48 protein-coding genes and 1 pseudogene (2 of these 49 running past the window's edge) are annotated in these 57,671 nt (G+C 68.9%); 34 read left to right on the top strand and 15 right to left on the bottom strand.

The annotated features are described in order from the left end of the window. Positions 1–646: the 3' portion of a non-homologous end-joining DNA ligase gene (gene ligD / locus ABT115_RS10750; RefSeq protein WP_351786655.1), read on the top strand. It extends 362 nt beyond the left edge of the window; only the last 646 of its 1,008 coding nucleotides appear in the window; the start codon falls outside the window, past its left edge; the stop codon is at positions 644–646. 151 nt (positions 647–797) lie between these two features. Here the strand turns inward: ligD and ABT115_RS10745 are convergent, their stop codons facing one another. Together ABT115_RS10745 and ABT115_RS10740 are read right to left on the bottom strand one after the other, a co-directional pair. Further along, positions 798–2,951, bottom strand: coding sequence for an OmpL47-type beta-barrel domain-containing protein (locus tag ABT115_RS10745; protein ID WP_502969065.1), 2,154 nt, complete (start codon positions 2,949–2,951; stop codon positions 798–800). Positions 2,952–3,025: 74 nt separating this feature from the next. Further along, the gene (locus tag ABT115_RS10740; RefSeq protein ID WP_351786568.1) at positions 3,026–5,518 is read right to left on the bottom strand and encodes a ThuA domain-containing protein; all 2,493 of its coding nucleotides are present in this window, start codon (positions 5,516–5,518) and stop codon (positions 3,026–3,028) included. 297 nt (positions 5,519–5,815) lie between these two features. On the opposite strand from ABT115_RS10740, the gene ABT115_RS10735 reads away from it, so the two are divergent. Further along, complete coding sequence (locus ABT115_RS10735; RefSeq protein ID WP_351786565.1) at positions 5,816–6,928, top strand: multicopper oxidase domain-containing protein; 1,113 nt, start codon at positions 5,816–5,818, stop codon at positions 6,926–6,928. A gap of 5 nt (positions 6,929–6,933) precedes the next feature. Here ABT115_RS10735 and ABT115_RS10730 read toward each other — a convergent pair whose 3' ends face one another. Further along, complete coding sequence (locus tag ABT115_RS10730; RefSeq protein ID WP_351786562.1) at positions 6,934–9,156, bottom strand: DEAD/DEAH box helicase; 2,223 nt, start codon at positions 9,154–9,156, stop codon at positions 6,934–6,936. A 136-nt stretch (positions 9,157–9,292) separates the two neighbouring features. Here ABT115_RS10730 and ABT115_RS10725 point away from each other — a divergent pair, with 136 nt between their 5' ends. The 3 genes from ABT115_RS10725 (at position 9,293) to ABT115_RS10715 (ending at position 12,315) form a co-directional block, all read left to right on the top strand. Beyond that, complete coding sequence (locus ABT115_RS10725; protein WP_502969061.1) at positions 9,293–10,954, top strand: alpha/beta fold hydrolase; 1,662 nt, start codon at positions 9,293–9,295, stop codon at positions 10,952–10,954. Positions 10,955–11,186: 232 nt separating this feature from the next. Then, the gene (locus ABT115_RS10720; RefSeq protein ID WP_351786559.1) at positions 11,187–11,987 is read left to right on the top strand and encodes a VOC family protein; all 801 of its coding nucleotides are present in this window, start codon (positions 11,187–11,189) and stop codon (positions 11,985–11,987) included. A 73-nt stretch (positions 11,988–12,060) separates the two neighbouring features. Continuing rightward, positions 12,061–12,315 (top strand): WhiB family transcriptional regulator, encoded by a 255-nt coding sequence (locus ABT115_RS10715; protein WP_351786556.1) that lies wholly within the window; start codon positions 12,061–12,063, stop codon positions 12,313–12,315. 384 nt (positions 12,316–12,699) lie between these two features. Here the strand turns inward: ABT115_RS10715 and ABT115_RS10710 are convergent, their stop codons facing one another. Next, complete coding sequence (locus ABT115_RS10710; protein WP_351786553.1) at positions 12,700–13,665, bottom strand: NAD(P)/FAD-dependent oxidoreductase; 966 nt, start codon at positions 13,663–13,665, stop codon at positions 12,700–12,702. An 803-nt stretch (positions 13,666–14,468) separates the two neighbouring features. On the opposite strand from ABT115_RS10710, the gene ABT115_RS10705 reads away from it, so the two are divergent. Continuing rightward, entirely contained in the window at positions 14,469–14,726 is a 258-nt protein-coding gene (locus ABT115_RS10705; RefSeq protein ID WP_351786550.1) for a hypothetical protein, read from the top strand. A gap of 109 nt (positions 14,727–14,835) precedes the next feature. Here the strand turns inward: ABT115_RS10705 and ABT115_RS10700 are convergent, their stop codons facing one another. From ABT115_RS10700 to ABT115_RS10685, 4 genes and pseudogenes are all read right to left on the bottom strand, one after another. Beyond that, the gene (locus tag ABT115_RS10700; protein ID WP_351786547.1) at positions 14,836–15,810 is read right to left on the bottom strand and encodes an acyl-ACP desaturase; all 975 of its coding nucleotides are present in this window, start codon (positions 15,808–15,810) and stop codon (positions 14,836–14,838) included. A 240-nt stretch (positions 15,811–16,050) separates the two neighbouring features. Further along, a pseudogene (locus ABT115_RS10695) lies at positions 16,051–16,512 on the bottom strand (ATP-binding cassette domain-containing protein); the annotation flags it as partial. 72 nt (positions 16,513–16,584) lie between these two features. Further along, positions 16,585–17,001, bottom strand: a complete 417-nt coding sequence (ssgD, locus tag ABT115_RS10690; RefSeq protein WP_351786544.1) for a spore wall synthesis regulator SsgD — start codon at positions 16,999–17,001, stop codon at positions 16,585–16,587. A gap of 187 nt (positions 17,002–17,188) precedes the next feature. Further along, on the bottom strand, positions 17,189–17,488 hold the full coding sequence (locus tag ABT115_RS10685; RefSeq protein ID WP_351786541.1) for a YciI family protein: 300 nt from the start codon (positions 17,486–17,488) through the stop codon (positions 17,189–17,191). Positions 17,489–17,623: 135 nt separating this feature from the next. On the opposite strand from ABT115_RS10685, the gene ABT115_RS10680 reads away from it, so the two are divergent. The 5 genes from ABT115_RS10680 to ABT115_RS10660 all read left to right on the top strand — a co-directional run bounded on the left by ABT115_RS10680 (position 17,624) and on the right by ABT115_RS10660 (position 23,588). After that, positions 17,624–18,301, top strand: a complete 678-nt coding sequence (locus ABT115_RS10680; protein ID WP_351786538.1) for an endonuclease V — start codon at positions 17,624–17,626, stop codon at positions 18,299–18,301. A 62-nt stretch (positions 18,302–18,363) separates the two neighbouring features. Next, positions 18,364–18,507 carry a morphogenic membrane protein MmpA gene (mmpA, locus tag ABT115_RS10675; RefSeq protein ID WP_351786535.1) on the top strand — a complete coding sequence of 48 codons (144 nt, stop codon included), beginning with the start codon at positions 18,364–18,366 and terminating at the stop codon, positions 18,505–18,507. A 397-nt stretch (positions 18,508–18,904) separates the two neighbouring features. Next, entirely contained in the window at positions 18,905–20,047 is a 1,143-nt protein-coding gene (locus tag ABT115_RS10670) for a CaiB/BaiF CoA transferase family protein (RefSeq protein ID WP_351786532.1), read from the top strand. 80 nt (positions 20,048–20,127) lie between these two features. Further along, positions 20,128–21,342 carry an acetyl-CoA C-acetyltransferase gene (locus ABT115_RS10665; RefSeq protein WP_351786529.1) on the top strand — a complete coding sequence of 405 codons (1,215 nt, stop codon included), beginning with the start codon at positions 20,128–20,130 and terminating at the stop codon, positions 21,340–21,342. Between the two features lie 38 nt (positions 21,343–21,380). Beyond that, on the top strand, positions 21,381–23,588 hold the full coding sequence (locus ABT115_RS10660) for a 3-hydroxyacyl-CoA dehydrogenase NAD-binding domain-containing protein (RefSeq protein WP_351786526.1): 2,208 nt from the start codon (positions 21,381–21,383) through the stop codon (positions 23,586–23,588). A 20-nt stretch (positions 23,589–23,608) separates the two neighbouring features. Here ABT115_RS10660 and ABT115_RS10655 read toward each other — a convergent pair whose 3' ends face one another. Then, complete coding sequence (locus ABT115_RS10655; protein ID WP_351786523.1) at positions 23,609–24,340, bottom strand: MerR family transcriptional regulator; 732 nt, start codon at positions 24,338–24,340, stop codon at positions 23,609–23,611. Between the two features lie 129 nt (positions 24,341–24,469). Between ABT115_RS10655 and ABT115_RS10650 the strand changes: the two genes are divergently transcribed. Further along, complete coding sequence (locus ABT115_RS10650) at positions 24,470–24,958, top strand: macro domain-containing protein (protein WP_351786521.1); 489 nt, start codon at positions 24,470–24,472, stop codon at positions 24,956–24,958. Positions 24,959–25,346: 388 nt separating this feature from the next. Then, positions 25,347–26,264 (top strand): oxygenase MpaB family protein, encoded by a 918-nt coding sequence (locus ABT115_RS10645; RefSeq protein ID WP_351786518.1) that lies wholly within the window; start codon positions 25,347–25,349, stop codon positions 26,262–26,264. A gap of 131 nt (positions 26,265–26,395) precedes the next feature. Here ABT115_RS10645 and ABT115_RS10640 read toward each other — a convergent pair whose 3' ends face one another. Then, on the bottom strand, positions 26,396–27,883 hold the full coding sequence (locus tag ABT115_RS10640) for a M1 family metallopeptidase (RefSeq protein WP_351786515.1): 1,488 nt from the start codon (positions 27,881–27,883) through the stop codon (positions 26,396–26,398). A 387-nt stretch (positions 27,884–28,270) separates the two neighbouring features. On the opposite strand from ABT115_RS10640, the gene ABT115_RS10635 reads away from it, so the two are divergent. After that, a complete protein-coding gene (locus tag ABT115_RS10635) occupies positions 28,271–29,908 on the top strand; it encodes an ABC-F family ATP-binding cassette domain-containing protein (protein WP_351786512.1) in 1,638 nt (545 codons plus the stop codon). Between the two features lie 96 nt (positions 29,909–30,004). Here the strand turns inward: ABT115_RS10635 and ABT115_RS10630 are convergent, their stop codons facing one another. Both ABT115_RS10630 and ABT115_RS10625 read right to left on the bottom strand, forming a co-directional pair. After that, entirely contained in the window at positions 30,005–32,410 is a 2,406-nt protein-coding gene (locus ABT115_RS10630; protein WP_351786509.1) for a Tex family protein, read from the bottom strand. 398 nt (positions 32,411–32,808) lie between these two features. Beyond that, a complete protein-coding gene (locus tag ABT115_RS10625; RefSeq protein ID WP_351786506.1) occupies positions 32,809–33,567 on the bottom strand; it encodes an enoyl-CoA hydratase/isomerase family protein in 759 nt (252 codons plus the stop codon). Between the two features lie 80 nt (positions 33,568–33,647). Here ABT115_RS10625 and ABT115_RS10620 point away from each other — a divergent pair, with 80 nt between their 5' ends. Both ABT115_RS10620 and ABT115_RS10615 read left to right on the top strand, forming a co-directional pair. Next, positions 33,648–34,271 carry an HdeD family acid-resistance protein gene (locus tag ABT115_RS10620; RefSeq protein WP_351786502.1) on the top strand — a complete coding sequence of 208 codons (624 nt, stop codon included), beginning with the start codon at positions 33,648–33,650 and terminating at the stop codon, positions 34,269–34,271. A 134-nt stretch (positions 34,272–34,405) separates the two neighbouring features. Further along, positions 34,406–34,861, top strand: a complete 456-nt coding sequence (locus ABT115_RS10615) for an ATP-binding protein (protein WP_351786499.1) — start codon at positions 34,406–34,408, stop codon at positions 34,859–34,861. 39 nt (positions 34,862–34,900) lie between these two features. Here ABT115_RS10615 and idi read toward each other — a convergent pair whose 3' ends face one another. Together idi and ABT115_RS10605 are read right to left on the bottom strand one after the other, a co-directional pair. Beyond that, on the bottom strand, positions 34,901–35,491 hold the full coding sequence (gene idi, locus ABT115_RS10610) for an isopentenyl-diphosphate Delta-isomerase (RefSeq protein ID WP_351786496.1): 591 nt from the start codon (positions 35,489–35,491) through the stop codon (positions 34,901–34,903). A 193-nt stretch (positions 35,492–35,684) separates the two neighbouring features. Continuing rightward, the gene (locus ABT115_RS10605; protein WP_351786494.1) at positions 35,685–36,626 is read right to left on the bottom strand and encodes a cation diffusion facilitator family transporter; all 942 of its coding nucleotides are present in this window, start codon (positions 36,624–36,626) and stop codon (positions 35,685–35,687) included. Positions 36,627–37,279: 653 nt separating this feature from the next. On the opposite strand from ABT115_RS10605, the gene ABT115_RS10595 reads away from it, so the two are divergent. From ABT115_RS10595 to ABT115_RS10510, 18 genes are all read left to right on the top strand, one after another. Beyond that, complete coding sequence (locus tag ABT115_RS10595) at positions 37,280–39,064, top strand: DUF5941 domain-containing protein (RefSeq protein WP_351786492.1); 1,785 nt, start codon at positions 37,280–37,282, stop codon at positions 39,062–39,064. Beyond that, positions 39,061–39,813: a phosphocholine cytidylyltransferase family protein gene (locus ABT115_RS10590; RefSeq protein WP_351786490.1), complete on the top strand. Its 753-nt coding sequence runs from the start codon at positions 39,061–39,063 to the stop codon at positions 39,811–39,813. The genes ABT115_RS10595 and ABT115_RS10590 overlap by 4 nt, the downstream gene beginning before the upstream one ends. Then, positions 39,801–40,862 carry an iron-containing alcohol dehydrogenase family protein gene (locus ABT115_RS10585; RefSeq protein ID WP_351786487.1) on the top strand — a complete coding sequence of 354 codons (1,062 nt, stop codon included), beginning with the start codon at positions 39,801–39,803 and terminating at the stop codon, positions 40,860–40,862. Before ABT115_RS10590 ends, ABT115_RS10585 begins: the two co-directional genes overlap by 13 nt. Then, positions 40,840–41,619: a CDP-alcohol phosphatidyltransferase family protein gene (locus ABT115_RS10580; RefSeq protein ID WP_266355806.1), complete on the top strand. Its 780-nt coding sequence runs from the start codon at positions 40,840–40,842 to the stop codon at positions 41,617–41,619. Before ABT115_RS10585 ends, ABT115_RS10580 begins: the two co-directional genes overlap by 23 nt. Before the next feature lie 8 nt (positions 41,620–41,627). After that, positions 41,628–42,500 carry a glycosyltransferase family 2 protein gene (locus tag ABT115_RS10575; protein WP_351786649.1) on the top strand — a complete coding sequence of 291 codons (873 nt, stop codon included), beginning with the start codon at positions 41,628–41,630 and terminating at the stop codon, positions 42,498–42,500. A 106-nt stretch (positions 42,501–42,606) separates the two neighbouring features. Further along, positions 42,607–43,536: an ABC transporter permease gene (locus ABT115_RS10570; RefSeq protein ID WP_351786483.1), complete on the top strand. Its 930-nt coding sequence runs from the start codon at positions 42,607–42,609 to the stop codon at positions 43,534–43,536. Continuing rightward, entirely contained in the window at positions 43,529–44,314 is a 786-nt protein-coding gene (locus ABT115_RS10565; RefSeq protein ID WP_351786480.1) for an ABC transporter ATP-binding protein, read from the top strand. Before ABT115_RS10570 ends, ABT115_RS10565 begins: the two co-directional genes overlap by 8 nt. 445 nt (positions 44,315–44,759) lie before the next feature. Further along, a complete protein-coding gene (gene hpnC / locus ABT115_RS10560; RefSeq protein WP_351786478.1) occupies positions 44,760–45,680 on the top strand; it encodes a squalene synthase HpnC in 921 nt (306 codons plus the stop codon). A 29-nt stretch (positions 45,681–45,709) separates the two neighbouring features. Further along, complete coding sequence (hpnD, locus tag ABT115_RS10555; protein WP_351786475.1) at positions 45,710–46,630, top strand: presqualene diphosphate synthase HpnD; 921 nt, start codon at positions 45,710–45,712, stop codon at positions 46,628–46,630. A gap of 118 nt (positions 46,631–46,748) precedes the next feature. After that, positions 46,749–48,137, top strand: coding sequence for a hydroxysqualene dehydroxylase HpnE (hpnE, locus tag ABT115_RS10550; protein ID WP_351786472.1), 1,389 nt, complete (start codon positions 46,749–46,751; stop codon positions 48,135–48,137). After that, complete coding sequence (locus tag ABT115_RS10545) at positions 48,134–49,237, top strand: polyprenyl synthetase family protein (protein WP_351786469.1); 1,104 nt, start codon at positions 48,134–48,136, stop codon at positions 49,235–49,237. The genes hpnE and ABT115_RS10545 overlap by 4 nt, the downstream gene beginning before the upstream one ends. Positions 49,238–49,344: 107 nt before the next feature. Continuing rightward, positions 49,345–51,345: a squalene--hopene cyclase gene (gene shc / locus ABT115_RS10540; protein ID WP_351786466.1), complete on the top strand. Its 2,001-nt coding sequence runs from the start codon at positions 49,345–49,347 to the stop codon at positions 51,343–51,345. Continuing rightward, the gene (locus ABT115_RS10535) at positions 51,345–52,004 is read left to right on the top strand and encodes a phosphorylase family protein (protein WP_351786463.1); all 660 of its coding nucleotides are present in this window, start codon (positions 51,345–51,347) and stop codon (positions 52,002–52,004) included. The genes shc and ABT115_RS10535 overlap by 1 nt, the downstream gene beginning before the upstream one ends. Before the next feature lie 5 nt (positions 52,005–52,009). Continuing rightward, the gene (gene hpnH / locus ABT115_RS10530) at positions 52,010–53,029 is read left to right on the top strand and encodes an adenosyl-hopene transferase HpnH (RefSeq protein WP_351786460.1); all 1,020 of its coding nucleotides are present in this window, start codon (positions 52,010–52,012) and stop codon (positions 53,027–53,029) included. Positions 53,030–53,224: 195 nt separating this feature from the next. Continuing rightward, positions 53,225–55,126 carry a 1-deoxy-D-xylulose-5-phosphate synthase gene (dxs, locus tag ABT115_RS10525; RefSeq protein WP_351786457.1) on the top strand — a complete coding sequence of 634 codons (1,902 nt, stop codon included), beginning with the start codon at positions 53,225–53,227 and terminating at the stop codon, positions 55,124–55,126. Beyond that, positions 55,123–56,520, top strand: coding sequence for an aspartate aminotransferase family protein (locus ABT115_RS10520; RefSeq protein ID WP_351786454.1), 1,398 nt, complete (start codon positions 55,123–55,125; stop codon positions 56,518–56,520). Before dxs ends, ABT115_RS10520 begins: the two co-directional genes overlap by 4 nt. A 78-nt stretch (positions 56,521–56,598) precedes the next feature. After that, positions 56,599–57,213, top strand: coding sequence for a helix-turn-helix domain-containing protein (locus tag ABT115_RS10515; protein WP_351786452.1), 615 nt, complete (start codon positions 56,599–56,601; stop codon positions 57,211–57,213). 33 nt (positions 57,214–57,246) lie between these two features. Then, positions 57,247–57,414, top strand: coding sequence for a DUF6126 family protein (locus ABT115_RS10510; RefSeq protein ID WP_351786449.1), 168 nt, complete (start codon positions 57,247–57,249; stop codon positions 57,412–57,414). Positions 57,415–57,437: 23 nt separating this feature from the next. Here the strand turns inward: ABT115_RS10510 and ABT115_RS10505 are convergent, their stop codons facing one another. Next, a protein-coding gene (locus tag ABT115_RS10505) for a tyrosine-protein phosphatase (RefSeq protein WP_351786447.1) crosses the window boundary here: on the bottom strand, positions 57,438–57,671 show its 3' end. It continues 579 nt past the right edge of the window; the window shows 234 of its 813 coding nt (coding positions 580–813); its start codon lies off the right edge, out of view — the gene reads right to left on this strand; it ends in the stop codon at positions 57,438–57,440.

Genomic DNA, 57,671 nt, shown 5'->3' with positions numbered 1-57,671 from the left:
CACCGACCATCCGGACGAGCTGCGCATCGACCTCGACCCACAGCCCGGAACGGACTACGCCGACGCGGTGAGAGCCGCCCATGAGCTGCGGTCCGTCCTCGACGACCACGGTCTGCGCGGCTGGCCCAAGACCTCCGGCGGCCGGGGCCTCCATGTCTTCGTCCCCATCGAGCCGCACTGGACCTTCACCGAGGTCCGGCGAGCCGCCATCGCCACCGGGCGCGAACTGGAGCGCAGGATGCCGGACCGGGTGACCACCGCCTGGTGGAAGGAGGAGCGTGGCGAGCGGATCTTCGTCGACTACAACCAGACCGCCCGCGACCGCACCATCGCCTCCGCCTACTCCGTGCGCCCCTTTCCGCTCGCCCCGGTCTCCGCCCCGCTGCGCTGGGAGGAGATCGACGACGCCGAACCGGGCGACTTCGACATCAGGACCATGCCGAAGCGTTACGCGGAAGTCGGCGACGTGCACGCGGACATGGACGAGCACGCCTTCCGGCTCGACGGGCTGCTGGAGCTGGCGGACCGGGACGAGCGGGAACGCGGGCTCGGCGACCTGCCGTACCCGCCGGAGTACCCGAAGATGCCGGGCGAACCGAAACGGGTCCAGCCGAGCAGGGCCCGGAACGACAAGGACGGCGAATGAATGAGCGCACCCGACCTGGAGCCCGTCACCGCGCGCGAGGAACATGCCCGGCCCCCCGCCCCCGGTGTTCTGGACATGGCGCCACCGGCACCCGGGAGGCCGCGACCACATGCCTCAGCATGCGGCCGCGGCCACCTGATGCCGGCCCGGGCTACAGCTCCTTGATACGGATGTCGCGGTACGAGACCACGTCCGTGGTGCTGTGGACCTGGAGACCGATGTAACCGGTGGCGTACCGCCGGCCGTCGGTGCCCGGATCGTCGCCCCGCGGCGGCTCGAAGACCTGGCCGCCGTTGTTGTCGAACTCGTTCAGCAGGACACCGTTGCGGTAGACCGAGTAATGCTGGTCCACCACCCGGATCTCGTAGTCGTTCCAGGTGCCCTTGGGCGTGACCCCGGCGCCGCCCAGACCGATCCGGTCGAAGCCGTAGATCGAGCCGGTCTTGTACATGTCGCCGTCCGGACGGTCGAGGATCTGCACCTCATGGCCGTACTTGATGGCGACCCACTCCGGACGCGACTCCTCCGGGTTGTCGTGGACGTTCGGGAAGCGGACGAACACACCGCTGTTGGCATTGCCCGTGCCGGGGGCGTCGTCGCGCCACTGGAGCTTGAGCGAGAAGTCGCCGTACTGCCGTGCCGGGAACCAGAGCATGCCCATGCCGCCCACCGTGGTGGAGCTGGTGATCGTGCCGTCGGCATTGAGCCCGAACTTGCCGCCACCGACATGCTGCCACCTGGCGAACGACTCCGCCGTGCCGTCGAAGAGCTTCTTGTAGCCCTCGTCCTGGCCCGGCATGCCGATCCCCGACTGCTTTGCCGCTCGGTAGATCTTCTTGTGCTCGCGGGCGTCGATCACACCGGCGGCGAGCAGCTTGTCCAGGACGCTGTCGACGTGCTTGAGGAACAGCGCGTGCGACGACCAGTCCTTCTCGTCCTCGATCAGCTCATTGATGGTGCAGCGGTTGCCGGTGATGCGATTGGGTACGCCGCTGTCGACCGTGCCGACGATGACGGTGAGCCGCTCATCGAACTCCGGGCAGTTCGGCGCCGGTACGCCCCCGCTCTCCACGACGGTGAACGACACCTGCTTCGCCACGGAGGTGTTGCCGGCCTTGTCCGTCGCCCGGTGAGCGACCGTGTGGTAGCCGACGCGGTCGACGATGACGGTGCTGGTGTACGCGAGGTACGGGCCGCCGTCGAGCGAGTACTCGACCTTGTCCACGCCGGATTCGGTGTCGGTCGCGGTGATGGTCACCTTGGCGCTGGTGATGTAGGCGTTGTCGGAATTCTTGTCGCCTTCGACCTTGGCCGAGGTCTCCGGCGGCGTCTTGTCCTGAGTCGGCGGTGCGACGACGGTGAACTCGACCGACTTCTCCGCTGCGGTGTTGCCCGCCCTGTCGGTGGCCCGGTAGCGGACCTGGTGCGCGCCGGTCTCGTGCACCATCACGGGGGCCGTGTACGGCTGCCAGGCGCCGTCCGCACCGATCGCGTACTCGATGGTGTTGACCCCGGACCCGGTGTCGGAGGCAGTCACGGTGATCGTCGCCATGCCCAGGTACTGCCCCTGGCCGTCCTTCTCACCGGACACGGTCGCCGAGGTCTCCGGCGGTGTCTTGTCGTCCGTCGGTGGTGCGGCGACCGCGAAGTCGACCGACTTCTCGGCTGCCGTGTTTCCCGCCTTGTCGGTGGCGCGGTACCGGATCGTGTGCGCACCGACCTCGTTCACCACGATCGGTGTGGTGTACGGCTGCCAGGCGCCGTCCGCCCCGACCGCGTACTCGACGGTGTCGACACCGGAGTTGTCGTCGGTCGCCGAGACGGTGACCGTCGCCTGACCGATGTACGCGCCTTCGGCGTTCTTGTCGCCGTCGACCTTCGCCGACGTCTCGGGCGCCGTTGTGTCCGCACCTCCGCCGTCCGTCACGGTGAGAATGCCCTGCATCGCCTCGTGCCCCGGCATGGTGCAGTGGTAGAAGTACCGGCCGGGGGAGAGCGTGACCTCGGCGGTGTGCCTGCCGCCCTGGTCGTCGGACGGGTTGGCCAGGATATTCAGCGTGACGTCGTTGTTGAACTCCGGGTCCGAGACGCTGAAGGTGAGGGTGTGCGGCATCCCTGTGGTGTTGCCGGTCGCCGCGCTGTTCTCGAAGACGATGGTCGCCTTGCCGGCCACCGCCGTCTTCGGAGCGGACAGATAATGGTCGATGGGGTCGCCCGCCGTCCAGGTGAGGACCTGGTCGGCCGACGCAGCGGCGGGAGCCGCCGTGCGGCCGTACGCCGCCGTCGAGGTCAGCCCCAGCACCATCAGGAACGAACCCAGCACGGCGAGCCACAACCGGGCTGGCCGGTACCGCTGTCGCGAGAAGATCGAACGGTGTCTCACCGCACTGCCGCCTTCCTGGCCAGATCCTCGGCGGCCGGGGTCGGACCGCCGCCCTTGTAGGTCACACGCCACAGCGCGGACTTGGAGTCGGAGGTGAAGAAGCCGCGCCCGTAGTCCAGGACGTACAGCGAACCGTCCGGGGCGAACTTCCAGTCCATCAGGTTGCGGATGCCGTCGGCCCCGACCGGGATGATCTTCTTCAGGGATTCGGCGTGTGTGGGCAGACCGCCCTTGCCGACCGTTTTCGGGTCGGTGAGCACGGCGTGCCGCGGCTGGGTGCCGTCGTAGAAGTCACCGACGAACCACTTGCCGTCCCAGTAGGAGGGCCACTTGTCGGCGCTGGTGCTCGCCGCGTCGTACCGGTAGACCGGGCCGTTCATCGTGGCCTGACCGCCGCCCTTGAGCCAGGGCAGCAGCTGCTTCTGCTCCTCCGCCTTGTAGCTCGGGATGCCGTTCGCGTCGCGCGGGTAGTCCACGCCACCGCCCTGCGGGGAGTACCAGATGGTGTTGGATGTGATCGGCGGCAGATTCACCAAGCCGTCGTTGTTCGGCGACTCGTTCTTGGGATGGTCGCAGTCGTACCAGCCGAGCGGCTGGCTCGGGTCCGGCAGATTGCGGTCCCGGTACGGCTGTTTGTTGCCCATGCAGTAAGGCCAGCCGTGGTTGCCCGCCTTGGTGATCGCGGCGAACGTGTCGTACTTGGCCGGACCCCAAGTGGTGCTCGGCGAGCCCGCGTCGGGGCCGACCCAGCCCGCGTACAGCGTGTCGGTGGTCTTGTCCACAAAGATCCGCGCCGGGTTGCGTACCCCCATCACATAGATCTCGCCGCGGGTCTTGCCGCCGCCTTCATCGGGCTCCTTGCCGGTGAAGAGATTGCCCTCGGGGAGGGTGTAGGTGCCGTCTTCCTCGGGGTGGATCCGCAGGATCTTCCCGTTGAGGTTGTTCGTGTTGCCCGCGGTGCGCCGGGCATCGGCGAACGAGACGCCCTTGAAGTTCGGCTGCGGATTGTTTCCGGAGTAACCATTGGTGAAACCTGAGGAGTTGTTGTCACCCGTCGCGATGTACAGGTTGCCCTTCGAGTCCCAGGCCATCCCGCCACCCGCATGGCAGCAGCTGTGGATCTGGACCGGCCAGTGCAGCAGCACCTTCTCGGAGGACAGATCCAGCTTGTTGGTGGCCAGGTCGAGGGTGAAGCGGGACACCTGGCGTACCGCCATCTGTTTGTCACGGTCGATCTTCGAGTGGGGTGTGTAGTGCAGATACACCCAGCCGTTTCGCTCGAAGTCCGGGTCCAGCTCGATCCCGAGCAGCCCCTCTTCGACCTTGACCAGCTCGTCGCCGCCGCCCTTGTTGCCGAAGATCGTCAGCTCGCCGGCGAGGGTGACCTTCTTGGTTTTCGGGTCGTAGACATGGATCTGTCCCAGACCCTTGCCGATGTCCGGGTTGTTCCAGTCGGTGACGACCGGCTTGCTGTCGTCGGCGCCACCGCGCCCTATGTACAGCACCCGTCCGTCCGGGGCGGTGACCAGGCCGTGCGGCTCACCGATCTGGTCGTTTTGGCCCGGTTGATTGGGCTGAGTGACGCGCTCCGCCTGGTAGTTGGAATTGATCGTCGCCTTGCAGTCGGCCTGCGAGATCCGCGTCGTCCAGTCGAGCGCGCCGCGCAGATGATCGCGGAAGTCGGTCTCCGCGAAGCTGTCGACCGTACCACCCATCGCCGTGTAGAAGGACCTGCCGCCGTCGTAGTCCCGGCACCAGGAGACCGGGTGGTCCCAGCCGTTGGCGCTCGCGCCCGGCTTGTATGTGATCTCCCGGACGCGCGCCACGGTATGCACATCACCGGACGGATTCTTCGTCCAGTTCAGCCACTTGTCCGGGCGCTTCCACTCCAGTGGCAGGTTCCTGGTCGCCGGATGCTGCCGGTCCCCGATTTCAACTGTCGCACGCTGTACGTTGGTTGGGCTGTCGGATGCCGGACGGGCCCCGACCAGACCGGTGAACCAGTCGGAGTACGGCTCGGTTCGCGCCGCGTTGTGGATGCCGAGGAATCCGCCGCCCGCCTCCATGTACGCCTCGAGACCGGCCTCCTGCTCCGGGTCGAGCACATCGCCGCCGCCGGTCAGGAAGACGACGGCGTTGTACCTGCCGAGCTGCTTGCCGTTGGTGAAGACGGCCGGGTCGTCGGTGGCGACGGTCCTGAACCGACCGGCCTCCGGCCCGGTGAGACCGATCCTTTCGATGGCCGCGATCCCGGCGTCGACGGTGGGGGACTCCTCGGTTGCGGAGGCGTGGAACACCAGCACCCTGACGTTGGCGCCGCCCGGCGGCGACGGCAGGGACAACGTTGTCGCAATGCTGTGCGGCGGTTCTGGATAGGGCCTGGCGCTGGCGGCGTTGCCGCCGAGCAGGGAAGCGGTCAGTGCGCCGGCCGCCAGGGCTGCCGCAAGTCCACGTCGCGATCTGGACCTGTGATGTGGTGTGCGCTGCATGTGGTCACCCACCCCTCTTTGGTCGCTGCAACAGCGGATGAAGCTAGACCTCTTTTCGCGGCTCGCCAATAGGTATGGCAGCAATGGCACGAACTTTGTCCTGGGTGTGGATAAACGAAGATCCCCCGGCTACGGTGTGGGCCGTCCGGGCGGCACCTGTGCCCCGCCAACCTCTGCAACCTCTGAAGCCGCCGCAACCCCCGTAATCTCCGTAATCTCCGCGATCCACGCGGCCTGCGCATTCTGGGCAATTTCGCAAAAACTCGGTAAATTCCTTAGTGCAGTGGGGAGTTCGACATGGACAGAAGGAGCTTCAACCGGCGGATTCTGGTAGCCGGTGGGGTGGCCGCCGCGACCGGCGTGACATCGTTGTCGCTCGGTGCGGTCGAGGCCAGCTCCGCAGAGCCCCCTCCCAAGACCGCCCCGGCAGGAGGCGTCGTCCGCCATCTCAAGCTGTACGCGGAGAAGCTGGCGGACGGTCGGATGGGATACGGCCTGGAGAAGGGCAAGGCGTCGATCCCGGGACCGCTCATCGAGATCAACGAGGGCGACACGCTGCACATCGAGTTCGAGAACACAATGGATGTGCCGGCCAGCCTTCATGCGCACGGCGTCAACTACGACATCGCGAGCGACGGCACCCGGATGAACAAGAGCATCGTCGAACCGGGCGGCACCCGCACCTACACCTGGCGCACCCACGTGGCGGGCCGGCGCAACGACGGCACCTGGCAGCCGGGCAGCGCGGGCTACTGGCACTACCACGACCATGTCGTCGGCACGGACCACGGCACCGGCGGCATCCGCAAGGGCCTGTACGGTCCCGTGATCGTCCGACGCAAGGGCGACATCCTGCCGGACAAGACGATCACGATCGTCTTCAACGATATGACGATCAACAACAAGGCGGCCCACGAGAGCCCCAACTTCGAGGCCACGGTGGGGGACCGGCTCGAAGTGGTCATGATCACGCACGGCGAGTACTACCACACGTTCCACATCCATGGTCATCGCTGGGCGGACAACCGGACCGGGCTGCTCACCGGCCCCGACGACCCGAGCCGCGTCATCGACACAAAGATCGTCGGCCCGGCGGACTCCTTCGGCTTCCAGGTCATCGCGGGCGAACACGTGGGCGCCGGCGCCTGGATGTACCACTGCCATGTGCAGAGCCACGCCGACATGGGCATGGCCGGACTGCTGCTGGTCGCCAAGGCGGACGGCACTGTGCCGGGCTACGACCCGCACGACATGACGACCCACGTCACGGCCGAGCCGGGCAAGAAGAACCCTCCGGACAAGAACCCTCCGCGCAGTACGGCTCCTGGCAAGACCGATTCGGCCGAAGCCGCACCCGGTGGGCCGGCGAAGAAGTCGGCTGACCGCGACCCGGCGGCGCACGGGTCCTGACGCAGTCAGGTCCCCGACACCGCTCCGGCTGTTCCGGCTGCTCCGGCCGCTCCGGTGGCGAGTCGCAGCTGTTCCTCCTCGACGATGCGCCGGGCCAGAGCGCCGTCCGACACATCCACGGCGTCCGGCGTCGTCTCGGCGACATCGCTGCGCCGTGCGTACAGGTCGAACAGCCGCTCCTTGCGGGCCAGGATGTTCAGCAGCCGCTCGTCGACGCTGTCGGCCGCGAGGAGCCGGTGCACCTGGACGGTCCGTATCTGACCCATCCGATGGGCGCGGGCCACGGCCTGGTGTTCCATCGTCGGCTTGATCTGCGGTTCGCAGATGATGACGACCGAGGCGGCCTGCATGTTCAGTCCGACACCGCCCGCCTGGATCTGGCTCAGCAGGACGGCATGACCCTCGGCGGCACCGAACTCGTCGATCATCTCCTGGCGCCGGGCAGCCGGGAGACTCCCCGAGAGCGGCCCGAACACCCCCGTTCCCAGGGCCTGTCCGACCGTGAGGAGCACTTCGCGGAAGTACGAGAACACGACGACCTTGAGGCCGTTGTCCGCAGCCTCTGCGACCAGTTCGCGCAACCGGTTCAGTTTCGCGGACGTGGCGGGCCGGGCGTACGCGGCCCGGCGCATCCGCATGAACTGCCCGGCGCCCACCGCCTCGCGGTAGGCATCGAGATCGGCCGCGCTGAACTCCTCCCACTCGTCGACCTGCACCAGCGCCGGGAGTTCGGTCAGCACATCCTCCTGATTGCGCCGCAGATAGGCCGGGGCGACGGCCCTGCGGAACGCGTGCGAACCGGCGGCTCCATGGGTGGTGTGGATCGAGGGCGCCAGTTCGGGCTGGAGATGGCGGACAAGGCTGCGGAACTCCTCGACCCGGTTCTCCATCGGCGTACCAGTCAGGAACAGCACCCGTTCGGTACGTTGCGTCCAGCCGGACACCGCCCGGGAGCGGCGCGTTTCGGGGTTCTTGACGTAGTGCGCCTCGTCGACCACCAGCATGCCGGGCCTCATGCCGCAGTCCCGGGCGGCCGGCAGCGTGTGCAGGGCATCGAACGTGGTGAGGGCGACCCCGCCGCTCTCACGCCACTCGGTGAAGGCGCCCTGTCGCTCGGGGCCGTGCACCGGCAGCGCGCGCAGGGTGGAGCGGGAACGGACCTCGCGCGCCCAGCTGATGAGCACGCTTGCCGGACAGATCACCAGAAAGTGTGTCTCGCCCCGCGCCGAGAGGTGCGCGAGCGCGGCAATGGCCTGGACGGTCTTGCCGAGCCCCATCTCGTCGCCCAGGATCACCCGCTTCTGCGCGAGCGCGAACCGGGCGCCGAACGACTGGTAGCCGCGCAGGGAGACGCGCAGATGGGCGTCGTCCAGCCGCAGGCCGCGCACCCGGTCCGCGATCCCGGACGGGAGGAACCCCTCGGCCGCGTCCCGGTCGGGGCCGGTGCCCGACATCTCGGCGAGCAGGCTGTAGTACTCGGCGGAGCGCAGCTCGAAGTCGACCCACGCGGCGACGTCCGACTCCGCGTCCCGCAGCAGATCGACCGACACCTGCCCGAACAGCAGCAGAAGCCCGCGCGCGGCCGCCTCGGCGACGGCGGCCCGTACCGACGCGACGGCTTCCAGCGCCTGGGCGCGGGCCCGGCGCCGGGTGAACAGCATGCGCAGCCGCCCCCGCGCGGGCCCGGCCGCGGCCAGCAAGGGATCGAGGCGCCCGATGAGCCGGCCCGCCGCATCCACGGCCCGGCGGACGTCGGGACCGGCCTCGACCAGCCGGTGCAAGGCGGTGACCAGCGCGGTCGTGGCGTCGTCCGGGGCTTCCACCGCTATCCGGACCGCGACGGTGTCCCGTACCGCGTGGGCGATCTGCCCGGCCGCGGCCAGCGCCTGGTCGGCGGTCTGCGCGCCCACCCCAGGGATCTGGCGGAGCTCGTAACGGTTCGCCTCGTGGACCTGGCCGACGGTCGTGAAGCCGGCCTGCTCGATCGCGCCGAGCCGCAGTCTGCCCTCGGTGACGTCCTTGAGCCTGGAGACCGGGATGGCCGACAGTTCGCGACGGATGAGGGAATCGAGCAGCGGAGTCAGCGCCGTGTGCACCGCATCGACGGCACGGGCATGATCGGCCAGCACCGCGCGTGCCGTTTCCAGCAGTTGCTCGGCCTGCGCCAGCAGCTCCCGGGCGGCCCTTCCCGTGAGCGCCCCGGCCTCCGTCGGTCCGGCCTCTGTCATGTACGTTCCTCTGTCCGCGCAGCCCGGCTGCCGTCCTGCCCGGCACCTGCCCCGAGCGATTCATATCGTGCCACGCGGCGCCGGTCGTGCTCATAGGATGCGCAGACACCTGCATCGACCACCTGCGGGGGACGTGTTGAGAGAGTTGGCCTGCGTCACGCCAGAGGTTCGGGACCGGCTCGTCGTTTTCACGCACGACCACGACGGTGAACTGCTCAGCGGTGTTTACGGCGGTGATCCTTCCGGGGGCACCGCCGTGTTGCTGCATGGCGCGGGCGACAGCAGCACGGATCGACTGCTGCCGCTGGTACGGGAGTTCGTGGCACACGGCTGTCGAGGGATCGCCTTCGACTTCTCCGGGCACGGTGCAAGCACCGGAAAGCTCAGTGAGTTGAGCCTGCGGCGACGGTTCGAGCAGGCCGTCGCGGTGATCGACGCGTACGCGGGGGCGGACGGGCCGCTGGCCCTGGTGGGTTTCAGCATGAGCGGCCAGACGGTGGCCGATCTCGTTCAGCACTACGGGGATCGGGTGGCGGCGCTGGGGCTGTGCGCGCCCGCCGTGTACACCGCCGAGGCGTGGGACGTGCCCTTCGGGGAAGGGAACGGGCGGTTCAGCGAAATCATCCGGCGGCCGGACAGCTGGCGGGAGGCGCCCGCGCTTCAGGTGCTGCGCGCGTACGAGGGCCGGGCGGTGCTCGCCGTGCCGGGCACCGACGCGGTGATCCCGCCCGTGGTGACCGAAGCCGTACAGGACGCGCTGGCCGCGCGCGCCCAGTACACGCGGTTCGACCTTCCGGACGCACAGCACCAGCTGGGAATGTGGTTCCGCGATCACGGCGACGACCGGCGGGAATTCGTGGAGGCGGTGCTGACGGGACTCGACGACCGGGGCTGGTCGGCCACGCGCGCGTGGGTGGCCAAGCAGCTCGGCCACGGCCGCTCGGTCGCCGACTTGCGCCTCCTGTCCGGTGGTTGGAGCTCCCAGATGCGCCGACTCACGCTCGACAACGGCACGGCCCTGGTGCAACGGACTTTCGTGAAGCCGTTCTTCCGCCACCACGGGCCCGGGCTGCTGGCCCGCGAGGCGTCCGTCCTGGCGCTGCTCGCCGGGCAGGAACGTATCCCGGCGCCCAGGTTCGTCGCTGTGGATGCCACGGCCGAACACTGCGACCACCCGACCCTGTTGATGTCCGCGCTGCCGGGCCGCGTCCGCGTGGACGAGGACGACCTCGACCGGCGCCTGGACCTGCTCGCTGCCCAGCTCGTCCGCGTCCACGGCGTCGTACCGGCCGAAAGACCGCGCACATACCAGGCGTGGACTTCCCCGGAGCACGTCCGCACCCCGGACGGTCCCCTGTGGGAGCGGGCCGTGGACGTGATCCGTCGCGACCCGCCGCCGTACGAAGGCTGCTTTCTGCACCGGGATTTCCACCCCGGAAACGTGCTCTTCACGGGAGCCGGACCCACGCTGCGGATCACCGGTGTCGTGGACTGGGTCGAGACCTCGTGGGGACCTGCCGACCTGGACGTGGCGCACTGCTCGACCGCGCTCGCGCTGCTGTACGGGCCGGCGTACGGGCTGGAGTTCCGCGAGCGGTACGAGGCGCACGGCGGCCTCCACCTCGCCGACGACCCCGACCACTTGTACTGGCGGCTGCTCGACGCCCTGCACTACTGCCCTGACGCGACGAAGCTGGCCGGGCCGTGGCGCGAACTGGGACGGGACGATCTGACGTCTGACGTGCTGGGAGAACGGCTGGAGGCGTACGTGGCCGGACTGCTGCAGCGGTACGGCTGACGGGCCCTGCTACACCGGGCCCCAGACCGCGATGATGTACGGGCTGTGGCCGGTGCTTGTACGCAGTGCTGCGGGGCGGAGATCAGCCGTCCGCCTCCCGAAGCTGTAGGCACAGGACGACGCGGCCCGCCCCTCGGGTGTGGGCTGCGGTTGCCAGTGCCCGGTGCAAGACTCGGAACGTCAGGAAGGACATTTGTCACCGCAAGACCGGGCCTCATCGAAGGAGCTCGCCATGCTCACCACCCGTTTTGTCAACGGAGCGCCCAACTGGATCGATCTGGGCACGCTCGACCTCGACGGGGCCATCGCGTTCTACAGCGGGCTCTTCGGCTGGGAGTATCTGGCCGGAGGCCCGGAGTCCGGCGGCTACGGCATGTTCATGCTGGACGGAAAGGCGGTCGGGGGTGTGATGACGGTCGCCGAGGAGCAGGCGAAGCCGTCCTGGTCGGTGTACTTCCAGTCATCGGACGCCGACGCCACGGCGAAGGCGGTCGAGCAGGCCGGCGGCAGTGTGCCGTTCGCCCCGATGGATGTCCTGGACTTCGGCAGGATGGCCGGATTCAAGGACCGGGCGGGCGCGTTCTTCGGTATCTGGGAGCCGAAGGAGAATCCGGGCCTCGGTGCCGTGAGTGTCGTGGGCTCGCTGTGCTGGGCCGAGCTGTACACCCCGGACGTCCCGGCGGCCGCCGCGTTCTACAACACCGTGTTTGGATGGGAGACCGCGCAGACGCCGTTCCCGGGAGGCGGGGGGGCCTATACGGTGATCCGGACCAAGGGCGGCGGCGAGGACGCGAGTTTTGGTGGTCTGGTGCCCCTCAACGCCGTTGCGACGCAAGCGGTCGCCGGACCGCACTGGCTGCCCTACTTCGAGGTCGACGACTGCGACGCCGCCGTCGCGAACGTGGAGCGGCTGGGCGGCAAGCTGACGCTGGAGCCGATGGAGATGGAAGGTGTGGGCAAATTCGCCGATGTCGCCGATCCGGACGGGGCAGAATTCGCCCTGATCAAGAGCGCACAGACACCGCAAGGCTGACCGGAAGCCATCGGCGCGCCGCATTGATGCGGCGTTGATCAGTCGTTTATCGCGACCGGGCACTGTGGGTTCCATGCTGATCAACACCGCGGTCGCCCCCGCGCTCGCCTGGCAGGAGACAGCGCTGTGCGCGCAGGCGGGGCCCGAGTTCTTCTTTCCTGCCCCCGGCAGCTCCACACGTGAGGCCAAGCAGCTCTGCAACGCCTGCGAGGGGCGCGAGGCCTGCCTGGAGTACGCCCTCGCCAACGACGAGCGGTTCGGCGTATGGGGCGGCCTCTCCGAGAAGGAGCGGGACCGGCTGCGCAGAACCAATCGCAACCAGGCCTGAAATCGCCCTGCCCGCGCGCGCGTCTACTGGGCCTCGATCGCGAACATGGCACGCCGCCTCACCACACCGAGTCCGGCCTGGCGCGACACCCTCGGGCCGGCCGTGTGAACCTCATCGAGCTCCTGGCCGACCTCCAGGCCCAGCACGACGAGGCCACAGCCGGGCCGGTGAACTGCACGACCAGATCCAGTACTTGACCGCCGCCCTGGCCGAGACCGAAGCGCGACTCGCGGACCTGGCCACTACCCGGATGCCCGCATCCGGGCAGCGCGGTTTGTCCGACGCGTTCATGCCTCCGCGTACAGGAGCCGGAGGGTCGGGCAAGGCTGCTGGAATGCGAGGTGCCCATCTCCTTTTCGTGTTCCGGGCTGACCGGACAGGCGTTCACAGCCCTTGGCTCTCCGCCCGCCCCCGGCCTTCTTGCGCGCGCCGCAGCGCGGCAACGGCGATGCTTGTGTCCTCCGCCAGCAGATCAGCGTTGATCGCGGCAGCACTCACGTTGCCGGCCGCCGCCGCACCGACGACCTGAGCGGCCAGGTCGGTGGCATTGCCAGCCACCCACACGCCCGGCACTGCAGTGCGGCCGGTCGCATCGGCCTCGATGTGCTCGCCGACTCCCATCGGGTGCTCGACCGGGTCGAGGCCGAGGCTCAACAGCACCTTGCTAGCACGCATCCGTGGACTCAACGCCACCGCCATGACCTCGACCACCCGCCCGGAAGCCAGCCGAATCCCGGTCAGCCGGTCCTTGTCCACCTCGATAGCAGCCACCGCGCCCTCCACGACGTCGATGCCGCGCGCAGTCAGTTGTTCGCGCTGATCATCGGTCACCTCGACGCGGTCGGCGGGGAACAGGGTGATGCGCGAGGTCCACTGCCGGAAGAGCAGTGCTTGGTGCACCGACATTGGCCCCGTCCCCAGCACTCCCAGGGGCTGGTCGCGGATCTCCCACCCGTGGCAGTAGGGGCAGTGCAGAACATCGCGTCCCCACCTCTCGGTGAGACCGGGCACCTCAGGCAGCTCGTCGGTCAGCCCCGTGGCCACCAGCAGCCGCCGGGCACTGTAGCGTTTGCCGGCCTCCGTCGTGACCTCGAACAGGCCGTCGACGTGTTCGGCCGAGACCACACGACCGGGCATCACGCTGCCACCGTAGCGGGCCACCTCCTCCTGGCCACGCGCGACGAGATCGCGAGGCGGCATGCCGTCGCGTGAGAGGAATCCATGCACGCCGGAAGCAGGCGCGTTGCGCGGCTCCCCCGAGTCGATCACCATCACGGAGCGGCGCGCTCGGGCTAGGGTCAATGCCCCGGACAGACCGGCGGCACCGCCGCCGATGACGATCACTTCCACGGACTGGTTTGTATTCATATCAGGCATGTTCACTCGCCCTGGCCGATGAGGCAAAGGAACTTGCCGAATCCGCAAATTCGCCCCAGTGGGGCGGCGGCGAGCAGCAGACCCGCGCGCAGCGAGTCTGGAATGGCCGGAAGGTCGACATGAGGCGCTCGTCCGGCCGAGCACGTGGCAGCCGTCCCCCGGTGGGGCGAGATGTTCCGCCTGAGGTTCCCTGCTGCGCGGGAGTGGCTGACTAGCCGTTCAGGGCCGGTTCACCTGGTTTCGGCTCACTGGTTCGGTAGCTGCCTGGTCGACGTAGTGCTTCTCTTCGAACTCGATGGGGCCGAGGTAGCCGAGGCGCCCCGCTCTCCGCAAGTTCCCGGGCCAGTTATTTGCCGTGACAGCAAGAAGCTTTGCTTGTGTTCTCAGGGCGAGCGCACCATCCAAACCATCGACACGACCGGTCGGACCGCGACATCGGGCGTGCGCGGAGACGCGCCAGTACGGGACTACGCCGCGATGCGATCCCTGCTACTTCCGGTTCGACGGCGGCCTCATCGACCGCATCGAGGAATACTTCAACGTCGTACCGCTCAACGAATCCATGCCGTCGTCCGGCTCGCCCGAACAGCGCTGATCGAGGCCGCTCCCGCCAAGCGGTCGGCTGAGGCAGGGCCGGAAGCAGCTCCGGCCCGGGCCCTGCCTTGTGCGAACCCTCGGGCCGGCCGTGTGAACCTCATCGAGCTCCTGGCCGACCTCCAGGCCCAGCACGACGAGGCCACAGCCGGGCCGGTGAACTGCACGACCAGATCCAGCACTTGACCGCTGCCCTGGCCGAGACCGAAGCGCGACTCGCGGACCTGGCCACTACCCGGAAGGTCATGGCCGAACTCGCACCGGCTGGAAGCCAACCCGCACCGCTTGAGACGAACACCGCCTACCAGGCCATCGTGAACAGCTTCAACCAGCACCCCGACCAAGAGTTCCGAGCCCGTGAGCTGCACGAACTCCTCGGTATGCCCACCGACGAGGCATCCGTCAACATCACCCGCAGCCGCTACCAGAAACGGACTTAACGGTACCGAGCGGCGATCGAGCACTACGCGCAGGACCTGCACGAAACGATGTGAGCACGCGCGGGGCACAGCGCCCCGCGCCGGCGGACGACGGCAGTCGTACGGGCCGTCAGGCCAGGGCGCGCGCTGCCATCCGTGCCTTGCGGGCCGCCAGCTTCTCGTCGAACTTCGACGCCTCGCCGTCCAGACCGCCCATGTACAGGCCCAGCTCCTCCTGCGCCTTCAGGCCCTCGGGGCTCAGGCCGTCGATGGTGAGGACCTTCAGGTAGCGCAGCACGGGCTGGATGACGTCGTCGTGGTGGATGCGCATGTTGTAGATCTCGCCGATCGCCATCTGCGCGGCGGCCCGCTCGAATCCCGGCATGCCGTGACCGGGCATCCGGAAGTTGACGACGACATCGCGCACGGCCTGCATCGTCAGGTCCGGGGCGAGCTCGAAGGCCGCACCGAGGAGGTTGCGGTAGAAGACCATGTGCAGGTTCTCGTCGGTCGCGATCCGCGCCAGCATACGGTCGCAGACCGGGTCGCCCGACTGGTGCCCGGTGTTGCGGTGCGAGACACGGGTGGCCAGCTCCTGGAAGGCGACGTACGCCACGGAGTGCAGCATCGAGTGGCGGTTGTCGGACTCGAAGCCCTCCGCCATGTGTGCCATCCGGAACTGCTCCAGCTTGTCCGGGTCGACGGCGCGCGAGGTGAGCAGGTAGTCGCGCATCACGATGCCGTGTCGGCCCTCCTCCGCGGTCCAGCGGTGCACCCAGGTGCCCCATGCGCCGTCACGGCCGAAGAGCGAGGCGATCTCGTGGTGGTAGCTGGGGAGGTTGTCCTCGGTCAGCAGATTCACGACCAGCGCGACCTTGCCGATGTCGGTGACCTTGGACTGATCGGCCTGCCAGGCCTCACCGTCCTCGAAGACACCGGGGAAGTTCCGCCCATCGGAGAACGGCACGTACTCGTGGGGCATCCAGTCCTTGGCGACCTTGAGATGACGGTTGAGCTCCTTCTCCACCACCTCTTCCAGGGCGTACAGCAGCTGAGCGTCGGTCCACGCCTTCGGGCTGCCGAGGTGGGGAGCGGTGATCGTCACGAGGGACTCCTGGGGACGGGAGAATTACCTACGGATACGTAGGTTACGAGACCGTAGGTTAAGGCTGCGGTAGGGCCATCGCCAAGCCGACCCCCCGCGATGCCCGATTACGTAACGTTATGTGTGCAGGTTGTGGTGGGTGCGGCAGTCGACAGTCCGATCGGCCGTCGATTGTTCTGAAGTCCGTCATATCTGCCAATATGGTGCTGTGTCAGACTTCGTGGCATCAAAGTGGCGCTCTCAAGTCCCGGCGCCGGGGCACTCCGGCCTCAGATCGCGGCGCGGATACTCGGCTGTGACCGATGCGTGATGGCCGAGCAGTGCCGCAGGGGTCCCCTCAAGGCCAACTCGCCGCCGTTTCTGCCGCCCTTGGGGCCGAGGTCGACCACGCAGTCCGCGCGCTGGAGCACATCGAGGCTGTGCTCCACGCAGATCACGCTGTTGCCCGCGTCGACCAGCCGGTCCAGCAGATCGGCGAGCGTGCCGGTGTCCGCTATGTCTAGTCCGGTGGTCGGTTCGTCCAGGACGTACACGCTGCCGTCCGGTGCAGTTGGGTGGCGAGTTCGATGCGCTGGCGCTCACCGCCGGAGAGCGCGCTGAGCGGTTGCCTCAGTGTCAAACGGGTCAGGCCGACATCGTCGAGCGCGTGCGCAGCATTAGTGCCCGGTCGTCGAAAAGCTCGGCCGCCTGCGCTACCGACACTGTGTCCGAGCTCGCGTTGGTCGGCGCCACCGGTGCGTGCTCACCGGCCGCGCCGCTCCGCCGGACGCGCAGTCAGCAGGTCCCGCCGAGCAGATCGGTCAGGCTCCGGTCGAGATCCAGAAACCGGTGCTCGTCGCCGGCCGGTACAAGTTCCTGCGCCCGCTCGAGGAAGCGGCGCAGCTCCGCAGTGCGGACGTGCACCATCGCGATTCCCTCGGTGGCATGGAACTCCAGGACCGTGCGGTCGTATCCGAACGGCCTGATGCGCACGTCTCCGACACCGGCGGCTCCGTCCATTCCCGCCGCGAGCAGCTCGCGGGAGAATTCCCACGACACGTCAGTGCCCTCCAGGGTCGCTGTCGCGGGGAACGCCATCCGTACGGCGAACGGATCCCTTCGGTCGTACTGCAAGGTGGCGGGAAGGGTCTCCATCCGCGGTGCGGATGCGACCATGCGGGCCTGCACGGACTGCTCGATGACGGTGGACAAGACCTGCTCCCTTTCTCGGCCAAATGAACGGTTCCCGGCACTGATAGAGACGACGGAACCCCCTCATTCGTGCACCGGAAGGCGGCGTGAGCTGTGTCACCGCATGCCTACGTCCCGCCGGTGCGCCCTGGACGGAGCACAGAAATAGCCCGCCACCCGGGTGGCCGTACCTGAGTGGCGGATGCCGCTACCCAGGCAACTGCTGCCGGTACGGGGCGAGTTCGTCCGAGGTCTTCGTCGCGATGAACTCCGTGATCCGGTATGTGCACACGCCCTGTGCCACGAAGGGATCCTCCGCCGTGATCTTCTCGATCTGCGCCCGGTCGTCACCGACGGCCAGGATCACCCCGCCGTCACGCGGGTTCTTGCGGCCGGACGCGATGAACATCCCGGCCGCGTACTGCGTGTCCAGCCAGGCGACATGGTCCTGCAGAGTTGCGTCGATGCGCTCGACGGGTGCGGTGTAGGTCAACTCGAGTACGAACATGATCTCCAGGCTACGAGACGAGGGCGAGCCGACCCTTGGCCGTGTCCGCGAAGTCCCGCCTGACCGCCGCCGAACCGGCCGCGGTGCCCGCTGCTCAAGGCCGGACCCCATCTCGCCGGTAAACTTGACGGCACTATGACCACGCTCCCGACGCCCGCCGACGAGGCCGAAGCCCGAGCCGTTCAGGACCTCCTGCGATCCCGGGTGGTGCTCGACGAACCCGGCCCGCCGCCCGGCACCGGCCGCGTCACGGGGGTGGACGTCGCCTACGACGACGAGCGCGATGTGGTCGTGGCGGCAGCAGTCGTCCTCGACGAGGCGACGCTCGACGTGGTCGCCGAGGCCACGGCCGTCGGCCGGGTCACCTTCCCGTACATCCCCGGACTCCTCGCCTTCCGGGAGATCCCGACCGTGCTCGCCGCGCTGGAATCCCTGTCGGCCGACCCCGGACTCGTGATCTGTGACGGATACGGCTTGGCGCACCCGCGCCGCTTCGGACTCGCCAGTCACCTCGGGGTACTCACCGGACTTCCGGTGGTCGGCGTCGCCAAGAACCCGTTCACCTTCTCGTACGAGCAACCGGGCCCCTGCCGGGGCGACTGGTCGCCGCTGCTCGACGGCGATGGGGAGGTGGGCCGGGCGCTGCGCACCCAGGACGGCGTCAAGCCGGTCTTCGTCTCCGTCGGTCACCGGACCGACCTGGACAACGCCTGCGCCCACACCCTGCTGCTGGCCCGCGACTTCCGTCAGCCGGAGACCACCCGCAGGGCCGACGCGCTCTGCCGTCAGGCCCTGCGGGAAGCGACCGCCTGAGTATCTGAGCTGAGTATGTGTGCGGATAACGCCCGCCGATCACGACGGGCAGACTGGCACGCATGACCGAACATCGAACGTCCGCACGACCAGGCACCGTCTATCTCGCCCAGCGCCGGGTCGCGGTGGGGATGGCTCTCGGCATTCTCGCGGGAGCGGTCTGGGCGGTCTCGATGATCTGCACGCTGGTGGCCTGGGCGCTCTGAAAGGGCGCGGTGGACGGGGCCTACGACCCCGGGACTGTCGCGGACGCCGAGACCTTCCAGACAGCAGGGCATCGGCGTCACCGCCCTGGGGCCTTCACCGCAGTGACGCTCACTCAGATCAGCAGAAGTTAGGACAGATGTCCGGCCACCCGCCCGGGGCGGCCGGATCGGCATGCCGACCCCCGCGCGCCCGGGTGCCAGTCCGCGGTGCCGGTGCCGATGCAGCAGGCAGACGTTGGCGGAGGGGGTCGTGGCGGTGTGCGGACGGGCGGCACTCGTGGGGGAGGATCAAGGAGAATGGGCTAAGCGCTTGCTCGGCCGAAAGGGTTGTGCGGAGCGCGGAGCGTTCTTAGCATCATCGCTGTTACATCAGTTGTGTCACACCGCTGGGGGTTTGATGACAACGACAGAGCACGGCCCGCTGGCGGGCGTGCGCGTGGTCGAGCTGGCGGGCATCGGACCCGGCCCGTTCGCCGCGATGCTGCTGGCCGACCTCGGCGCCGACGTCGTCAGGGTCGACCGGCCCGGCGGCGCGGGGCTCGGCATCGATCCCGCGTACGACCTCACCAACCGCAACAAACGCTCGGTGCTCGTCGACCTCAAGGCCGAGGACGGACCCGCCAAGGTGCTCGATCTGGTCGAGCGCGCAGACATCCTGATCGAGGGCTACCGGCCGGGCGTCGCCGAACGGCTCGGCGTCGGGCCGGCCGCCGCGCTGGCCCGCAATCCGCAGCTCGTCTACGGACGGATGACCGGCTGGGGCCAGGACGGGCCGCTCGCCGAACGAGCCGGGCACGACATCGCCTACATCGCCCTCACCGGCACCCTCTCCATGATTGGCAAGCCCGGTGAGCCTCCCGCCGTCCCGGCCAATCTGGTCGGCGACTACGCGGGCGGCTCACTCTATCTCGTCGTCGGCGTCCTCGCCGCCCTGCAGCACGCCCGCACCCCCGGCGGTCGCGGCCAGGTCGTGGACGCGGCGATCGTCGACGGCGCCGCCCATCTCGCCACAATGATCCACGGCATGCTGGCGGCCGGCGGCTGGCAGGACCGGCGCGGCTCCAACCTCCTGGACGGCGGCTGCCCGTTCTACGGTTCGTACGAGACCGCCGACGGTCAGTACATGGCGGTCGGCCCGCTGGAGCAGCGGTTCTACGACGAGTTCAGCAAGCTCCTCGGCATCGAGGACGAGGCCCCGGAGCGGGGGGACATCGCCCGCTGGGAGGAGCTGCGCACAGTCGTCGCCGACCGGTTCAGGACCCGTACGCGCGCGGAGTGGACCGAGGTGTTCGAGGGCACGGACGCCTGCGTCGCCCCCGTCCTCTCGCTCCGTGAGGCGCCCCGCCACCCGCACATCGCCGCCCGCTCCACCTTCGTCGAGCACGGCGGACTCACCCAGCCGGCCCCCGCGCCCCGCTTCTCCGTCACCCCCCTGTCCATGCGCAACGGGCCCGCGCGGCCCGGCACGGACACCGAGGCCGTCGCCGCCGACTGGGACGTACCCAGCATCACGAGGACCTGGAAGGACACCACCGACTGATGGACCATCGTCGGCCCCGGACCGGCCCATCGCTGCTCGCCTGACCCCTGACGCACAACCACCCTCGAAAGGCTGCTGTCTTGAGTACCGAAGCGTTTGTCTACGACGCGATCCGCACCCCTCGCGGGCGCGGCAAGGCCAATGGCGCCCTGCACGGCACCAAGCCGATCGACCTCGTCGTCGGCCTCATCCACGAAATCCGCAGCCGCTTCCCCGGCCTGGACCCGGCCGCCGTCGACGACATCGTCCTCGGTGTGGTCAGCCCGCTCGGCGACCAGGGATCCGACATCGCCCGGATCGCCGCCATCGCGGCAGGCCTCCCGGACTCCGTCGCGGGCGTCCAGGAGAACCGCTTCTGTGCCTCGGGCCTGGAGGCCGTCAACCTGGCTGCGGCCAAGGTCCGCTCGGGCTGGGAGGACCTCATCCTCGCGGGTGGCGTCGAGTCCATGTCCCGCGTCCCGATGGGCTCCGACGGCGGCGCCTGGGCGATGGACCCGATGACCAGCTTCGACACCGGTTTCGCCCCGCAGGGCGTCGGCGCCGACCTCATCGCCACCATCGAAGGCTTCTCCCGCCGTGACGTCGACGAGTTCGCCGCTCTCTCCCAGGAACGCGCCGCCGAAGCGTGGAAGGACGGCCGTTTCGCGCGCTCCGTCGTCCCCGTCAAAGACCGTAACGGCCTTGTCGTCCTCGACCACGACGAGCACATGCGGCCCGGCACCACCGCCGACTCACTTGCCGCGCTCAAGCCGTCGTTCGCCACGATCGGTGAGATGGGCGGCTTCGACGCGGTGGCGCTGCAGAAGTACCACTGGGTCGAGAAGATCGACCACGTCCACCACGCGGGCAACTCCTCCGGCATCGTCGACGGAGCCGCGCTCGTCGCGATCGGCAACAAGGAGATCGGTGAGCGATACGGACTCACGCCGCGCGCCCGGATCGTTTCCGCCGCCGTCTCCGGCTCCGAGCCCACCATCATGCTGACCGGCCCCGCGCCCGCCACCCGCAAGGCCCTGGCCAAGGCCGGACTCACCATCGAGGACATCGACCTCGTCGAGATCAACGAGGCGTTCGCCGGCGTCGTGCTGCGCTTCGCCAGGGACATGGGGCTCTCCCTCGACAAGATCAACGTCAACGGCGGCGCGATCGCGCTCGGCCACCCGCTCGGCGCCACCGGCGCGATGATCCTGGGCACGCTCATCGACGAACTCGAACGACGTGACCGACGGTACGGCCTTGCCACCCTCTGTGTCGGCGGCGGCATGGGCATCGCCACCGTCATCGAGCGCCTCTGACCGTCCCCGGCCATCCCTGCTTACGGAGAAGAAAAGCAATGACCGAGAGCACGACCATCCGCTGGGAGCAGGACGAGACCGGCGTCGTCACCCTCGTACTCGACGACCCGAACCAGTCCGCCAACACGATGAACCAGGCCTTCAAGGACTCCATCGCGGCCATCGCCGACCGCGCCGAGGCCGAGAAGGACTCCATCCGCGGCATCATCTACACCTCCGCCAAGAAGACCTTCTTCGCGGGCGGCGACCTCAAGGACATGATCAAGGTCGGCCCCGAGGACGCCCAGCAGGTCTTCGACACCGGCACCGCCATCAAGAATTCGCTGCGCCGCATCGAGACCCTCGGCAAGCCCGTCGTCGCCGCCATCAACGGCGCGGCGCTCGGCGGCGGTTACGAGATCGCGCTCGCCTCCCACCACCGCATCGCCCTCGACGCACCCGGCTCCCGGATCGGCCTGCCCGAGGTCACCCTCGGCCTGCTGCCCGCGGGCGGCGGCGTCACCCGCACCGTACGCCTCATGGGCATTGCCGACGCGCTGCTGAAGGTCCTCCTCCAGGGCACCCAGTACACCCCGCGGCGAGCCCTGGAGAACGGCCTGGTCCACGAGGTCGCCGCCACCCGTGAGGAGATGCTCGACAAGGCCCGCGCCTTCATCGACGCACACCCCGAATCCCAGCAGCCCTGGGACGTCAAGGGATACCGGATCCCCGGCGGCACCCCGTCCAACCCGAAGTTCGCCGCGAATCTGCCCGCCTTCCCGGCCAACCTGAAGAAGCAGATCGCGGGCGCCCCGATGCCCGCACCCCGCAACATCCTGGCCGCCGCCGTCGAAGGCTCGCAGGTCGACTTCGAGACCGCGCTGACCATCGAGGCTCGCTACTTCACCGAGCTGGTCACCGGCCAGGTCTCCAAGAACATGATCCAGGCGTTCTTCTTCGACCTCCAAGCCGTCAACTCCGGCGCCAGCCGACCCAAGGGCATCGAGGAGCGCCAGGTCCGCAAGGTCGCCGTCCTCGGCGCCGGGATGATGGGCGCGGGCATCGCGTACTCCTGCGCCCGCGCGGGCATCGACGTCGTCCTCAAGGACGTCTCCGCGGAGGCCGCCGCCAAGGGCAAGGCGTACAGCGAGAGGCTCCTCGACAAGGCGCTCTCCCGCGGCCGTACCACCGAGGCCAAGCGAGACGAGCTGCTGGCCCGCATCACCCCGACCGGCGACCTGGCGGATCTGGCGGGCTGCGACGCGGTCATCGAGGCCGTCTTCGAGGACACCGCGCTCAAGCACAAGGTGTTCCAGGAGATCCAGGACATCATCGAGCCGGACGCGCTGCTCTGCTCCAACACCTCGACCCTGCCCATCACCGTCCTCGCCGAGGGCGTCTCGCGCCCCGCCGACTTCATCGGGCTGCACTTCTTCTCGCCCGTGGACAAGATGCCGCTGGTCGAGATCATCAAGGGCGAGCAGACCGGCGACGAGGCCCTGGCCCGCGCGTTCGACCTGGTCCGCCGGATCAAGAAGACGCCGATCGTCGTCAACGACTCCCGCGGTTTCTTCACCTCGCGCGTCATCGGCCAGTTCATCAACGAGGGCGTCGCCATGGTCGGTGAGGGCGTCGAGCCCGCGTCGGTCGAGCAGGCCGCGGCGCAGTCCGGCTACCCGGCCAAGGTGCTGTCCCTGATGGACGAGCTGACCCTCACGCTGCCCCGCAAGATCCGCAACGAGACCAGGCGGGCCCTCGAGGAGGCCGGTGGCACCTGGGCCGGACACCCGGCAGACGCGGTCATCGACCGGATGGTCGACGAGTTCGGCCGTCCAGGCCGCAGCGGCGGCGCGGGCTTCTACGAGTACGACGAGGCCGGCAAGCGCACCCGACTCTGGCCCGGTCTGCGGGAGCATTTCGGCGGCTTTGGGGGTCGTCCCCCGGGTGAGCGCAGCACGAAGCCCGACACCGACATCCCCTTCATCGACATGAAGGAGCGGATGCTGTTCTCCGAGGCGCTGGACAGCGTCCGCTGCCTGGAGGAGAACGTCCTCATCTCCGTCGCCGACGCCAACATCGGCTCCATCATGGGCATCGGCTTCCCGCCGTGGACCGGCGGCGTACTCCAGTACATCAACGGATACGGGGGCGGCCTGCCCGGCTTCGTGGCACGCGCCCGGGAGCTCGCAGAACGGTACGGCGACCGCTTCCTGCCGCCCGCGCTGCTCGTGGAGAAGGCCGAGAAGGGCGAGACCTTCCACGACTGACGAAGCCCCGCGGGCCGCGTTCACTCCGCCGTGAACGCGGCCCGCAGCTCTTCCTTCAACGACCGCTGGAACGCGGTCACCAGCGCCTGCAGCACCATCGGCTGCATATGGGCCGACAGCGACTTCATCGCCGTCACATGCTCCGGGTCCGACTCCCGCTCCCGGTACGGACCCCACACCTCGTCCCGGAACAGCCGGGTCAGCTCCCGCGCGGCGGACCGGGAGTGCTCCAGCAGAACCGTGCGCGCGGCCAGGATCGTCTCGTGCGCGATCGGTACGCCGAGCAGCTCGACCCCGAGCCGCAGCAGCCCCGGGTCCACCCGGTACCTGCCATCGGCCGGCTCCGCACACTCCAGCACCCCCATCGCCGCCAGCCGCGCCATGTCCTGTTCGCTCAGGGCCCGGCCCGCACGCCGCTCCAACTCCGCCCGCGTCGCGTCCTCCGCCGAATCCGGCGCCCAGGACGCCACCAGCGCCCGGTGGATCGCCAGATCGTGTGCGCTCAGATCCGGCGGCAGCTGCTCCAGATAGCGTTCGATCGCGGCCAGCGTCATGCCCTGGTGCTGGAGCTCCTCGATGAGGGCGAGCCGGGACAGATGCTCATGCCCATATCGCCCGACACGACGCGGTCCGATTGCCGGAGGCGGCAGCAGACCCCGAGTGCTGTAGAAACGCACGGTGCGTACGGTGACACCGGCGCGTGCCGCCAGCTCATCGACGGTGAGCGTCGGGTCGTCGGTCCCGGTCGCCATGCCTGCTCCTCGCGTTTTGACCCAGCGGCGAACTGCTGCGTCTGCACCAATCACGTTCAACAGTATTGCTGTCTCACCCGGGACTGACCGGGCCGGGCACTTGTCAGTGGCGGCTCCTACGCTGGTGTCATGTCGGAGATCACGTACGTACGGGGGGACGCCACCGCCCCACAGGGCAAGGGTGTCAGACTGATCGCGCATGTCTGCAACGACCTGGGAGGCTGGGGCAAGGGCTTCGTCCTGGCCGTCTCGCGCCGCTGGCCCGAACCGGAAACGGCCTACCGCCACTGGCACCGGGAGCGCGCGGGCAACGACTTCGCCCTGGGCGCGGCGCAGTTCGTCCAGGTGAGCCCATACCTCTGGGTGGCGAACATGGTGGGCCAGCGGGGGATACGCACGGGCAGCAAGGGAGTACCCGTGCGCTACGAGGCGATCGACACGGCATTGGGGGCTGTGGCCGACCGGGCCGTCGAGCTGGGGGCTTCGGTCCATATGCCCCGGATCGGCTGCGGGTTGGCGGGCGGCAAGTGGTCACGGATCGAGCCGCTGATAGAGAAGCGGCTGCTGACCCGGGGAATAGCGGTGACGGTGTACGACTACGACCAGGGCGGGGCTTGAAAGTCCCCTCTGGCCGGGGGTGTAATCAGCCGGACGATTTCGGCGTAATCGCGCGCAGGATCCATCCGGCGGATCTCGCGCAGGCGGCTGTTACGACCCGTGGCGCGCCCTCCTGCCCGTGCGGCGAGTTCGTGGAGCCCTACCTCTTCCGTCTTCTCCGATGCTCAACTCCGCTGGATTTCAAGGAGCCTGACGGTTCATCGCACCGAAGGAGTCAAAGGTGCAACGCTATCGAATTGTTTCATCGGCCACGTCAACGCCATCGACGCGCAGTGCGGAGGAAGGCATCCCAGGGGCCCGTGCGCACCGGCCCGGAAGCGATCGCATACTGGACCACACAAGGGTCGGGCACCGAGCCGCACGCCCCGCCGACCGCCGGGAGCACCGCATGAACACCGAAGCAGCCAGAGGCGGCACTCCCGCCCCACCGCCGCCCGGCGGTGTGCTCTGGAGCCTCTCCGGCGACATCCGAGCCCTCCTGATGCTGCCCGCCGCGCTCACCCTCCAGGTCGCCCACCCGGCGGTCGGTGCGGGCGTCGACGAACACTCCGTCTTCCGTACGGACCCGTGGGGGCGCGGCGAGAGGTCGCTCCGGTCGCTCCAGCTATGGGTGTACGGGGGAGAGGCGGCCGCCGAGGAAGGGCGCAGGCTCCGCAAGCTGCACCGCACCATCCAGGGCACCGACACCCGTGGGCGCCGTTACCATGCGTTGTCCCCTGCGAACTATGCGTGGGTACATGCCACTGGCTTCCCCGTCTACCAGCACGCCGCGCGCTATCTCGTCCGGCCGCTCACCGACGCGCAGGAACGTGCCCTGTACCGGGAGTGGCTCCAGGTCGGCAGGATTCTCGGCATTCACGACCGGGACATGCCGCAGACGATCGAGGAGTTCTGGCCGTACTTCCGAAAGGTGCTCGCCGACGAGATCGAGCTGACCGTCATCGTCGAGGACCTGATCGCCACCGATCGCCCCGTACCGCCGCCGGACCGTGGGCCGCTGCCGGTCCGGCTGCTGCTGAAGGCGCTGTGGCCGGTATTGTTGCCGCCGCTGGCCCGGTTCCGCCGGTTCGTGACCATCGGGCTGATGCCGCCGGACGCGCGGGTGGCGATCGGGCTGGAGTGGACGGATGCGCAGGAGCGCAAGCTGCGGCGGTTCTGCGGTGTGGTGCGGCGCGTCGTCCCCGTGCTCCCCGAGCGGCTGCGCTATCTGCCGTACGCGCGCAGGGCGCGGGCGGCGCATCGCGAGGCCGTCCGGGGCGACGGGAAGCTCCGGCGGAAGCCCGGTGCACCAGCTGGGTCGGCGTGATCACGTCCACCGCGCCGTTGTGCCTGGTAGCCAGGGTCCGTGTGGCGTGGTTCGGGACCCGGCCGTCCGCCGGGCCCGTCGCCCCGCCAAGGAGAGCGAGGCGACGGTGCCAGGACCCGGTCCGCTGACTGTCAGCGGTGGTCGTGAATCGTGTTCGTGGCCGCGATCTGCTGCCATGAGGCGGGCTGTGCGGGCTTCGTGGTCGCCCGCAAAGAGCGCGCCATAGCCGGGGCCTGAGGGCGCGTCGGCTGGTACAGCCAGGTGTCGAAGAAGTCGGCGAGAGGCTGGCCCGAGACCCGTTCCGCGTACGTCACGAAGTCCCCCACGCTCGCGTTCCCGTAGGAATGCTCGGCCGGCCAGCCCTTCAGCAGCTCGAAGAACGTCTCGTCGCCCACCTTGTTGCGCAGTGCCTGGATCGCCAACGCCCCCCGGTCGTAGACGGCCGCGTCGAATTGGTTGTCAGGGCCCGGGTCGCCCGGCTTCACCGTCCAGAAGGCGTCGTCCGCCGGATGCTGGGCGTAGGTGTAGTCCGCCAGCTCCTGCGCGGTGCCCTCGCCTTCCTTCTCCGACCACAGCCACTGGCTGTAGCGGGCAAAGCCCTCGTTGATCCAGATGTCCTTCCAGCCCTTGACGGACACGCTGTCGCCGTACCACTGGTGCGCCAGCTCATGGACGACGACCGAGACGTTCGCACCGTTCGCGAACTGCCTCGGGCTGTAGAACGGTCTGGTCTGTGTCTCCAGCGCGAACCCGCTGGTCACATTGGGGGAGTAGCCGCCGAGCGCGTCGAAGGGGTACGGCCCGAAGACTTCCGTCAGCCACTCGGCGACCTCGGTGGTCCGCTCGATGCTGGCGCGTGCCGCACCGCCGTTGGCGCCGAGATCCCTGCTGTACGCGTTGACGACCGGCAGCCCGTCCGACGTGGTGTCAGTGGTGATGTCGAATTTGCCGATGGCCAGCGTCGTCAGATATGTCGCCTGCGGCTTGGTGGAGCGCCAGTTGAAGCGGGTCCAGCCGAGCTTCGAACTCTGCGACTGGAGCACGCCGTTGCTGATCGCCTGGGTGCCGTCGGGCACGGACACCGAGATGTCGTACGTGGCCTTGTCCAGCGGGTGGTCGTTGCTGGGGAACCACCACACGGCCGATTCCGGTTCCTGCGCGGCCACCGCGCCGTCCGGCGTACGGACCCAGGAGGTCCAGCCGTTGATCTTCGCCTCCGACGGCTTTCCGGCGTACCGCACGACCACCGAGACAGCCTTACCCTTGGCCAGCGCCGCCGCCGGGGTGATTTCGAGCTCCTGCTCGCCGCTCCTGGCGTAGGTGGCCTTCTTGCCGTTCACCCGCACCTCGGAGACGTCCAGCCCGAAGTCGAGGTTGAAACGGGAGAGTTCCTGGGTGGTCGTGGCGAGGATCGTCGCCGTACCCTCCAGCAGGTCGGTCGCGGGCTGATACTTCAGCCGCAGGTCGTAGTGGGAAACGTCGTAGCCGCCGTTGCCGCTGGCCGAGTAGTAGGGGTCGCCGATGCCCGGGGCGCCCGCGGTGCCTTCGGCGGCCGAGGCCGGGATCGCCAGCAGCAGGGAGGCCGCGAGTGCGCTCGGGACGATTAATCTGCGGTGCACGAATGCTCCAAGTCGTCAGGGGCGATGATCTTTCGAACGTCACGTCGACACTATTCAGCGACTGCCACATCAGTCGTGTCCATGACCATAGCTGTCGCGCGATCGCTATTGGGCCGACATGGCACACAGCGTGCGATACGTCATGGGCACGGGCCGGATCACCACCGGTCTCCACAAGGACCAGGGCCCTGGGTCGAGTCCTCCGGCCCATCGAGCCCGCAGGACGACTGACGGCGCTCGCCGCCCGACCGCAAAGCTCCCGTCCGAGCGGCGGCTCGGCGATCCGGTCTCCCCAACTGCCCGCACCCGCGTCCGCGCCCGCTCTGCGAACCGTGACCGGCCGGGCTGCTCCGCCCTCCCCAGCCGCCGATTAGGATCGACACCCTGATGACTGCCACTCTCGTCGCCAAAGACCTCGCCGCCGGACACGGCGACCGCACACTCTTCGCCGGACTCGACCTCGTTGTCGCGCCCGGTGATGTGATCGGTCTCGTCGGAGTCAACGGCGCCGGTAAATCGTCCCTGCTCCGGTTGCTCGCCGGGCTCGACCGGCCGGAGGAGGGCGAGCTGCGGCTTTCCCCGCCCACCGCCACTGTCGGTCACCTCCCGCAAGAGCCGGAGCGGCGTCCGCGGGAGACCGTGCGCGAGTTCCTGGCCCGCCGTACCGGCGTCGCCGATGCCCAGTCCGCGATGGACACCGCCACGCAGGCCCTCGTCGACGGGGCGCCGGGCGCGGACGACGCGTACTCCGAGACGCTGGAGCGCTGGCTGGCGCTCGGCGGCGCGGACCTGGACGAGCGCGCCGAGGAGGTCGCCGCCGACCTCGGACTGACCGTCGGCCTCGACCTGCCGATGACCGCACTCTCCGGAGGCCAGGCCGCCCGCGCGGGCCTGGCTTCCCTCCTGCTCTCCCGCTACGACATCTTCCTGCTCGACGAGCCCACCAACGACCTCGACCTGGACGGCCTGGAGCGGCTGGAGCGCTACGTCTCCGGGCTGCGTGCAGGCACGGTCGTCATCAGCCACGACCGCGAATTCCTGATGCGTACGGTCACCAAGGTCCTCGAACTGGACCTGGCCCAGCAGCAGATCAATCTGTACGGCGGTGGATACGCGGCCTATCTGGAAGAGCGCGAGCGGGCTCGCAGGCATGCCCGCGAGGAGTTCGAGGAGTACGCCGACAAGCGCTCCGCCCTCGAAGGCCGCGCGCAGATGCAGCGCGGCTGGATGGACAAAGGTGTCAGGAACGCCCGCCGCAAGGCCACCGACAACGACAAGATCGGCCGCAAGTTCCGCAGTGAGTCGAGCGAGAAGCAGGCAGCGAAGGCCCGACAGACCCAGCGCCTGATCGAACGGCTTGAGGTGGTGGACGAGCCGCGCAAGGAGTGGGAACTGCGGATGGAGATCGCCGCCGCACCTCGCTCCGGCTCGGTCGTGGCCACGTTGCGCGAAGCACAGGTTGTTCGCGGCGACTTCAGTTTCGGCCCGGCATCCCTGCAGATCGACTGGGCGGACCGGGTGGCCATCACCGGCGCCAACGGAGCGGGTAAGTCCACCCTCCTCGCCGCACTCCTGGGCCGCATCCCCCTGGATGCCGGGCACGCGACTCTGGGCTCGGGCGTGGTGGTCGGCGAGGTCGACCAGGCGCGCAAGCTGTTCCACGGCTCGGAGTCGCTACTGGAGGCGTTCTGCGCGGCCGTGCCCGACACCGAACCGGCCGAAGTCCGCACGCTGCTCGCCAAGTTCGGCCTGCGCGCGGACCACGTGATACGTCCCGCGACCACGCTCTCGCCCGGCGAACGCACCAGGGCGGCACTCGCCCTGCTCCAGGGCCGGGGCGTCAACCTCCTCGTCCTCGACGAGCCGACGAACCACCTCGATCTGCCCGCGATCGAGCAGCTGGAGTCGGCGCTGGACTCGTACACGGGGACGTTGTTGCTCGTCACGCATGACCGCCGAATGCTGGAAGCGGTAAGGACGACGCGGCGCGTCGAGGTGGTGGGCGGCAAGGTGACGGAGATGTGAGGGGCTTCTCGGACATCTCCAGCCCGTCTGGTATGGGAGGGGGTGGGGAGGGGACGGCCCCGCGCAATGGAGCGCACCCCGCCCCACCCCCCGGCGTCAGCCCCTCTTACCGCCCTGCTTCGGATCCGCCAGCCCGGCCCGCCGCAACGCATCCGCCATCGCACTGTTCACCGGCGCCGGTGCCGGACGGGCAGAACCGCCCCCACCGCCGCCGCGCCGCTCACGGCCCTGACCGCCCTGCCCCTGCCCCTGCCGCTGCCGCGGCGGCCGGCCACCCTGACCGCCCCGCTCCCGCCTGGGCCCGTCGCCCGGGCCCGCCGTCCCGTCCGACGCCTCGTCGTCCAGCCGCAGCGTCAGCGAGATCCGCTTCCGCGGGATGTCGACATCCATGACCTTGACCTTCACGATGTCGCCCGGCTTCACGACGTCTCTCGGGTCCTTCACGAAGGTGCGCGACATCGCCGACACATGCACCAGGCCGTCCTGATGCACACCGATGTCCACGAACGCACCGAACGCTGCGACATTGGTCACGACACCCTCCAGCACCATCCCGGAGGCCAGATCGCCGATCTTCTCGACGCCCTCCTTGAAGGTGGCCGTCTTGAATGCGGGCCGCGGGTCACGCCCCGGCTTCTCCAATTCCTTCAGGATGTCGGTGACGGTCGGCAGACCGAACTTCTCGTCCACGAAGTCGTCGGCCCGCAGCGACCGCAGCACAGCCGTGTTGCCGATCAGCGAGGCGACATCACCGGCTGTCCGCTTCGCCATCGCCCGCACCACCGGGTATGCCTCCGGGTGCACGCTCGACGCGTCCAGCGGATCGTCGCCCCGGATGCGCAGGAAGCCCGCGCACTGCTCGTATGCCTTCGGACCCAGCCGCGCCACATCCTTGAGCGCCTTGCGGGACCGGAACGGCCCGTTCGCATCACGGTGCGCGACGATGTTCTCGGCGAGACCCGAGCCGATTCCCGAGACGCGTGAAAGCAGCGGCGCCGACGCGGTGTTGACGTCGACACCGACACCGTTCACACAGTCCTCGACGACCGCGTCCAGCGAGCGCGACAGCTTTACCTCGGACAGGTCGTGCTGGTACTGGCCGACTCCGATCGACTTCGGGTCGATCTTCACCAGCTCCGCGAGGGGGTCCTGCAGGCGTCGCGCGATCGAGACGGCGCCGCGCAACGACACGTCCATGTCGGGGAGTTCCTGCGAGGCGAAGGCCGAGGCCGAGTACACCGATGCACCCGCCTCCGAAACCACCACCTTGGTCAGCTTCAACTCGGGGTTCTTGTCGATGAGTTCACCGGCGAGCTTGTCGGTCTCGCGGGACGCCGTACCGTTGCCGATCGCGATCAGGTCGACCTCGTGGGCCTTCGCCAGCTGTTCCAGTCTGGCCAGCGACTGGTCCCACTTGTTCGCCGGGACGTGCGGGTGGATGACATCTGTCGCGACGACCTTGCCGGTCGCGTCGACGACGGCGACCTTCACACCCGTACGGAAGCCGGGGTCGAGCCCCAGCGTGGCCCGCGTCCCGGCCGGTGCGGCAAGCAGTAGATCCCGCAGGTTCGACGCGAAGACGCGTACCGCCTCGTCCTCCGCAGCCGTACGCAGCCGCAGCCGCAGATCGATCCCGAGATGCACCAGGATCCGGGTCCGCCAGGCCCAACGCACGGTGTCGCCAAGCCACTTGTCGCCGGGGCGGCCGCGGTCGCTGACTCCGAAGCGCCGGGCGACCATGTTCTCGTACGTCGAAGGGCCGGGCGCCTCGGAGGGCTCTTCCGGCTCCAGGACCAGGTCGAGCACCTCCTCCTTCTCGCCCCGCAGCATCGCGAGCACCCGGTGCGAGGGCAGCGCGGTGAACGGCTCCGCGAAGTCGAAGTAGTCGGCGAACTTCGCCCCCGACTCCTCCTTGCCGTCCCGCACCCTGGCGGCCAGCCGCCCGCGCGACCACATACGCTCACGCAGCTCACCGATCAGATCGGCGTCCTCCGAGAACCGCTCGGTGAGGATGGCGCGGGCCCCCTCCAGCGCGGCCGCGCCGTCCGCGACGCCCTTGTCGGCGGCGACGAAGGCGGCGGCAGCGGCGAGCGGATCCACCGACGGGTCGCCGAGCAGGCCGTCGGCGAGCGGTTCGAGCCCCGCCTCCCTGGCGATCTGCGCCTTCGTGCGCCGCTTGGGCTTGAACGGCAGATAGATGTCCTCAAGGCGCGCCTTGGTGTCGGCGGCCCGGATCTGCGCCTCCAGCGCCTCGTCCAGCTTGCCCTGCTCGCGGACCGAGTCGAGGATCGCCGTACGACGGTCCTCCAGCTCCCGCAGATACCGCAGCCGCTCCTCGAGCGTGCGCAGCTGCGCGTCGTCGAGCATCTCGGTCGCTTCCTTGCGGTAGCGCGCGATGAACGGCACGGTCGACCCGCCGTCGAGCAGCTCGACGGCTGCCTTCACCTGCCGCTCGCGTACGCCGAGCTCCTCGGCGATCCTGCCTTCGATGGACGTCGTCACGGTTCTACCGACTCGCCTTCTCGTGCTGGCTGTACTGGCTGTGCTTACGGCCTCACCCAGGCCGATACCGGGGCGGAACCCTTCGCCTGCATTGTGCCGGGTGGTCGGGTGCCGTGTCGCCCGGCCACCCCACTTGTCAGCCTCTCAGCCCTTCGAGCCCCCCATACCCGAGCGACGCTCAATCCGTACGAGAGGGGGCATGGCAGGAAAGGTGGGCTTTTCGTCATTGCAGTCATGAATCCGGTTGCCCAGGATGGCAGACATGACGCAGCGATCCGTACTCGTCGTCCTCTTCGACGGTGTTCAGAGCCTCGATGTGACCGGCCCGGTGGAGGTGCGGCACTGGTCGAGAAGTTCCGCACCAAGAACCGCTTCGTCCGCCAGTAGCCGCAAAGGCGTCACGGCCCCGTCATCCAGGTGAAGCGCGGTGCGCGCCGCTCCAAGAACGCGGCGACACCCTCCGCGGTGTCGCCGCTGTGCCGCGCCTGCTCGGCCCAGTACGCGTCCCGGTCCTCGCGCCCCGTGGCGAACTCTTTCGCCGCCGCCTGGGTCAGCTGCGAGCGTGCCGCCAGGGTCCGGACGTACGAATCGACCCGCTTGTCCAGCTCGCCGGCCGCCAGCACCTCGTCCACCAGGCCGGTCCGCAGCGCCCGCGCGGTGTCGATCAGCTCGCCGGAGAACAGCAGATGCTTCGCGGCAGCCGGCCCGACCAGCGACACCAGCCGCCGGGTCGACGACGCGGGGTACACGATCCCCAGCTTGGCCGGTGTCACGCCGAACGACGCACCCTCCTCGGCGAACCGCAGATCGCAGGCGGCCGCGAGTTGGCTGCCGCCGCCCACGCAGTAGCCGCGGACCGCCGCCACCGTCGGCCTGGGGAACGCGGCCAGCGCCTCCTCGGCCGCTACGGCGAGCGCCTGCGGATCGCGCGCCGTATCCCGAAGCGAGGAGATATCCGCACCGGCACAGAAAGTGTCCCCGGCGCCCGTCAGCACCAGCACCCGGACCGCTGGGTCGGCGGCCAGTCGCTCCAGCAGACCGGGCAGCGCGTTCCACATGGCGGCCGTCATCGCATTGCGTTTGGCGGGGTTGCTGATGACGACGGTGGCGATACCGTCCGCGACGGTGTGCTCCAGCCGGGGTTCCGTACGGTCCATGCGTCGGATGCTATCCGTATGGTTCGAACCTATGATCAAGAAGGGGTCGTCGAACAGGCACGCACCGTGAGGAGCTTCCCGTGGCCGATCCCGCAGTCGAGGGCAAGAAACTGAGGCGCAGTTTCGGCTGGCTGACGCTGCTCGGCGCCCTTCTTGTCGTGGCTGGTCTGGTCGGCCTTGTCTACACCGGCGTCGCAACGCTCACCTCGATGCTCCTCTTCGGCTGGCTGCTACTGATCGGCGGTCTCGTCGGGCTGCTCCACGCCATCGAGTCCCGCGGTTCCGACTACTTCTGGCTGGCAGTCGTGGTGGCCGCGCTGAACATCGCCGCCGGAGTCGTCGTCATCCGCCATCCGCACGGCACGGCCGAGACGCTGACGATGTTCGCCGCGCTGCTCTTCCTGACCGGCGGGGTGTTTCGGCTGGTGGGCAGCGTCGTGGTGCAGGGCCCACAGTTCGGCTGGACGCTGCTGCAAGGCGCCTTCGGCCTGCTCTTGGGGCTGCTGGTGCTCTTCGACTGGCCACACAGCAGCCTCTACGTACTCGGCCTCTTCTTCTCGCTGGCGCTGCTCTTCGACGGGCTCGGCCTGATCGCAATGGGGGTCGGCGGCCGCCGCATCGTCTCCGTGGTCTCGGATCAGCGGGTGACCGGAGAACTGCCGGACACGCCTTGGGGAGAGGGGCAGAACCGGTCCAAGGGCTGATGCCTTCGTGCATTGCCGGTCAAAATCTGCCGATAGAAGTCGACTTATGTTCAGTAGCACGGTCCGGACCAATTGCGCCCCGCACTCTGTACTCGACGTGCAGTCACCACCGAGTCGAGAGCGGGTACCGGACTATGGAGAGCCGCGGGAGTGTCCACGCCCGGCCCGTGTCGTACGAGGGAGTCTGGCGGTTCACCGCCCCGGCCGTGGACGTCTCCGTACCGCAGGCCAGGCGCGCCGTACGCGACCTGCTGAACCGCCAGGGCGTGCCGATGGGCGACGACATCGCCGAGGGCCTGCTGCTCATCGTTTCCGAGCTGGTCACCAATGCCGTGAAGCATGCCGCGCTGCTCTCGCCGGAGCTCGCCGTCGAGGTGGCCGTCGGCGCCGAATGGATCAGGGTGTCCGTCGAGGACAACCATCCCTACCGTCCGACAGCCCTGGAGACGGACTGCGCGCAGACCGGCGGCCGCGGCCTGCTGCTGGTCCGGGAGATCACCCGGGAAGCGGGCGGCGCCTGCGATGTGGAACACACCGCAGGCGGCGGAAAAATCATCTGGGCGGCGCTGCCGCTGAGCCGGCAGCCCTGACCACCCCTGCCGGCTGCGACACCCGGTGCCGTCGGCCCGCTACCAGCCGGCGGACGGTCCGGTCAGCTCCCTGATCGCCGGCCGTGCGGCATCCAGCACCGTCATGAACCAGGCCGAGAACGGCGTCCTGGCATGACGCTCGGCCAGCTCGTCGGCCGTCACGAACGAGGTCTCGCCGACTTCCTCCGGGTCCGGGTGCAGCTGGTCCTGCGCCATTCCCACGAAGAGATGGTTGAACTCCTGCTCCACCAGACCGGAGGCCGGGTCGGGGTGGTTGTAGCGGACCGTGCCTGCCTCGGCGAGCAGGGAGGGCGAGGCACCCAGCTCCTCGTACGTACGCCGGGCGGCGGCGGCGAAGGGCGCCTCACCCGGGTAGGGGTGCCCGCAGCAGGTGTTCGACCAGACACCGGGGGAGTGATACTTGCCGAGCGCGCGGCGCTGCAGCAGCAGCCTGCCCTGCTGGTCGAAGAGGAATACGGAGAAGGCCCGGTGCAGTTGACCGGGCGGCTGATGGGCGGCGAGCTTCTCCGCCGTACCGATGGTGGTGCCGTTCTCATCGACCAGTTCGAGCATGATCGCTTCTGCTGTGCCGTTCGAGCTGTTCGCCGCGGTGGCTGGTGTGGTCGGCATACCCATCCTTCGCTATGGTCCCGGCCCCGTGCGCCGGTCCCGTCAAGTCTGCTCAAGTCTGCCGTACAAAAGCCGCTTGTCCGCACTTCGGGTTCTGGCATGTCCGGCCCGGCCGCACCACGGGGCACGGCGGGGCCGGACGGCACGTCAGACGCCGAAAGCCGCCGGGTACCGGATCGTGCCCTGCGGCCGTTCAGTGGCAGAGCCTGGCCTCGTGCTCGGCATGACCGCTCGGTTCCAGCTGGAATGTGCAGTGCTCCACGTCGAAGTGGACACCGAGGCAGCCCTGCAGTTCATGGAGGAGCTTCTCGTGACCGATCGAGTCGAGCATGTCCTGGCGCACCACCACATGGGCGGAGAGCACCGGCATCCCCGACGTGATCGTCCAGGCATGCAGGTCATGGACGTCCAGCACCCCGGGCAGGGCGGTGATGTGGGCCCGTACCTCACCCATGTCGACGCCCTTGGGCGCCGCCTCCAGCAGTACATTGAGCGTCTCTTTGAGCAGCTTCACGGTACGGGGGACGATCATCAGGCCGATCACCAGCGAGGCGATCGGGTCGGCGGCCTGCCATCCCGTGGCCAGGATGATTCCCGCCGAGATCAGCACGGCGAACGAGCCGAGCGTGTCCGCGAGAACCTCCAGATAGGCGCCGCGCACATTGAGGCTGTCCTTCTGCCCGCGGAGCAGCAGCGACAGGGAGACCATGTTGGCGACCATGCCGACCAGGGCGAAAGCGATCGTCAGTCCGCCCCTGGTCTCGGCCGGGGTGATGAAGCGCTGGATCGCCTCGAAGAGCAGGAAGCCGCCCACACCGAGCAGCAGCAGACAGTTGGCCAGGGCGGCGAGGATCTCGGCGCGGGCGAAGCCGAAGGTGCGGTTGAGTCCGGCCGGCCGGTTGGCGAAGTGGATCGCCAACAGCGCCATGCCCAGGCCCAGAGCGTCGGTCGCCATATGAGCTGCGTCGGCGATCAGGGCGAGCGAGTCGGCCAGAAGCCCGCCGACGATCTCCGTGACCATCACGGTGAGTGTGATGCACAGCGCGATCCGTAGCCGTCCTTTGTATGCGGCAGCTGCCGTGCCGGTGGGCGGCGGCCCGCCGTGTGTCTGCCCGTGGTCGTGCCCTGCCCCCATGGGGACGCCTCCCGGTCGTCTCGCGGACTCGGACGCGATCTGCCCGAGCACTGCCAGTGAACTACGGGTGGGGGGTATCGGGCAACACGGCACTGAACACCGTTGTCATATGCTCTGACCTGCGGAAATGGCTGCAGGTCAGAGCTGCGGGCCGATCGCTTACGGCTCGGTTGACGCGTGTCTCGGGGTGGTGCAGGTGGCAGGTGAGCGGCACACGGTCGGCGGCCGGGCCCCGGATCAGCGGGACTCCGGCAGGGAGCCGCTCGACGACACCGGCCGAGTGGTCGTCGACGACGACCACCCGCTCACCGGCACCCACCATCAACCGCGCTGCGTGTGTACCGATATGCCCCGCTCTGCATGTGATCAGCCATTTCATCCGGATGGGCCCAGGAATATGCCATCGTGTTTTGTCAGCCGAGGCGAGGATCGACGATGATGATCGCGGGCGGCGCAGCATGATGCCGGTCCACCCCGAACGGACCACAAACGGGCCGTGAACTCCCGCTTCCGTTCATCCGATAGCCTCTGCCGACGTGCCACCGGCCCGTTTCCGGGCCGCACTGTCGCGCGCCGACCCCGTCAGCACCAAGGAGTGAGTTCGTCTGTCGACCGCCATCCTCACCGGTGCACCGGTACCCGGATCGTCGCTCGTGGACGATCTGCGGTCACTGGGCTTCGACGTACAGATCGCCGCCGACGTGACCGAGGCCGCACGGCTGCTCTCGGACGTCCCCGCCGACCGACGCGTCGCACTGGTCGACCCTCGTTTCGTAGGCCATGTCCATGCCCTTAGGCTCGGGCTGACCGACCCGCGCTTTCCCGCCGCCACCGTGCCCGGTGCGCTCACCGCGCAGCCGGAGGCGCGCCACGCGCTCGTCCGCGCCCTGAGCAACACCGCCGCGGCCATCGGCGAGGGCGTCCCGAACGGCCCGGGCACGACCACGGCGACGGTCACCGACCGCACCGTGCCGGGCCGCCTCGCCGTCACCATGGACGCCGAAGGCACCGCTGTGCAGCGCCCCGAGCTCGGCTCGCTGTTGGCAGCTGTTCCGGTCGACGAGTCCGAGCGCACCACCGCGCAGAGCGCTGTCGCCGCGGTCGACGACGAAGCAGTCCGGCTGCGCAGCGCCGTGAAGGCCCGCGACGGCTTCTTCACCACGTTCTTCATCAGCCCCTACTCCCGCTACATCGCCCGCTGGTGCGCCCGCCGCGGTCTCACGCCGAACCAGGTCACCACCGCGTCCCTGCTCACCGCGCTGATCGCGGCGGGCAGCGCGGCGACCGGCACCCGGGGCGGCTACATCGCCGCCGGACTGCTGCTGCTCTTCTCCTTCGTCCTGGACTGCACCGACGGGCAGCTCGCCCGCTACTCGCTGCAGTACTCGACGATGGGCGCCTGGCTGGACGCCACCTTCGACCGGGCCAAGGAGTACGCGTACTACGCGGGCCTCGCGCTCGGCGCCGCCCGCGGCGGTGACGACGTCTGGGCACTGGCCCTCGGCGCGATGGTGCTCCAGTCCTGCCGCCATGTCATCGACTTCTCGTTCAACGAGGCGAACCATGACGCGGTGGCCAATTCGAGCCCCACGGCAGCTCTCTCCGACAAGCTCGACAGCGTCGGCTGGACGGTCTGGCTGCGCCGGATGATAGTGCTGCCGATCGGCGAGCGCTGGGCGATGATCGCGGTGCTGACCGCGGTCACCACCCCCCGGATCGTCTTCTACGCCCTGCTCATCGGCTGCGCCTTCGCGGCCTGCTACACCACCGCGGGCCGCCTGCTGCGCTCGCTGACTCGCAAGGCGGAGCGCACCGACCGCGCCGGCCGGGCACTCGCGGACCTGGCCGACTCCGGACCGATCGCCCAGTTCGTCGCCGCGGTCGGGCGCCGGCTCGGGGGCAGTTGGAGCCCCCCGGTCACGGCCCTGCTCGCCGGGGCGCTCATGATCGCCTCCGCGCTCTCGCAGCCCTTCGGCAGCTGGCACACCATCCTGGCCGCGGTGGTCTACGCGATGTTTTCCGGCATGGCCGTGGCCCGCCCCCTCAAGGGTGCCCTCGACTGGCTCGTACCCCCGATATTCAGGGCGGCGGAGTACTGCACCGTCCTCGTTCTCGCCGCCCGCAGCGATGTCCCGGGAGCCCTTCCCGCAGCCTTCGGGCTGGTCTCGGCCGTCGCCTACCATCACTACGACACGGTGTACCGCATTCGCGGCGGCACCGGCGCGCCGCCCCAGTGGCTGGTACGCACGATCGGTGGGCACGAGGGCCGCACCCTGGTGGTGGCCGTACTCGCCGCCGTACTCACTCAGCATTCCGCGTTCACCACGGCACTCACCGCTCTCGCGGTGGCTGTGGCACTGGTGGTGCTCGTGGAGTCGATCCGCTTCTGGGTGTCCTCCGGAGCACCTGCCGTACACGACGAAGGAGAACCCGCATGATCGGCCTCGTACTGGCAGCCGGTGCAGGACGGCGTCTGCGTCCCTACACCGACACGCTTCCGAAGGCTCTCGTGCCTGTGGGCCCTGAACAGGACGGTGCCACGAAGACGGTCCTGGATCTCACGCTGGCCAACTTCGCGGAGATCGGCCTCACCGAGGTCGCCGTCGTCGTCGGCTACCGCAAGGAAGCCGTGTACGACCGCAAGGCCGAGCTCGAGGCGAAGTACGGCGTGACCCTCACCCTGATCGACAACGACAAGGCCGAGGAGTGGAACAACGCCTACTCGCTGTGGTGCGCCCGTGACGTCCTGACGCGCGGCGTCATCCTGGCCAACGGCGACACAGTCCACCCCGTCTCCGTCGAGAAGACCCTGCTTGCCGCCCGCGGCAACGGCCAGAAGATCATCCTCGCCGTCGACACGGTGAAACACCTCGCCGACGAAGAGATGAAGGTCATCACCGAAGGCGACAAGGGTGTGCGACGCATCACCAAGCTGATGGACCCGGCCACCGCGACCGGCGAGTACATCGGCGTCACCCTCATCGAGCCGGACGCCGCCGCGGAGCTCGCCGACGCCCTGAAGGCGACGTTTGAACGCGACCCCGACCTCTACTACGAGGACGGCTACCAGGAGCTCGTGAACCGCGGCTTCACCATCGACGTGGCCCCCATCGGCGAAGTGTCTTGGGTCGAGATCGACAACCACGACGACCTCGCGAAGGGCCGTGAGATCGCGTGCCAGTACTGACCCGGCTCATCCCGTCCCCGGTCGTCGTCGACATCCGCCGCGGCGCCCTGGACGATCTGGCCGGCCTCCTCGCCGACCAGCGGATCTCCGCCTCCGGCAAGCTCGCCGTCGCGATCAGCGACGGTTCGGGGCGCGCCCTGCGCGAGCGGCTGGCCCCCGCGCTGCCCGGCGCCCACTGGTACCCGGTCACCGATGGAACCCTCGACTCGGCCGTCAAGCTTGCCGACGACATCAAGGGCAACCGGTACGACGCCGTGGTCGGCCTCGGCGGCGGCAAGATCGTCGACGTGGCGAAGTACGCCGCGGCGCGTGTCGGCCTGCCCATGGTCGCGGTAGCGACGAACCTCGCCCACGACGGTCTCTGCTCGCCGGTCGCGACACTGGACAACGACAACGGCCGGGGCTCCTACGGAGTCCCCACCCCGATCGCCGTCGTCATCGACCTCGACGTCGTCCGCGAGGCACCGGCCCGCTTCGTGCGCTCCGGCATCGGCGACGCGGTCTCCAACATCTCCTGCGTGGCCGACTGGGAACTCGCCCACGAGGTCAAGGGCGAAGAGATCGACGGACTCGCCGCGGCCATGGCCCGGCAAGCCGGCGAGGCGGTGCTGCGCCACCCCGGCGGGGTCGGCGACGACGCCTTCCTCAAGGTGCTGGCCGAGGGCCTCGTGCTGACCGGTATCTCGATGTCGGTCGCCGGGGACTCCCGGCCGGCCTCGGGCGCCTGCCACGAGATCAACCACGCCTTCGATCTGCTGTACCCCAAGCGTGCGGCGAGCCACGGCGAGCAGGTCGGCCTCGGCGCCTGCTTCGCCATGCATCTGCGCGGCGCGCGCGAGGACTCGCTGCTCATGGCGGTCACCCTGCGCCGCCACGGTCTGCCCGTCCTGCCCGAAGACATCGGCTTCACCGCCGACGAGTTCGTCCAGGCCGTCGCCTACGCCCCGCAGACCCGCCCGGGACGTTTCACGATCCTGGAACACCTCAACCTGTCCACCGACCAGATCAGGGACGCGTACGCCGACTATGCAAAAGCCATCCATAGCTGAACTCCGTCCGGTCGTGCACCCTCCGGGTGTGAAGGACCGGCGCAGCGGCGAACACTGGGCGGGTCGGCTCTACATGCGCGAGATCTCCCTGCGCGTGGACCGGCACCTGGTGAACACCAAGGTCACGCCCAACCAGCTGACCTACGTGATGACCGTCGCGGGCGTGCTCGCCGCGCCGGCGCTGCTCGTTCCCGGCATTCCCGGCGCGCTGCTCGGCGTCCTCATGGTCCAGCTCTACCTGCTGCTCGACTGCGTCGACGGTGAGGTGGCCCGCTGGAAGAAGCAGTTCTCCCTGGGCGGGGTCTACCTGGACCGGGTCGGCGCCTATCTCTGCGACGCGGCCGTACTGGTCGGCTTCGGCCTGCGCGCCGCCGACCTGTGGGGCTCCGGACGGATCGACTGGCTGTGGGCCTTCCTGGGCACTCTCGCGGCGCTCGGCGCCATCCTGATCAAGGCCGAGACCGACCTCGTCGGCGTCGCACGCCACCAGGGCGGTCTGCCGCCTGTCAAGGAGGCCGCCTCCGAGCCGCGCTCGTCCGGCATGGCGCTCGCCCGCCGGGCCGCCGGTGCGCTCAAGTTCCACCGGCTGATCCTCGGCGTCGAGGCGTCACTGGTGATCCTGGTGGCGGCCGTCCTCGATGCGGTCAGGGACGATCTGTTCTTCAGCCGTCTCATGGTCGCGGTACTGGCCGGCATCGCCCTGCTGCAGACCTTGCTGCACCTCGTGTCGATTCTGGCGTCGAGCAGGCTGAAGTGAGCACCTCCATGAAGCTCGGCGCGGTCATCATCACGATGGGCAACCGCCCCGCAGAGCTGCGCGCCCTCCTCGATTCGGTCGCCAAGCAGGACGGCGACCGAATCGAGGTGGTGGTCGTCGGCAACGGCGCCCCGGTACCGGACGTTCCTGCGGGTGTTCGCACCGTCGAGCTGCCGGAGAACCTCGGCATTCCGGGCGGCCGCAACGTCGGGATCGAGGCATTCGGCCCGTCCGGCGCCGATGTGGACGCGCTGCTCTTCCTCGACGACGACGGACTGCTGCCGCTCAGCGACACCGCCGAGCTGTGCCGGCAGGCGTTCGAGTCCGATCCCGAGCTGGGCATCATCAGCTTCCGTATCGCCGACCCCGACACCGGCGTCACCCAGCGCCGCCACGTGCCGCGGCTGCGGGCCTCCGATCCGATGCGCTCCTCGCGCGTGACGACCTTCCTCGGCGGCGCCAACGCCGTACGCAGCAAGGTCATCGCCGAGGTCGGGCCGCTGCCGAGCCAGTTCTTCTACGCGCACGAGGAGACCGATCTCGCCTGGCGGGCACTGGACGCCGGCTGGATGATCGACTACCGCGCGGACATGGTTCTCAACCACCCGACGACCGCTCCGTCGCGGCACGCGGTGTACCACCGCATGGTGGCCCGCAACCGGGTCTGGCTGGCCCGGCGAAATCTGCCCGCGCCGCTGGTTCCCGTCTACCTCGGCGTGTGGCTGCTGCTGACCCTGCTGCGCAAGCCCTCCGGCCCGGCCCTCAAGGCATGGTTCGGCGGCTTCCGGGAAGGCTGGTCCACGCCGTGCGGAACGCGCCGTCCGATGAGGTGGCGCACGGTATGGCGGCTGACCAGACTCGGCCGACCTCCCGTGATCTGAGAAGCTCTCCTCTGAGAGCATGAGACGTATTTTTCTCTACGGGACCCGTCCGCTCCGAGCCGCGCCCGCGACTGGCTGCGCATCTTGAATACGAGAGTTTCATCTGGTGAGTGACACAACCCATGATGGTGCGGTCGCACTGAGCACCCCACCATCCGCCGACGACGGCCTGAGCTCGGCCGAACTGGCCGCCAAGTACGGCCTGACGGTGAGCGGCGCCCGGCCAGGGCTCTTCGAGTACATCCGGCAGCTCTGGGGCCGCCGCCACTTCATCATGGCGTTCTCCAAAGCGAAGCTGACCGCCCAGTACAGCCAGGCGAAGCTCGGCCAGCTGTGGCAGGTGGCCACGCCGCTGCTCAACGCCCTGGTCTACTACCTGATCTTCGGGCTGATCCTGGGGACCAGGAGGGGGATGACCCAGGATGTCTTCATCCCGTTCCTGGTGACCGGTGTCTTTGTCTTCACCTTCACCCAGAGCTCGGTGATGGCGGGTGTGCGGGCCATCTCCGGGAACCTCGGACTGGTCAGGGCGCTGCACTTCCCGCGCGCCTCGCTGCCCATCTCGTTCTCGCTGCAGCAGCTCCAGCAGCTGCTGTTCTCGATGATCGTGCTCGCGGCCGTGGCCGTGGCCTTCGGCAGCTATCCGGATGCCTCCTGGCTGCTGATCATCCCGGCGCTGGCGATGCAGTTCCTCTTCAACACCGGCCTGGCGTTGATCATGGCCAGGCTCGGCAGCAAGACCCCCGACCTCGCCCAGCTGATGCCGTTCGTCATGCGGACGTGGATGTACGCGTCGGGCGTGATGTTCTCCATCCCGGTGATGCTCGAGGACAAGCCGGACTGGATCGCCAATGTGCTCCAGTACAACCCGGCGGCCATCTACATGGACCTGGTCCGCTTCGCGTTGATCGACGGCTACGGCTCGGAGAACCTGCCGGCGCACGTCTGGATCGTGGCGCTCGCCTGGGCGGTCCTCGTCGGCGCCGTGGGCTTTGTGTACTTCTGGAAGGCAGAGGAACGGTACGGCCGTGGCTGACGACAACACTTCGGGACGTGTCCCCACCGTCATCGCCGATGATGTGCACATCGTGTACCGGGTCAATGGCGCCGGTGGAGGGAAGGGGAGCGCCACCGCGGCGCTGAGCCGGATATTGCGCCGTGGCAAGGGCGAGTCGCGCGGTGTGCGGAAGGTGCATGCCGTTCGCGGCGTCTCCTTCACCGCCTACCGCGGCGAGGCCATCGGCCTCATCGGGACCAACGGCTCCGGCAAGTCGACCCTGCTGCGGGCCATCGCCGGTCTGCTGCCGACCGAGCACGGCAAGGTGTACACGGACGGCCAGCCGTCGCTGCTCGGCGTGAACGCGGCGCTGATGAGCGATCTGACGGGCGAGCGCAACGTGGTGCTCGGCGGTCTCGCGATGGGTATGTCGCGCGAGGAGATCCGCGAGCGTTACCAGGGCATCGTGGACTTCTCCGGCATCAATGAGAAGGGCGACTTCATCACGCTGCCGATGCGGACGTACTCCTCCGGTATGGCTGCCCGGCTGCGTTTCTCCATCGCCGCCGCGAAGAACCACGACGTCCTCATGATCGACGAGGCGCTGGCGACCGGTGACCGCAAGTTCCAGATCCGCTCGGAGAAGCGCATCAGGGAGCTCCGCAAGGAAGCGGGCACCGTCTTCCTGGTCAGCCACAGCAACAAGTCCATCAGGGACACCTGCGACCGGGTGCTCTGGCTGGAAAAGGGCGAACTGCTGATGGACGGTCCGACCGGCGAGGTCCTGAAGGCGTATGAGCGCGAGACCGGGAAATAGTCGCTTCCGGGCCCCGTGACACCGAGGCGGCCTCCACTGGAGAGTTCCGGCGGAGGCCGCCTCGGTGTCCGGATCGTGGACTCCCTGCGGGGCCCACCACCCCGGGCGGTACGCCCCGCACGAGATCTCCTCCCGTCGGATGACGTCAATTTCCTTGCGCACGGGGAAGGTTGGCGGGGCAGGGTGCGTTGTTCTTCTGCGCGTATCACCCCGACGTATTGATGAGAGTTGTACAACGTAAGCTGTAGCGGTGCTGATTCGTTGCAAGTGGGGCGATACCGCCTGGCCATACGGTCTGCAGGCGCGCTCCGCACTCGGTAGAGCGGGCGGCGTGTCCGGAATGGGATGTTTTGGGTCAGCAGTGTAGAACGGGAGATGTGACGGCTATGACGGAAAATCTCCAGCTTCGAGGTGCTCACGCCGTCCCAGCGCCGGGCGGTCGGCAGTGACCCGTATCCGGCAGGCGCACCCCGATGTCGCCGTGCCCAGCACCCTCGACAAGGCTGCGGACGAGAATTTCCCCGTAGCCCCCTTCTTTCTGCCGGGTGCCTGGCGCGACGACCTGATGGCCGTGTACGGCTACGCCCGTCTCGTCGACGACATCGGCGACGGCGATCTCGCCCCCGGCGGCGCTGACGCCCGCCATCTCGGGCTCGACCCGGCGCAGACCGAGGACCGGCTCGCCATGCTCGATGCTTTCGAGGCGGATCTGCAACGGGTCTTCGACACCGCGGGCGACGGCCCGCGGCACCCTCTGCTGCGTGCTCTGCGCCCCACTGTGCGGCGCTGCGAGCTCACCCCGGATCCCTTCCTCGGCCTCATCGAGGCGAACCGGCAGGACCAGAAGGTCCGCCGCTACGGGACGTATGAGGACCTCGTCTCCTACTGCGAGCTCTCCGCCAACCCCGTGGGCCGACTTGTCCTGCAGATCACCGGAACCGCCAGCCCCGAACGCATCCGCCGCTCCGACGCCGTCTGCACGGCCCTGCAGATCATCGAGCACCTCCAGGACATCACCGAGGACCTCGGCCGCGACCGGATCTATCTGCCCGCGGACGACATGGCGCGGTTCCATGTCCGCGAATCCGATCTGGCCGCCCCATCGGGAGGCGCATCGGTGCGTTCGCTGGTTGCGTACGAAGCGGAACGCGCTCGGGAACTGCTGAATGAAGGCACCCCCCTGGTGGGTAGCGTCCACGGCAGGCTCAAGCTGCTTCTCGCCGGATTCGTGGGAGGGGGGCGTGCCGCCCTCACCGCGATCGCGGCCGCCGGGTTCGACGTACTGCCCGGACCACCCAAGCCCACCAAGCCCAGCCTGCTGCGCCAAGTGGGAGTTGTCTTGCGAAGAGCGCGTAGAGAGGGGTGAGCCGGACCGTGGAGGGAAAGACGACGTACATGTCGGCACCGGTACAGGCCGCATACAGTTACTGCGAGGCGGTCACCGGACAGCAGGCGCGTAACTTCGCGTACGGCATCAGGCTGCTGCCGGCCGAGAAGCGACGGGCCATGTCGGCGCTGTACGCCTTCTCCCGTCGTGTCGACGACATCGGTGACGGCGAGCTGAAGCCGGAGACCAAGCGGACCCGCCTGGAGAGCACCCGCGCACTGCTGGACCGGATCCGCAATGGCGTGATCGACGAGGACGACACCGACCCGGTGGCCGTCGCGCTCGCCGACGCCGCGGGCAGATTCCCGCTCCCGCTCGGCGGGCTCGATGAACTCATCGACGGCGTGCTGATGGATGTGCGCGGTGCGACGTACGAGACCTGGGACGACCTCAAGGTCTACTGCCGCTGTGTCGCGGGCGCCATCGGCCGCCTCAGCCTGGGCGTCTTCGGCACGGAACCGGGCGCTCTGGGCGTCGACCGGGCCGCGGAGTACGCCGACACGCTCGGCCTCGCGCTCCAGCTGACCAACATCCTGCGCGACGTGCGCGAGGACGCGGGCAACGGGCGTACATATCTGCCCACCGACGATCTCGCCAAGTTCGGCTGCTCGGCCGGCTTCCACCGGGCCACCCCGCCGCCCGGCGCCGACTTCGCGGGCCTGGTCCACTTCGAGGTACGGCGAGCCCGCGCCCTGTTCGCCGAGGGATACCGGCTGTTGCCGATGCTGGACCGGCGCAGCGGCGCCTGTGTCGCGGCCATGGCGGGCATCTACCGGCGGCTGCTCGACCGGATCGAGCGCGACCCCGAGGCGGTGCTGCGTGGCCGGGTCTCGCTGCCCGGCCACGAGAAGGCGTACGTCGCGGTGCGTGGACTGTCGGGCCTCGATGCGCGATACATCTCCCGCCGCACGGCCAGGGGGCGTGTCTGATGCGCCGTACGGATATCTCGCGCAACATGTGCATCACGGAGAGCCGCTTCGATCAGCGGTCAACCCTCTGGTGTACTAGCGCGTCCCTGACTGAAGTGACCTGGCAAAAGGAGGACGTATGACGGACGACGCCCCGCGTTCCTCCCGCGCGGTCGTGATCGGCGGCGGACTCGCCGGAATCACCGCGGCCCTGCGTCTCGCCGACGCCGGGCTTGAAGTGACCCTGCTCGAAGGGCGGCCCAGGCTCGGCGGACTCGTCTTCTCCTTCCGGCGTGGCGAACTGACGGTCGACAACGGACAGCATGTCTATCTGCGCTGCTGCACCGCCTACCGCTGGTTCCTCGACCGCGTCGACGGGACGCGGCTGGTGCCGCTGCAAAACCGTTTGGACGTGCCCGTTCTCGACGTCGGGCGCCCCGTGGGCCCCCGGCTGGGACGGCTGCGCCGCAACGCACTGCCGGTGCCGTTCCACCTCGCCGCCGGACTCGCCGGCTATCCGCATCTCTCGCTCACCGAGCGGGCGAGTGTCGGACGAGCCGCACTGGCGCTGGGCCGCCTGGACCCGGACGACCCCGCGCTCGACGCCATTGACTTCGGCAGTTGGCTCGCCCGTCACGGGCAGTCGCCGCGTGCCATCGAGGCCCTCTGGGACCTGGTCGGCGTCGCCACACTCAACGCCACCGCACCGAACTCCTCGCTGGCCCTGGCCGCGAAGGTCTTCAAGACCGGACTCCTCTCCGAACCGGGCGCCGCCGACATCGGCTGGGCCAGCGTGCCGCTGGGCGAGGTGCACGACACACTGGCCCGCAAGGCCCTCGACTCCGCCGGGGTACGCACCGAGCTGCGTACGAAGGCGTCCTCCATCACCCGTACGGAGGGCGGCTGCTGGATCGTCGACTCCGGCGGCGAACGGATCGAGGCGGACACCGTCGTCCTCGCCGTCCCGCAGCGCGAGACCCATGACCTGCTGCCCGAGGGCGCCCTCGATGAGCCGGAGCGGCTGCTCGACATCGGCACATCGCCGATCCTCAATGTGCACGTCGTCTACGACCGCAAGGTGCTGCGCCGCCCGTTCTTCGCCGCGATCGGCTCCCCGGTCCAGTGGGTCTTCGACCGCACGGATGCCTCGGGCCTCACTGGGCCCGGGCAGTATCTGGCGGTGTCCCAGTCCGCCGCCGACGAGGAGATCGACCTCCCCGTCGCCGAGCTGCGAAAGCGCTACCTGCCCGAGCTGGAGCGGCTCCTTCCGGCTGCCCGCGGGGCTGGGATCAGGGATTTCTTCGTCACCCGGGAGCGCACGGCGACCTTCGCCCCCGCTCCCGGCATCGGCCGACTGCGGCCCGGAGCCCGCACCCGTACCCCCGGTCTCAGTCTGGCCGGAGCTTGGACGGCCACCGGCTGGCCCGCGACGATGGAGGGTGCCGTCCGCAGCGGATTCAGCGCAGCGGACGCCGCGCTGCGGTCGCTCGGCCGCACCCATGAACATCCGCTGCAGGAGGCGGCATGAGCAGTACAACCGGAACAAGAGGAGAGTCAGTGACCCCGGCGAATCCGGCTTTCGACACCGTGGCCGACACCACGGACGTCACCGCGCTTCTGGAGCGCGGACGGGACCTTTCCGCGCCGGTGCTCCGGGCCGCCGTTGACCGGCTCGCACCACCCATGGACACCGTCGCCGCCTACCACTTCGGCTGGATCGACGCCGAGGGACATCCTTCCGCCGGCGACGGCGGCAAGGCCGTGCGCCCGGCGCTCGCCCTGCTGTCCGCGGAGGCGGCCGGCGCCACCGCCGAGGCCGGCATCCCCGGCGCCGTGGCCGTCGAACTCGTGCACAACTTCTCGCTGCTGCACGACGACCTGATGGACGGCGACGAACAGCGCCGCCACCGCGACACGGTCTGGAAGGTGCACGGCCCCGCCCAGGCGATCCTGGTCGGCGACGCGCTCTTCGCGCTCGCCAACGAGATCCTGCTGGAGCTCGGCACCGTCGAGGCGGGCCGCGCGACCCGCCGACTTACCGTCGCGACCCGCAAGCTCATCGACGGGCAGGCCCAGGACATCTCCTACGAGCACCGCGAGCGGGTCACCGTCGAGGAGTGCCTGGAGATGGAGGGCAACAAGACCGGCGCCCTGCTGGCCTGCGCCTGCTCAATCGGCGCGATCCTCGGCGGCGCCGACGACCGGACCGCGGACACCCTGGAGGCGTACGGCTACCACCTCGGTCTCGCCTTCCAGGCCGTCGACGACCTGCTCGGCATCTGGGGCGACCCCGAGTCCACCGGCAAGCAGACCTGGAGCGATCTGCGCCAGCGCAAGAAGTCCCTGCCGGTCGTCGCCGCGCTCGCCGCAGGCGGAACGGCTTCCGAGCGCCTCGGTGAACTGCTCGCCGCCGACGCCAAGAGCAGTGAATTCGACAGCTTCTCCGAAGAAGAGTTCGCCGCCCGTGCGGCGCTCATCGAGGAGGCGGGCGGCCGCGAATGGACAGCCCAGGAGGCTCGTCGACAGCATGCGGTCGCCATCGAGGCACTGCACCGGGTCGACATGCCGCAGACCGTGCGGACGCAGCTTACAGAGCTCGCGAACTTCGTCGTCGTACGAAAGAGATGATCACCGTCTGCTTCATATGACTCGCAGTCGCCGGCCGGCGCCCGCACCGGGCGTCGGCCGACGGAGACCCCAGCACAGCAGAGGAACAACTGCACGAAGGGGAAGCCATGACAGCGACGACCGACGGAAGCACCGGGGCTGTGAGCCCCCGCGCAGCCTCGGCCAGTAATCCGACCGACACAACGATCGCCGCGGACGACGTACTCGCAGCCGCGCGGCGGGCCGCGGAACGCTCGGTGGAGCACCTCCTCGGCAGACAGGACGAGCAGGGCTGGTGGAAGGGCGACCTCGCCACCAACGTCACCATGGACGCCGAGGACCTGCTGCTCCGTCAATTCCTCGGCATCCAGGACCAGGCCACTGTTCAGGCGGCCGGCCGCTTCATCCGCGGCGAACAGCGCGGTGACGGCACCTGGGCCACCTTCCACGGCGGCCCCGGCGAACTCTCCACCACCATCGAGGCGTACGTGGCACTCCGGCTGGCCGGAGACCGGCCGGACGAGCCGCACATGGCCCGCGCTTCGGGCTGGATCAGGCAACAGGGCGGTATCGCGGCGAGCCGCGTCTTCACCCGGATCTGGCTCGCCCTCTTCGGATGGTGGAAATGGGACGATCTGCCAGCGATGCCACCCGAGCTGATGTTCTTCCCCAAATGGGCTCCGCTCAACATCTACGACTTCGGCTGCTGGGCCCGCCAGACCATCGTGCCGCTCACCATCGTCTCGGCGAGGCGGCCCGTACGCCCAGCCCCCTTCGCCCTTGACGAGCTGCACACCGATCCGCGCCATCCGAACCCGCCCAGGCGCCCCGCTCCGGCGGCCAGCTGGGAGGGAGTCTTCCAGCGCTTGGACAAGGCGCTGCACGCGTACCACCGGATCGCACCGCGCAAGCTGCGCCGGACCGCCATGAACGTCGCGGCCCGCTGGATCATCGAACGCCAGGAGAACGACGGCTGCTGGGGAGGCATCCAGCCGCCCGCCGTGTATTCCGTCATCGCCCTGCACCTGCTCGGTTACGACCTGGACCACCCGGTGATGCGGGCCGGACTCGCCTCGCTCGACCGGTTCGCCGTCTGGCGAGAGGACGGCGCCCGGATGATCGAGGCCTGTCAGTCCCCGGTCTGGGACACCTGCCTCGCCACCATCGCGCTGGCCGACGCCGGCGTCAGCCCCGACCACCCGGCGCTGGTGAAGGCCGCGGACTGGATGCTCGGCGAGGAGATCGTCCGGCCCGGCGACTGGTCCGTGCGCCGTCCCCGGCTCAACCCGGGCGGCTGGGCGTTCGAGTTCCACAACGACAACTACCCCGACATCGACGACACCGCGGAGGTGGTCCTCGCGCTGCGCCGGGTCCGCCACCCCGACCCGGCTCGCATCGAGGCCGCCATCAGGCGCGGAGTGCGCTGGAACCTCGGCATGCAGTCCCGCAACGGGGCCTGGGGCGCGTTCGACGCGGACAACACCAGTCCGTTCCCCAACCGCCTTCCGTTCTCCGACTTCGGCGAGGTCATCGACCCGCCGTCCGCCGACGTCACCGGGCACGTGGTGGAGATGCTCGCCGTCGAGGGGCGGTCCCGGCACCCCGCCACCCGGCGCGGTGTCGAGTGGCTGCTCGCCGAACAGGACGCCAGCGGCGGCTGGTTCGGCCGCTGGGGCGTCAACTACGTATACGGCACAGGGTCGGTGGTGCCCGCACTGATGGCCGCCGGATTACCCACCACGCATCCGGCGATCCGCCGCGCGGTCGGCTGGCTGGAGTCCGTACAGAACGACGACGGCGGCTGGGGCGAGGACCTGCGCTCGTACCAGGAGGACAAGTGGATCGGGCGAGGTGCCTCGACCGCCTCCCAGACCGCGTGGGCACTGCTCGCACTGCTCGCCGCAGGACGGCGGGACAGCAGGGCCGTGCAACGGGGAGTGTCCTGGCTCAGCGAGACGCAGCAGACCGACGGATCGTGGGACGAGCCGTATTTCACCGGCACCGGGTTCCCCTGGGACTTCTCCATCAACTACCACCTCTACCGGCAGGTCTTCCCGCTCACCGCACTCGGACGGTACGTGTACGGCGAACCGTTCGCCGATCGCACGGTCACCCGCAAGGGGGCCTGATGGGGGATGGTCCGGGGCCGGCCGGCCCCCCAGCACCGCTGCTGATCGCCTGTGCGCTCGGTATCGAGCAATTCGCCCTGCGCAGCGGCAGAGGCAGGGCCGGCGAAGCCCCGGGCCCGGTGACCGTACTCCGCACGGGCATGGGCCCCAAGGCGGCCGAGGCGGCCGTCCTACGGGCGCTCGGCCAGGACCGGGCGCCCGGCACGGTGGTCCTCGCCTCCGGATTCTGTGCTGGGCTGTCACCCGGCATGCACCCCGGGGACCTGGTGGTCGCCGCCGAGACCCGGGAAGCCGGGGACTCGACGGACTGCACAGGCACGGGCCTGCTCGCCGGGGCCCTCGCCAGGGCGGTGCCCGGCCGCACTGTCCACACCGGTCCGCTGACCGGCTCCGCCCATGTCGTACGCGGACACGAGCGGGCCGAGTTGCGGGCCACCGGAGCGATCGCGGTGGACATGGAGTCCGCCGCCACTCTTCGCGCCGCTCTGCGGTCCGGGCCACGCCCGGTTGCGGCCGTCCGGGTGGTCGTGGACGCTCCGGAGCATGAGCTCGTCCGCATCGGCACGATCCGCGGTGGAATATCGGCTTTCCATGTTCTCCGTGCCGTCCTGCCGGCTTTCTACGAATGGCACCGATCTTTGCTGCTCCCCAGGAGGTGAGCCAGATGGCCATGCCGCTCCGTCAGTCCATCAAGGTTGCGACGTACCTCATTGAACAGAAGCTCCGCAAGCGGGAAAAATTCCCGCTCATTGTGGAACTGGAGCCTTTGTTCGCCTGCAATCTCGCGTGCGAGGGCTGCGGGAAGATCCAGCATCCGGCGGGAGTGCTCAAGCAGCGCATGCCCGTAGCCCAGGCTGTGGGTGCCGTTCTCGAATCGGGTGCCCCGATGGTCTCCATCGCGGGCGGTGAGCCGCTGATGCATCCGCAGATCGACGAAATCGTCCGGCAGTTGGTTGCACGCAAGAAGTATGTCTTTCTTTGCACCAATGCCATGCTTCTGCGGAAGAAGATCGAGAAATTCACGCCCTCCCCGTTCTTCGCCTTTGCCGTGCACATCGACGGGCTGCGCGAACGGCACGATGAATCGGTCGCCAAGGAAGGCGTGTTCGACGAGGCGGTGGCGGCGATCAAGGAGGCCAAGCGCCGCGGCTTCCGGGTCACCACGAATTCCACCTTCTTCAACACCGACACCCCGCAGACCGTCATCGAGGTCCTGAACTACCTCAATGACGATCTGAAGGTCGACGAAATGATGATCTCGCCCGCCTACGCTTACGAGAAGGCACCCGACCAGGAGCACTTCCTCGGCGTCGAGCAGACCCGAGAACTCTTCAAGAAGTCGTTCGCGGGCGGCAACCGGTCCCGCTGGCGGCTGAACCACTCGCCGCTTTTCCTGGACTTCCTGGAGGGCAAAGCGGACTTCCCGTGCACCGCATGGGCGATCCCGAACTACTCGATCTTCGGCTGGCAGCGGCCCTGCTATTTGATGAATGACGGGTACGTCCCGACGTACCGCGAACTCATCGAGGAGACCGACTGGGACAAGTACGGCCGGGGCAAGGACCAGCGCTGCGCCAACTGCATGGCGCACTGCGGCTACGAACCGACCGCCGTCCTCGCCACCATGGGATCGCTGAAGGAATCCCTGCGCGCCATGCGCGAGACCATCTCCGGCAACGGGTGACGTCATGACCGCTGGAGAACCGGTCGCCCTGGGCCTCACCGAGTTGCCGGCCCGGCCGGTCACGATGCGCCGCCACTTCGTCGCGACGCTGACCGAAGAAGCCCTGTAGATCGCGAGGGCATGGACGACGCAGGGACACCGCAGGGGTTCCCGCCGTCACCGTGAGCTGGAACAGAACCAGAGAGGGGCCCGAGCGTGACGATTCTGGAGAACATCCGGGGGCCGCACGATCTCAAGGCGCTGAGCGAAGCACAACTCGTCGAACTCGCCGAGGACATCAGACAGTTCCTCGTCCGGGCGGTGGCGAGGACCGGCGGTCATCTGGGGCCCAACCTGGGGGTGGTGGAGCTCTCCATCGCCCTGCACCGGGCCTTCGACTCGCCCGTGGACCACATCCTGTGGGACACCGGGCACCAGAGCTATGTGCACAAACTGCTCACCGGGCGGCAGGACTTCTCCAAACTGCGCGGCAAGGGAGGCCTGTCCGGCTATCCCTCCCGCGAGGAGTCCGAACACGACGTCATCGAGAACTCACATGCATCGACCGTCCTGGGCTGGGCCGACGGCATCGCCAAGGCCCATCAGGTGCTGGGGCGGAGCGACCATGTCGTGGCCGTCATCGGTGACGGGGCCCTCACCGGCGGGATGGCCTGGGAGGCGCTCAACAACATCGCGGCCGCGAGGAACCGGCCGCTGATCATCGTGGTCAACGACAACGAGCGCTCTTACGGCCCCACGATAGGCGGTCTCGCCAACCACCTCGCCACCCTCCGTACCACCGACGGATACGAGCGCTTCCTGTCGTGGGGCAAGAGCGTGCTCCAGCAGACACCCGTCATCGGACAGCCGCTGTACGAGTCGCTGCACGGTGCGAAGAAGGGGTTCAAGGACGCCTTCGCCCCGCAGGGCATGTTCGAGGACCTCGGGCTCAAGTACGTCGGGCCGATCGACGGTCATGACATCGCGGCCGTCGAATTCGCACTGCACCGGGCGAAACGCTTCCACGGCCCGGTGCTGGTGCACTGCCTCACCGAGAAGGGTCGCGGCTACCCGCCCGCGCTGAGTGACGAGGCCGACCGCTTCCACACCGTGGGCGCGATGGACCCGCTGACCTGCGCACCGCTCGCCCCGTCCTCAGAGCCCTCCTGGACCTCGGTGTTCGGGGACGAGATCGCCGCGATCGGCGCGGAGCGGCCGGATGTCGTGGCCATCACCGCGGCGATGCTGCACCCCGTCGGACTGACGAAGTTCGCCGCGGCGTTCCCCGACCGGGTCTGGGACGTCGGGATCGCCGAGCAGCACGCGGCGGTCTCCGCGGCGGGACTCGCCACCGGCGGACTGCATCCGGTCGTCGCCGTCTACGCCACCTTCCTCAACCGGGCCTTCGACCAACTGCTGATGGATGTCGCGCTGCACAAGTGCGGGGTGACCTTCGTCCTCGACAGGGCCGGGGTCACCGGTCCCGACGGGCCCTCGCACAACGGGGTGTGGGACATGTCCATGCTGCAGGTCGTCCCCGGGCTGCGGATCGCCGCCCCGCGCGACGCCGGCGAACTGCGCGCCGAACTCCGCGAGGCCGTCGACATCGACGACGCGCCCACCGTGATCCGGTTCCCCAAGGGGTCGGTGGGGCAGCCGGTCCCGGCCATCGACCGGATCGGCGGAATGGACGTTCTGTACGGGGCGCACAACCCCGATGTGCTGATCGTGGCCGTCGGTGTGCTCGCCCCGGTCTGTCTGCAGGCCGCCGACCTGCTGGCGGGCGGCGGCATCCGCTGCACCGTCGTCGACCCGCGCTGGGTCAAGCCGGTCGACGAACAACTGGCCCCGCTCGCCGAACGGCACCGGCTGGTCGCCGTCGTCGAGGACAACAGCCGGGCAGGGGGCGTCGGTTCGGCGGTCGGGCAGGCGTTGCGGGACGCCGGCGTCGACGTACCGCTGCGGACGTTCGGCATTCCCGAGCAGTTCCTCGCCCATGGCAAGCGCACCGAGGTGCTGGCCGACATCGGGCTCACACCGGTCGAGATCGCGGGGCGCATCAGCGCCGTACTGGGCGCCAAGGAAGCAGCGGCAATGACCGAGCGGAGCGGGGCATGACGGCCGACGGGCCCAAGGGCTTCGAGCTGGCTCGGCTCCTCGCGGAGCGCGGAGCCGAGCGCTACGAGCTGCATACGAAATACCTCAACCACCAACTGCCCCGCATGCTGCACACCATCGGCTTCGACAAGGTCTACGAACGGGCTGAGGGCGCGCACTTCTGGGACGCGGACGGCAATGACTACCTCGACATGCTCGCCGGATTCGGCGTGATGGGCCTCGGCCGGCACCACCCCGTCGTACGCAAGGCCCTGCATGACGTCCTGGACGCCTCGCTCGCCGATCTCACCCGCTTCGACTGCCAGCCGCTGCCCGGGCTGCTGGCCGAGAAGCTGCTCACGCACAGCCCGCACCTGGACCGGGTCTTCTTCGGCAACAGCGGTACGGAGGCCGTCGAGACCGCCCTGAAGTTCGCCCGGTACGCCACCGGCAGGCCCAGGATCCTCTACTGCACCCACGCCTTCCACGGCCTGACGGCCGGCTCGCTCTCGGTCAACGGGGAGAGCGGCTTCCGGGACGGCTTCGCACCGTTGCTGCCGGACACCGCCATCGAGCTCGGTGATCTCGACGCACTGCGCCGGGAACTGAAGCGCGGCGATGTGGCGGCACTGGTCGTCGAGCCGATCCAGGGCAAGGGCGTCCACGCCGCGCCCCCCGGCTTTCTGCCGGACGCGCAGGAACTGCTGCACAAGCACAAGGCACTGCTCATCGCCGACGAGGTGCAGACCGGCCTCGGCAGGACCGGCGATTTCTATGCGTATCAGCACGAGGAAGGTGTCGAACCCGACCTGGTCTGTGTCGCCAAGGCCCTCTCCGGCGGCTATGTGCCGGTCGGGGCGACTGTCGGCAAGGACTGGATCTTCAGACGCGTCTACTCGTCGATGGACCGGGTCCTGGTCCACTCCGCGAGCTTCGGTTCCAATGCCCAGGCGATGGCGGCCGGGCTCGCGGTCCTCGCGGTGATGGAGGACGAGAAGACCGTCGCGGGCGCGCGCCGCACCGGTGATCTGCTGCGCGAGCGGCTGGCCGCGCTGGTCGACCGCTATGAGCTGCTGCACGAGGTACGCGGGCGCGGGCTGATGATCGGCATCGAGTTCGGCCGGCCGTCGTCCATGAAGCTGCGCAGCCGCTGGACCATGCTGCAGGCAGCCCGCAAGGGCCTCTTCGCGCAGATGGTGGTGGTGCCCCTGCTGCAGAAGCACCGCATCCTCACACAGGTCTCGGGCGATCATCTGGAAGTGATCAAGCTGATTCCGCCGCTGGTGATCGGGGAGCCGGACGTCGACCGGTTCGTCACGGCGTTCACTGCGGTGATGGACGATGCGCACAGTGGAGGCGGGCTGATGTGGGACTTCGGCAGGACCCTGGTGAAGCAGGCCGTCGCCAACCGCTGACCCCAGGGGCCTTCCGGGCGCATTTACCTCATAGGCAAGGAATTTGCCTGGGAGGAAAACTCCTGGCTCAATGGGTACATGAACACTCCGGACGGAGGGGTGGCCGACGAGCTGCCCGAGGTCGCGCCGCGCCTGCGCGATCTGCGCCGCAGCCGTGGTCTCACCCTGGAGACCGCCGCTCAGCGGGCGGGGCTCTCACCTGCCCATCTCTCCCGGCTCGAAACGGGCCGTCGGCAGCCTTCGCTGCCGATGCTCCTCGGTCTTGCCAGGATCTACGGTACGACGGTCTCCGAACTGCTCGGCGAGACGCCCCCGGAACGTGAGGCGATCATCCGCGGCGGGAGGTACGAGGGAGCCGAGGCCGACGGCTGGGGCTGGATGTATCAGCAGGCCGGCGGATCCGGCCGGGCGATGCAGGCGCTCCGCGTCCGGGTTCCGTACGGGGCACAGGGCGATCTCGTGCGCGTCCACCCCGGTGAGGAGTGGCTGTACGTGCTCGCCGGCCACCTCCGGGTCACGCTCGGGGATACCGTGTACGATCTCGCCCCCGGTGACAGCGCGCACTTCGACTCGCTCACCCCGCACCGGATCGCCGCTGTGGACCGCGACGGATCCGAGCTCCTCTTCGTCCACACCCTGCTCCAGAGCCCCGCCGCCGAGCTGTGCCTCGGCAGCGGTATCCACCGCCGCTGAGACCGGCCCGTCCGGTCGCCAGAGAGGACTGTCATGTCCGATTCAGAGAACTTCGACCCGCTCGGCTCGAGAAAGAACTACGAAGCCCAGGAGCGGAAATTTCCGCGCGGCGTGGTGATCCGGCTGGTCGCCTATCTCATCGCCGGACACATCTTCGCGGCTTTCCTCTACCTGCTCTTCGCGGTGGCCGGCGAAGGCTGACCACCGCCGACGGGCGGGTCCGGCTACGCCTCGGCGAGGAGCCGGTCGCGCAGCCGTTCACGGGTCTCGGGCGCGAGCTTCAGGCCCTCGGAGAAGTAGCGGTCCGTGCTGCCCCAGGTCTCCTCGATGGTGGCGAAGGCCGCAGCGAGGTAGTCGGCGTGCGCGCCGAAGAGCGGATTGAGCAGCTCCATCACCTCGGCCGACATGCCGTCCGCCGAGGTGTCGCTGCGGCGCACCTTGTAGCGGCGGTGGGCGTC

The organism is Streptomyces sp. NPDC001832 (assembly GCF_040297265.1).
In the GTDB taxonomy this organism is placed as follows: Bacteria; Actinomycetota; Actinomycetes; order Streptomycetales; family Streptomycetaceae; genus Streptomyces.
The sequence above is the reverse complement of the archived record's forward strand: the minus strand, read 5'-3'. Positions and strand labels throughout refer to the sequence as shown.

Bases quoted from the DNA above. Each gene is read 5' to 3' on its own strand.
- hpnH (WP_351786460.1), top strand. From the start codon at position 52,010: ATGGCCATGCCGCTCCGTCAGTCCATCAAGGTTGCGACGTACCTCATT.
- ABT115_RS10575 (WP_351786649.1), top strand. From the start codon at position 41,628: ATGAAGCTCGGCGCGGTCATCATCACGATGGGCAACCGCCCCGCAGAG.
- ABT115_RS10685 (WP_351786541.1), bottom strand. From the start codon at position 17,488: ATGTTCGTACTCGAGTTGACCTACACCGCACCCGTCGAGCGCATCGAC.
- ABT115_RS10535 (WP_351786463.1), top strand. From the start codon at position 51,345: ATGGGGGATGGTCCGGGGCCGGCCGGCCCCCCAGCACCGCTGCTGATC.
- ABT115_RS10735 (WP_351786565.1), top strand. From the start codon at position 5,816: ATGGACAGAAGGAGCTTCAACCGGCGGATTCTGGTAGCCGGTGGGGTG.
- ABT115_RS10715 (WP_351786556.1), top strand. From the start codon at position 12,061: ATGCTGATCAACACCGCGGTCGCCCCCGCGCTCGCCTGGCAGGAGACA.
- ABT115_RS10510 (WP_351786449.1), top strand. From the start codon at position 57,247: ATGTCCGATTCAGAGAACTTCGACCCGCTCGGCTCGAGAAAGAACTAC.
- ABT115_RS10655 (WP_351786523.1), bottom strand. From the start codon at position 24,340: ATGGCGACCGGGACCGACGACCCGACGCTCACCGTCGATGAGCTGGCG.
- ABT115_RS10625 (WP_351786506.1), bottom strand. From the start codon at position 33,567: ATGGACCGTACGGAACCCCGGCTGGAGCACACCGTCGCGGACGGTATC.
- mmpA (WP_351786535.1), top strand. From the start codon at position 18,364: ATGACCGAACATCGAACGTCCGCACGACCAGGCACCGTCTATCTCGCC.
- ABT115_RS10740 (WP_351786568.1), bottom strand. From the start codon at position 5,518: ATGCAGCGCACACCACATCACAGGTCCAGATCGCGACGTGGACTTGCG.
- shc (WP_351786466.1), top strand. From the start codon at position 49,345: ATGACAGCGACGACCGACGGAAGCACCGGGGCTGTGAGCCCCCGCGCA.
- ABT115_RS10590 (WP_351786490.1), top strand. From the start codon at position 39,061: ATGATCGGCCTCGTACTGGCAGCCGGTGCAGGACGGCGTCTGCGTCCC.
- ABT115_RS10745 (WP_502969065.1), bottom strand. From the start codon at position 2,951: ATGGTGCTGGGGCTGACCTCGACGGCGGCGTACGGCCGCACGGCGGCT.
- ABT115_RS10720 (WP_351786559.1), top strand. From the start codon at position 11,187: ATGCTCACCACCCGTTTTGTCAACGGAGCGCCCAACTGGATCGATCTG.
- ABT115_RS10580 (WP_266355806.1), top strand. From the start codon at position 40,840: ATGCAAAAGCCATCCATAGCTGAACTCCGTCCGGTCGTGCACCCTCCG.
- ABT115_RS10670 (WP_351786532.1), top strand. From the start codon at position 18,905: ATGACAACGACAGAGCACGGCCCGCTGGCGGGCGTGCGCGTGGTCGAG.
- ABT115_RS10650 (WP_351786521.1), top strand. From the start codon at position 24,470: ATGTCGGAGATCACGTACGTACGGGGGGACGCCACCGCCCCACAGGGC.
- ABT115_RS10545 (WP_351786469.1), top strand. From the start codon at position 48,134: ATGAGCAGTACAACCGGAACAAGAGGAGAGTCAGTGACCCCGGCGAAT.
- hpnE (WP_351786472.1), top strand. From the start codon at position 46,749: ATGACGGACGACGCCCCGCGTTCCTCCCGCGCGGTCGTGATCGGCGGC.
- ABT115_RS10680 (WP_351786538.1), top strand. From the start codon at position 17,624: ATGACCACGCTCCCGACGCCCGCCGACGAGGCCGAAGCCCGAGCCGTT.
- ABT115_RS10615 (WP_351786499.1), top strand. From the start codon at position 34,406: ATGGAGAGCCGCGGGAGTGTCCACGCCCGGCCCGTGTCGTACGAGGGA.
- idi (WP_351786496.1), bottom strand. From the start codon at position 35,491: ATGCCGACCACACCAGCCACCGCGGCGAACAGCTCGAACGGCACAGCA.
- ABT115_RS10605 (WP_351786494.1), bottom strand. From the start codon at position 36,626: ATGGGGGCAGGGCACGACCACGGGCAGACACACGGCGGGCCGCCGCCC.
- hpnD (WP_351786475.1), top strand. From the start codon at position 45,710: ATGTCGGCACCGGTACAGGCCGCATACAGTTACTGCGAGGCGGTCACC.
- ABT115_RS10660 (WP_351786526.1), top strand. From the start codon at position 21,381: ATGACCGAGAGCACGACCATCCGCTGGGAGCAGGACGAGACCGGCGTC.
- ABT115_RS10730 (WP_351786562.1), bottom strand. From the start codon at position 9,156: ATGACAGAGGCCGGACCGACGGAGGCCGGGGCGCTCACGGGAAGGGCC.
- ABT115_RS10635 (WP_351786512.1), top strand. From the start codon at position 28,271: ATGACTGCCACTCTCGTCGCCAAAGACCTCGCCGCCGGACACGGCGAC.
- ABT115_RS10515 (WP_351786452.1), top strand. From the start codon at position 56,599: ATGAACACTCCGGACGGAGGGGTGGCCGACGAGCTGCCCGAGGTCGCG.
- ABT115_RS10520 (WP_351786454.1), top strand. From the start codon at position 55,123: ATGACGGCCGACGGGCCCAAGGGCTTCGAGCTGGCTCGGCTCCTCGCG.
- ABT115_RS10645 (WP_351786518.1), top strand. From the start codon at position 25,347: ATGAACACCGAAGCAGCCAGAGGCGGCACTCCCGCCCCACCGCCGCCC.